The 56,541-nt window shown below is 72.5% G+C and carries 50 protein-coding genes and 1 riboswitch; of the genes, 23 read left to right on the forward strand and 27 right to left on the reverse strand.

The window, feature by feature from the left end:
* Positions 1–91: 91 nt before the first annotated feature.
* The 4 genes from AB0389_RS27645 to AB0389_RS27660 all read right to left on the reverse strand — a co-directional run bounded on the left by AB0389_RS27645 (position 92) and on the right by AB0389_RS27660 (position 7,318).
* Positions 92–1,450 carry a GNAT family N-acetyltransferase gene (locus AB0389_RS27645; RefSeq protein WP_366398213.1) on the reverse strand — a complete coding sequence of 453 codons (1,359 nt, stop codon included), beginning with the start codon at positions 1,448–1,450 and terminating at the stop codon, positions 92–94.
* Between the two features lie 97 nt (positions 1,451–1,547).
* Positions 1,548–4,238, reverse strand: a complete 2,691-nt coding sequence (locus tag AB0389_RS27650) for a DUF6493 family protein (protein ID WP_366398214.1) — start codon at positions 4,236–4,238, stop codon at positions 1,548–1,550.
* Positions 4,235–5,626 carry an SWIM zinc finger family protein gene (locus AB0389_RS27655; RefSeq protein ID WP_366398215.1) on the reverse strand — a complete coding sequence of 464 codons (1,392 nt, stop codon included), beginning with the start codon at positions 5,624–5,626 and terminating at the stop codon, positions 4,235–4,237. Before AB0389_RS27655 ends, AB0389_RS27650 begins: the two co-directional genes overlap by 4 nt.
* Positions 5,627–5,704: 78 nt before the next feature.
* On the reverse strand, positions 5,705–7,318 hold the full coding sequence (locus tag AB0389_RS27660) for an alkaline phosphatase D family protein (RefSeq protein ID WP_366398216.1): 1,614 nt from the start codon (positions 7,316–7,318) through the stop codon (positions 5,705–5,707).
* 190 nt (positions 7,319–7,508) lie between these two features.
* On the opposite strand from AB0389_RS27660, the gene sigJ reads away from it, so the two are divergent.
* Together sigJ and AB0389_RS27670 are read left to right on the forward strand one after the other, a co-directional pair.
* The gene (gene sigJ, locus AB0389_RS27665; protein WP_366398217.1) at positions 7,509–8,405 is read left to right on the forward strand and encodes an RNA polymerase sigma factor SigJ; all 897 of its coding nucleotides are present in this window, start codon (positions 7,509–7,511) and stop codon (positions 8,403–8,405) included.
* Between the two features lie 119 nt (positions 8,406–8,524).
* The gene (locus AB0389_RS27670) at positions 8,525–9,289 is read left to right on the forward strand and encodes a GntR family transcriptional regulator (protein ID WP_366398218.1); all 765 of its coding nucleotides are present in this window, start codon (positions 8,525–8,527) and stop codon (positions 9,287–9,289) included.
* A gap of 110 nt (positions 9,290–9,399) precedes the next feature.
* Here the strand turns inward: AB0389_RS27670 and AB0389_RS27675 are convergent, their stop codons facing one another.
* From AB0389_RS27675 to AB0389_RS27735, 13 genes are all read right to left on the reverse strand, one after another.
* The gene (locus AB0389_RS27675; RefSeq protein ID WP_366398219.1) at positions 9,400–10,557 is read right to left on the reverse strand and encodes an ROK family protein; all 1,158 of its coding nucleotides are present in this window, start codon (positions 10,555–10,557) and stop codon (positions 9,400–9,402) included.
* A 213-nt stretch (positions 10,558–10,770) separates the two neighbouring features.
* Positions 10,771–12,159, reverse strand: coding sequence for an MFS transporter (locus AB0389_RS27680; protein WP_366398220.1), 1,389 nt, complete (start codon positions 12,157–12,159; stop codon positions 10,771–10,773).
* 125 nt (positions 12,160–12,284) lie between these two features.
* Positions 12,285–13,331, reverse strand: a complete 1,047-nt coding sequence (locus AB0389_RS27685) for an NAD(P)-dependent alcohol dehydrogenase (protein ID WP_366398221.1) — start codon at positions 13,329–13,331, stop codon at positions 12,285–12,287.
* 51 nt (positions 13,332–13,382) lie between these two features.
* Positions 13,383–14,939: a mannitol dehydrogenase family protein gene (locus tag AB0389_RS27690; protein ID WP_366398222.1), complete on the reverse strand. Its 1,557-nt coding sequence runs from the start codon at positions 14,937–14,939 to the stop codon at positions 13,383–13,385.
* A gap of 5 nt (positions 14,940–14,944) precedes the next feature.
* On the reverse strand, positions 14,945–16,207 hold the full coding sequence (gene manD / locus AB0389_RS27695) for a D-mannonate dehydratase ManD (protein WP_366398223.1): 1,263 nt from the start codon (positions 16,205–16,207) through the stop codon (positions 14,945–14,947).
* On the reverse strand, positions 16,204–17,232 hold the full coding sequence (locus tag AB0389_RS27700; RefSeq protein ID WP_366398224.1) for a 2-hydroxyacid dehydrogenase: 1,029 nt from the start codon (positions 17,230–17,232) through the stop codon (positions 16,204–16,206). The genes manD and AB0389_RS27700 overlap by 4 nt, the downstream gene beginning before the upstream one ends.
* Positions 17,229–18,287: a LacI family DNA-binding transcriptional regulator gene (locus tag AB0389_RS27705; protein WP_366398225.1), complete on the reverse strand. Its 1,059-nt coding sequence runs from the start codon at positions 18,285–18,287 to the stop codon at positions 17,229–17,231. The genes AB0389_RS27700 and AB0389_RS27705 overlap by 4 nt, the downstream gene beginning before the upstream one ends.
* A 132-nt stretch (positions 18,288–18,419) precedes the next feature.
* Positions 18,420–18,959, reverse strand: coding sequence for a G/U mismatch-specific DNA glycosylase (gene mug / locus AB0389_RS27710; protein ID WP_366398226.1), 540 nt, complete (start codon positions 18,957–18,959; stop codon positions 18,420–18,422).
* A 56-nt stretch (positions 18,960–19,015) separates the two neighbouring features.
* The gene (gene purB, locus AB0389_RS27715) at positions 19,016–20,449 is read right to left on the reverse strand and encodes an adenylosuccinate lyase (RefSeq protein WP_366398227.1); all 1,434 of its coding nucleotides are present in this window, start codon (positions 20,447–20,449) and stop codon (positions 19,016–19,018) included.
* Positions 20,450–20,518: 69 nt separating this feature from the next.
* Positions 20,519–21,328, reverse strand: a complete 810-nt coding sequence (locus tag AB0389_RS27720; RefSeq protein ID WP_366398228.1) for an SGNH/GDSL hydrolase family protein — start codon at positions 21,326–21,328, stop codon at positions 20,519–20,521.
* A 50-nt stretch (positions 21,329–21,378) separates the two neighbouring features.
* A complete protein-coding gene (locus tag AB0389_RS27725; protein WP_366398290.1) occupies positions 21,379–22,392 on the reverse strand; it encodes a hemolysin family protein in 1,014 nt (337 codons plus the stop codon).
* The gene (locus tag AB0389_RS27730) at positions 22,392–23,873 is read right to left on the reverse strand and encodes a hemolysin family protein (protein ID WP_366398229.1); all 1,482 of its coding nucleotides are present in this window, start codon (positions 23,871–23,873) and stop codon (positions 22,392–22,394) included. Before AB0389_RS27730 ends, AB0389_RS27725 begins: the two co-directional genes overlap by 1 nt.
* A gap of 77 nt (positions 23,874–23,950) precedes the next feature.
* Positions 23,951–24,379, reverse strand: coding sequence for a GNAT family N-acetyltransferase (locus AB0389_RS27735; RefSeq protein ID WP_366398230.1), 429 nt, complete (start codon positions 24,377–24,379; stop codon positions 23,951–23,953).
* Positions 24,380–24,624: 245 nt separating this feature from the next.
* Between AB0389_RS27735 and AB0389_RS27740 the strand changes: the two genes are divergently transcribed.
* The 4 genes from AB0389_RS27740 (at position 24,625) to AB0389_RS27755 (ending at position 29,958) form a co-directional block, all read left to right on the forward strand.
* Positions 24,625–25,116: a hypothetical protein gene (locus AB0389_RS27740; protein WP_366398231.1), complete on the forward strand. Its 492-nt coding sequence runs from the start codon at positions 24,625–24,627 to the stop codon at positions 25,114–25,116.
* Complete coding sequence (locus tag AB0389_RS27745; protein ID WP_366398232.1) at positions 25,113–27,029, forward strand: GMC family oxidoreductase; 1,917 nt, start codon at positions 25,113–25,115, stop codon at positions 27,027–27,029. The genes AB0389_RS27740 and AB0389_RS27745 overlap by 4 nt, the downstream gene beginning before the upstream one ends.
* Positions 27,026–27,940, forward strand: coding sequence for a hypothetical protein (locus AB0389_RS27750; RefSeq protein WP_366398233.1), 915 nt, complete (start codon positions 27,026–27,028; stop codon positions 27,938–27,940). The genes AB0389_RS27745 and AB0389_RS27750 overlap by 4 nt, the downstream gene beginning before the upstream one ends.
* Before the next feature lie 101 nt (positions 27,941–28,041).
* On the forward strand, positions 28,042–29,958 hold the full coding sequence (locus AB0389_RS27755; RefSeq protein WP_366398234.1) for a heparinase II/III family protein: 1,917 nt from the start codon (positions 28,042–28,044) through the stop codon (positions 29,956–29,958).
* Positions 29,959–29,967: 9 nt separating this feature from the next.
* Here the strand turns inward: AB0389_RS27755 and AB0389_RS27760 are convergent, their stop codons facing one another.
* Positions 29,968–31,083, reverse strand: coding sequence for a substrate-binding domain-containing protein (locus AB0389_RS27760; RefSeq protein ID WP_366398235.1), 1,116 nt, complete (start codon positions 31,081–31,083; stop codon positions 29,968–29,970).
* Positions 31,084–31,267: 184 nt separating this feature from the next.
* Here AB0389_RS27760 and AB0389_RS27765 point away from each other — a divergent pair, with 184 nt between their 5' ends.
* From AB0389_RS27765 to AB0389_RS27790, 6 genes are all read left to right on the forward strand, one after another.
* Positions 31,268–32,287 carry a hydroxyacid dehydrogenase gene (locus AB0389_RS27765; protein ID WP_366398236.1) on the forward strand — a complete coding sequence of 340 codons (1,020 nt, stop codon included), beginning with the start codon at positions 31,268–31,270 and terminating at the stop codon, positions 32,285–32,287.
* A gap of 62 nt (positions 32,288–32,349) precedes the next feature.
* Positions 32,350–33,624 carry a sugar ABC transporter substrate-binding protein gene (locus AB0389_RS27770; RefSeq protein ID WP_366398237.1) on the forward strand — a complete coding sequence of 425 codons (1,275 nt, stop codon included), beginning with the start codon at positions 32,350–32,352 and terminating at the stop codon, positions 33,622–33,624.
* On the forward strand, positions 33,621–34,523 hold the full coding sequence (locus AB0389_RS27775; RefSeq protein ID WP_366398238.1) for a sugar ABC transporter permease: 903 nt from the start codon (positions 33,621–33,623) through the stop codon (positions 34,521–34,523). The genes AB0389_RS27770 and AB0389_RS27775 overlap by 4 nt, the downstream gene beginning before the upstream one ends.
* Entirely contained in the window at positions 34,520–35,431 is a 912-nt protein-coding gene (locus tag AB0389_RS27780) for a carbohydrate ABC transporter permease (protein ID WP_366398239.1), read from the forward strand. The genes AB0389_RS27775 and AB0389_RS27780 overlap by 4 nt, the downstream gene beginning before the upstream one ends.
* 10 nt (positions 35,432–35,441) lie before the next feature.
* Complete coding sequence (locus AB0389_RS27785) at positions 35,442–36,182, forward strand: hypothetical protein (RefSeq protein WP_366398240.1); 741 nt, start codon at positions 35,442–35,444, stop codon at positions 36,180–36,182.
* A gap of 191 nt (positions 36,183–36,373) precedes the next feature.
* Positions 36,374–37,738, forward strand: coding sequence for an FAD-dependent oxidoreductase (locus tag AB0389_RS27790; protein ID WP_366398241.1), 1,365 nt, complete (start codon positions 36,374–36,376; stop codon positions 37,736–37,738).
* Positions 37,739–38,220: 482 nt separating this feature from the next.
* On the opposite strand, the gene bioD is transcribed toward AB0389_RS27790, so the two are convergent.
* From bioD to bioB, 3 genes are read right to left on the reverse strand one after another with little or no spacing between them, the layout of a single operon-like run.
* Positions 38,221–38,934, reverse strand: a complete 714-nt coding sequence (gene bioD, locus AB0389_RS27795; protein WP_366398242.1) for a dethiobiotin synthase — start codon at positions 38,932–38,934, stop codon at positions 38,221–38,223.
* 1 nt (position 38,935) lies between these two features.
* A complete protein-coding gene (locus tag AB0389_RS27800; RefSeq protein ID WP_366398243.1) occupies positions 38,936–40,231 on the reverse strand; it encodes an adenosylmethionine--8-amino-7-oxononanoate transaminase in 1,296 nt (431 codons plus the stop codon).
* On the reverse strand, positions 40,224–41,438 hold the full coding sequence (bioB, locus tag AB0389_RS27805) for a biotin synthase BioB (RefSeq protein ID WP_366398244.1): 1,215 nt from the start codon (positions 41,436–41,438) through the stop codon (positions 40,224–40,226). Before bioB ends, AB0389_RS27800 begins: the two co-directional genes overlap by 8 nt.
* Positions 41,439–41,763: 325 nt before the next feature.
* Here bioB and AB0389_RS27810 point away from each other — a divergent pair, with 325 nt between their 5' ends.
* Complete coding sequence (locus tag AB0389_RS27810) at positions 41,764–42,918, forward strand: 8-amino-7-oxononanoate synthase (protein ID WP_366398245.1); 1,155 nt, start codon at positions 41,764–41,766, stop codon at positions 42,916–42,918.
* Here the strand turns inward: AB0389_RS27810 and AB0389_RS27815 are convergent.
* Together AB0389_RS27815 and AB0389_RS27820 are read right to left on the reverse strand one after the other, a co-directional pair.
* A complete protein-coding gene (locus tag AB0389_RS27815; RefSeq protein ID WP_366398246.1) occupies positions 42,912–43,103 on the reverse strand; it encodes a DUF397 domain-containing protein in 192 nt (63 codons plus the stop codon). The two genes, AB0389_RS27810 and AB0389_RS27815, sit on opposite strands and share 7 nt — an antisense overlap.
* A 16-nt stretch (positions 43,104–43,119) precedes the next feature.
* On the reverse strand, positions 43,120–43,986 hold the full coding sequence (locus tag AB0389_RS27820) for a helix-turn-helix transcriptional regulator (RefSeq protein WP_366398247.1): 867 nt from the start codon (positions 43,984–43,986) through the stop codon (positions 43,120–43,122).
* Between the two features lie 254 nt (positions 43,987–44,240).
* Between AB0389_RS27820 and AB0389_RS27825 the strand changes: the two genes are divergently transcribed.
* Positions 44,241–44,684 carry an ATP-binding protein gene (locus AB0389_RS27825; protein WP_366398248.1) on the forward strand — a complete coding sequence of 148 codons (444 nt, stop codon included), beginning with the start codon at positions 44,241–44,243 and terminating at the stop codon, positions 44,682–44,684.
* Between the two features lie 71 nt (positions 44,685–44,755).
* Here AB0389_RS27825 and AB0389_RS27830 read toward each other — a convergent pair whose 3' ends face one another.
* Together AB0389_RS27830 and AB0389_RS27835 are read right to left on the reverse strand one after the other, a co-directional pair.
* The gene (locus AB0389_RS27830) at positions 44,756–45,229 is read right to left on the reverse strand and encodes a C40 family peptidase (RefSeq protein WP_366398249.1); all 474 of its coding nucleotides are present in this window, start codon (positions 45,227–45,229) and stop codon (positions 44,756–44,758) included.
* Between the two features lie 3 nt (positions 45,230–45,232).
* Positions 45,233–45,449: riboswitch (cyclic di-AMP (ydaO/yuaA leader) on the reverse strand.
* Between the two features lie 342 nt (positions 45,450–45,791).
* Positions 45,792–46,421 (reverse strand): ATP-dependent Clp protease proteolytic subunit, encoded by a 630-nt coding sequence (locus tag AB0389_RS27835; protein ID WP_366398250.1) that lies wholly within the window; start codon positions 46,419–46,421, stop codon positions 45,792–45,794.
* Between the two features lie 194 nt (positions 46,422–46,615).
* On the opposite strand from AB0389_RS27835, the gene AB0389_RS27840 reads away from it, so the two are divergent.
* Positions 46,616–46,900: a type II toxin-antitoxin system Phd/YefM family antitoxin gene (locus tag AB0389_RS27840; protein ID WP_366398251.1), complete on the forward strand. Its 285-nt coding sequence runs from the start codon at positions 46,616–46,618 to the stop codon at positions 46,898–46,900.
* 74 nt (positions 46,901–46,974) lie between these two features.
* On the opposite strand, the gene AB0389_RS27845 is transcribed toward AB0389_RS27840, so the two are convergent.
* The gene (locus tag AB0389_RS27845; RefSeq protein ID WP_366398252.1) at positions 46,975–47,985 is read right to left on the reverse strand and encodes an ABC transporter permease; all 1,011 of its coding nucleotides are present in this window, start codon (positions 47,983–47,985) and stop codon (positions 46,975–46,977) included.
* Positions 47,986–48,104: 119 nt separating this feature from the next.
* Here AB0389_RS27845 and AB0389_RS27850 point away from each other — a divergent pair, with 119 nt between their 5' ends.
* The 8 genes from AB0389_RS27850 (at position 48,105) to AB0389_RS27885 (ending at position 55,325) form a co-directional block, all read left to right on the forward strand.
* Entirely contained in the window at positions 48,105–48,758 is a 654-nt protein-coding gene (locus tag AB0389_RS27850; RefSeq protein WP_366398253.1) for a TetR/AcrR family transcriptional regulator, read from the forward strand.
* Between the two features lie 116 nt (positions 48,759–48,874).
* A complete protein-coding gene (locus AB0389_RS27855) occupies positions 48,875–49,177 on the forward strand; it encodes an urease subunit gamma (RefSeq protein ID WP_329070742.1) in 303 nt (100 codons plus the stop codon).
* 16 nt (positions 49,178–49,193) lie between these two features.
* Positions 49,194–49,505 (forward strand): urease subunit beta, encoded by a 312-nt coding sequence (locus tag AB0389_RS27860; protein WP_366398254.1) that lies wholly within the window; start codon positions 49,194–49,196, stop codon positions 49,503–49,505.
* Positions 49,498–51,252: an urease subunit alpha gene (locus AB0389_RS27865; protein ID WP_366398255.1), complete on the forward strand. Its 1,755-nt coding sequence runs from the start codon at positions 49,498–49,500 to the stop codon at positions 51,250–51,252. The genes AB0389_RS27860 and AB0389_RS27865 overlap by 8 nt, the downstream gene beginning before the upstream one ends.
* A complete protein-coding gene (locus AB0389_RS27870; RefSeq protein WP_366398256.1) occupies positions 51,252–51,971 on the forward strand; it encodes an urease accessory UreF family protein in 720 nt (239 codons plus the stop codon). The genes AB0389_RS27865 and AB0389_RS27870 overlap by 1 nt, the downstream gene beginning before the upstream one ends.
* A 71-nt stretch (positions 51,972–52,042) precedes the next feature.
* On the forward strand, positions 52,043–52,720 hold the full coding sequence (ureG, locus tag AB0389_RS27875) for an urease accessory protein UreG (protein WP_366398257.1): 678 nt from the start codon (positions 52,043–52,045) through the stop codon (positions 52,718–52,720).
* Positions 52,717–53,469, forward strand: coding sequence for an urease accessory protein UreD (locus tag AB0389_RS27880; RefSeq protein WP_366398258.1), 753 nt, complete (start codon positions 52,717–52,719; stop codon positions 53,467–53,469). Before ureG ends, AB0389_RS27880 begins: the two co-directional genes overlap by 4 nt.
* 224 nt (positions 53,470–53,693) lie before the next feature.
* A complete protein-coding gene (locus AB0389_RS27885; RefSeq protein ID WP_366398259.1) occupies positions 53,694–55,325 on the forward strand; it encodes an alpha/beta hydrolase in 1,632 nt (543 codons plus the stop codon).
* A gap of 56 nt (positions 55,326–55,381) precedes the next feature.
* Here the strand turns inward: AB0389_RS27885 and AB0389_RS27890 are convergent, their stop codons facing one another.
* The gene (locus AB0389_RS27890) at positions 55,382–56,437 is read right to left on the reverse strand and encodes an NAD(P)-dependent oxidoreductase (RefSeq protein ID WP_366398260.1); all 1,056 of its coding nucleotides are present in this window, start codon (positions 56,435–56,437) and stop codon (positions 55,382–55,384) included.
* Positions 56,438–56,541: the final 104 nt, after the last annotated feature.

Here is a 56,541-nt window from a genome sequence, read left to right on the forward strand (position 1 = left end):
GCGGCCAGGACCGCCTCGATCCCCTTCGGACTCCCCATGCCATGGCAACGAGCCTCGGAGCCGAAAGCGACGGCTTGTTTCCCGGCAGGCCCTAAGGGAGGGACCTTGCCGCCACTGTTTCCAGCCGGGCCGTGATGACGAGCGTGCCCTCGTCGATCTGGTAGTCCAGCGGCAGACCGAGGTCGCGCATGGTGGCGACCATGCCTGTGTTGGACGCCTGCGTGACGGCGTACACGCTGCCGCAGCGGGCCTCGACCGCGAGTGCCACCAGCCGGCCGAGCAGTTCGGAGCCGATGCCGCGGCGCTGCCAGGCGTCCTCGACGATCAGCGCGACCTCGGTCTCGTCGCCGTCCCAGAGCAGATGGCCGAGGGCGACGAGCTTGCCGGAGGCCGTCTGGACCGCGAGGGTGCGTCCGAAGCGGGGGCTCAGCAGGTGGTCGAGGTAGCGGTCGGCGTCGGCGGCCGGGCCGTGGTAGCGCAGGCCGAGGGTGCGGTCGGAGCAGCGGCCGTGCATGGCGAGGGCGGCTTCGAGGTCGTCGCTGTCGGCGCGCCGGACGGTGATCTCCTCGCCCTCGGGGAGGGTCAGTACGTCCTGGCTGCGCGGGATGCGCGGGCCGAGCCGCGCGTCCAGCTCGACCAGCGCGCGGGCGCGGGCGAACTCGGTGGGGGTGAAGGGGAGGTAGGGGCGCTCGACGGTGATGCTGCCGCCGTTGGGGTCGCGCAGCCGCATCTCGGTGTCGTCCAGCACGCCGTCGACGGGCGCGTCGGCGGGGTGGTCGCCGGCCGGTCCTGCGGGCTGGGAGTGGATGGTGCAACGTCCGAGCAACTGGCGTAGTGCCAGCGGGAGTTCGGCGGCGTCCAGGGCGGTGCGGGTGGCGAGGCCCAGTACCCGGGTCGGGGTGTCCACCAGGTCGTGGGCGTCGGCGCGCTCGATCCAGGTGTCGCTGCCGCCGGCGTCCGCGACCACGCGGGTCAGGTCCTTTGCCTGGAGGGCGGCGGGGGCGCGCAGCAGGAACTCGTCGACCGTGCCGTCGGCCAGCGGATGGGTCTGGAGGGTCAGGATGTCCACCCGGTGGGCGGCGAAGGCGGTGCAGAGCGCGGCGAGGCTGCCGGGCTCGTCCCGGACGGTGGTCCGCATCCGCCAGAGGGTTGTCTCCCCGGGGGCGGAACCGTCCCGCACCAGGGGTACGGGCGCGGGCCCGGCGGGCCCGGCCCCCGAGGCCGGTGGTGCGTGGCCGTGGCGGCGGGCCCACCAGGTGTGGAACATGGCCGTGGCGATGAGCGCCACGGCCGACGCGACCAGCAGGAACGTACCGTCGGGTCCGTGCGCGATCATGTTCGCCAGGGCGTCGGCGACAGCCACCGCGGTGAACAGGGCTGCCAGCTCGACCACGTCCCGCCGCCAGTGGTGCGGACGGCGGGCGCTCTTCGCGGGAGTCACATGAGTCATGACCTCACTCTGACGGAATGGTGTTGCGTGATCACGAACGGTTTGTGACTGATGGGTTAAGGATGGAAATGTTCCATTTTGAGCCATCTTCGATCTTTTATGGCGCGGAATGATCGCTTCCATGGCGCACTGTGGCCAGCAGCCGAACGGCCTGGGTCGCCGCCCGTGAGCTGCCGCCGTTCTCCGCCAGTTCCGGCAGGCCGGGTATCTCCGCCGTCGCACGGCACCGCTCCGCGCAGTCGGCGGCCACGGACAGTATCTCGCCGAGCCCGGCGCGCGCCGCACCCGGCCCGGCCGCCGCCCCGGCCAGCAGCGCCGGGAGGGCCGCGCCCAGCACGGACCAGACCGTGGCGTACGCGCCGGTCGCGGCGGCCGTACGGGCCGCGTCCGCCAGCCGGTTGGGCTTGACGTCCCCCTCCGCCACCCGCGTGGCCAGCTCCTCGCCCAGTGCCCGCCCGTCCAGATCGCCCTGTGTCGCCAGCACCAGCAGCGCGTCCACGGCCGCCAGCCGGTCCTGCGGATGCCGGGAGCCGAGACCGTATGCCACCGCCCGGTGCAGTGACGTGCCCGCCGGGCCGCCGCTCTCCGCTATCAGCGGCAGCCACCAGGCCCCGCCCCGCCGGTCGTCCCGCGCGCACCCCGCCACCTCGGGCAGGAGCCAGCCGGCGAGGGCGTCCCGGTCCCCGGGCAGCACCGCCGTCCAGTTCACGTTCCGGTCTCCCTGCCAGTGGTAGCAGCCGGCACCGGGCCCCTGGGTGGGGTGGCCCAGCAGGCGGAAGGCCGGGGGGAATTCACGGGCCGCCGCCAGTCGCGCCCGGCGCGCGGCGAACCGGCGCCCGGGCTCCGCGAGCGACCCCAGCCACCGGCGGTCCGGCTCCGGGAACTCCGCCCCGTCGCGCGGCGCCCCCTCCCCGGTCGGGGTGAGTCCGGGCAGGGCCGTTCTCTCGCCGGTGAGCCAGGCGGCCAGCCGGTCTCCCTCGGGGGTGCCGAGCGCCGCCGCCGCGCGCGCCGCCTCCGGAGGCCCGTCGTGCCGTACCCGCAGGAGGGCCTGCGCGAAGTCGGCCGGGGCCGGGTCCGCGCCCAGCCGGCGGTACTCGGCCAGCCGCTCGACCAGGACATCCGGGTCGAGCGCACCCGTCTCCCAGGTCGGCGTGGCGAGCAGGAACGGCAGCGGGCGCGTACGCACCAGATACGCGACTTCCCGGAGCCGCGCGTCGAGCACCCCGTCCAGCACGGTGTGCGTGCAGGACTGACGGACCGCCGCAGGCTTCCCCGCGTCCCGCAGCGACGTGACGGAGATCCGCTCGCAGAGGGAGGCGGCCACCACCTCGACCCCGTAGGTGTTCCGGGCGAAGTCGCCGTCCACGTCGTGCTCCGGGACGGCCTCCAGCCACCAGCAGCCGTCCAGCGCCACCCGCAGGGCGTCGGCCAGCGCCGCCCGGTCCCGGTACGCGTGGCGCACCAGCCCGTCCAGCGCCCGTTCGAACGACGCCGGGCCCCCACGGGCGCCGATCAGCGCCGCCACCTCCGCGACCAGCTCGGCGACGTCCGCCGGAGCCGGCTCCGCCCGCACCGGGAGCGGCACGGGCGGCAGGGTCTCCTCGTACGGAACGGCATCGGCCGTCATCGCCTCCGCACCGAAGATCCCGGCGGCCCGCGTCCGGTGCACCACGGCCAGCAGACCGGCGGACGCGGCGAGGTCCGACCGTATCTCCTCGTCCACGGCCGGCAGATGACGGGCCACCAGCTTCAGCGCCCGCTCCTGGAGGGCGGTGTCCTCGTGCCCGAAGGTCTCGGCGATCACGGGCAGCAGCTCGCCGACCGCGCCCGGGTCCGCGCGCAGGACCTTGCCGAGCAGGATGAGCTGGGCCCTGACCAGCTTCTTCTCCGGCCGGAACAGCAGAGCGCCCGACACGTCCGCGAGACTCCTGGCGGGCAGCCCGCCGCCGAGCGCGAGCCGGGAGACGACCGCCTGCGCGTGCCCGGCCACCGTCGAGATCCCGTCCGCGGCCATGCCCGTCCAGTCCGGCAGCCGCTCCCGCTCCTCGTCCGGCGTCAGCTCCAGCCGGACCAGCAGATTCAGGAAGAACACCGCGTCCCCCGGGGCGCCCCCGCGCAGCAGCCGCGCGACGGCGCCGTCCACCAGCACCCGGCGCTCCAGCACGCCTTCCTCGGCGAGGACGGTGAGCGCCGTCGGCCAGTGGTGCGGATCGGTGGTGTCCGACTGCCAGCCGAGCGAAGACGGTGTCTCCGCCGTCTCGAACAGCCGCGGCACCATGGCCGTCACCCCGGGATCGGCCCGGAGCGCGGGCAGCAGCAGGCCGTGCGTCGGCGTCGCCGCCACCCAGCCGTATACATAGGCGTCCTCGGCCGGCGCCGGGCAGCCCGACAGCCCGACCAGCCCCGAGATCAGCCGGTAGTCCAGCTCCGCGGTGGCCGCACGGCGCGCGAGCCGGTGGGCCAGATCGCCGAGCCACCGCGGATCCCGGTCACCCAGGACGTCGAGGAGCCGCGGATGGGACACCGGGAAGTTCTCCCGCAGTTCGCGGGCGCCGATCCAGTCGGCCGTGGCCGCCGCCCCAGTGAGACAGCCGGCCCCCGCCACCACCAGCGCCTGGCTCACCCGGTTCCGCTCCCGCCACCGCTTCCACGACCAGTCGCGCAGCTCCGCGCGGAACGCCTTCAGCTCGGCCAGCTCCGCCTTCCGCTCGGCGGCCGTCAGCGGCTTGACGATGCCGGGGATGTCCTCGGTACGCGCCGCCCGTACGGCATTCAGCAGTTCACTCATCGCGCACCTCCGGCCGCGGCGGTACGCGGGGCCACCGCGGTCCCGCGGCGCGCCATCCGGACGGCCAGCGCGTGCTTGCACGGGCCGCGCCGCCCCCGGTAGTCCGCCCACCACTGGCAGGTACAGCTCAGCACCCCGGCCGACTCCCGTACCTGGTAAAGCCGTTCACCCGAGGCCACCGAGGCCAGGTCCCCGTCGAGCGTCACCGCCCCCGCCGAGACCAGGGCGCGCGCCGCGACCAGCCGCGGATTGTGCCGCTCCGCGAGGTCTCCGCCGTACGGCAGCTCCCGGTGGAAGTACGCCGCGTCCGCGATGTCGTACCCCACCCGGCCGGCCGTCCCCAGCCGGGTCAGCGCCGCCCGCACCCGCGCCACCGGCAGCCCCGCCCGTTCCGCCAGCTCGCCCGGGTCGACCCGCGGCTCCCACGCCAGCAGTACGGAGACCAGCTCGGCGTCCGCCGCGGCCTCCTCCGTGGCCAGCGCCTCCAGCACGCCGCCCTCGCCGGAGAACCCGCGCGCCGCGTCCGGCGACAGCGTGAGCGTCAGCCGCATCCCCGGCAGCACCACCTCCCAGGCGCTCGCCACCGCCGCGCCCTCGGCCACCGGCCCGTACACCCGCAGCGCCGTGGCGTCCCGCAGCACCCGGCCGAGCGCCGCCAGCCGCTCGGGGCCCGGCAGACAGACCGCCCCCGGCACCGGCCGCGTGGTCGGCCGCAGGGTCCGCCCCGCCGGTACGACCCAGGTCGCCCCGCGCGAGGCGACGGCCGCGCCGCGCGGCAGCGTCCGCAGAAAACGCACCGCCTCGGCGGCGGTCAGCTCGGCCCGCAGATCGAAACCGGCCGAGACGACCTGCGCCTCGGCGAAGCCCCGCAGCCAGCGGTCGGGCAGCGGAACCTTCTTCTCCACCACGGAGCCGTCCAGCGTCGTCACCGCCAACTCGTCCGGGCCCACCCGCAGATGGAGCGGATCGTCACCGGTCAGCCGGGAAAGGGCCTCGCGCAGCGGGTTGTTCACATCCACATTGGTCGTGCCGTGCCCCGTCTCCGCGCCGCCGAGCCCGCCGCGCAGAATGTCCAGCCGCGCGTACACCCCGCAGCAGGCGGAGAACGACTCGAAGCGCAGCCGGTCCCCGTTCCCCGTCACCACCGGGTCGAGCGACGATCCGAGCTGCGGCCGGTAGTACCGCGCGCCCGCCACATCGGCCACCGCCAGCAGCCCCCTGGCGGCGGTCCGCGGCGAGTCGAGGAACCCCGAGAAGAACCGGGGGCTCGCCTCGGCACCCCGAGGGGTGCGCCCACCGGATGTCTCCAGTCCGAGCAGCCGTCCGCCCTGGATGCTCTCCAGGGCGGACGGACGTGAATAGGCCAGCGCCTGTACGGATCGCGTCATGGGAAAGACGGTAGGGCCCACCACTGACAATGACCCCGAACGCGGCGCTGACCTGCGGCTATTGACTCATCGGCGGTTCTACTGACCGACCCTGCCCGGCTGGAGCACCTTCGTGAACAGCACTGTGCCGCCCTGCTCGCGCAGCCGGACCGTCAGCTCACCACTGCCGCCGTCGATCGCCACCTCGCCGTAGAGCGGCGGCGCCTCCAGCGGGGAGACGTTCTGCCGGGTGGGCGCCTTCACGAAGACCCGGTCGGGACCGAACGTGGCGTCCAGCGCGCTGGCCGGGAACTGCCCCGCCGCCAGCGGGCCCGTGACGAACTCCCAGAACGGTTCGAAGTCCTTGAACGCCGCCCGCTCGGGCGAGTAGTGCTGCGCCGAGGTGTGGTGGACGTCCGCCGTCAGCCACAGCGTGCCGGTGATCCGCCGGTGCTTGATGTACCGCAGCAGCTCCGCGATCTGGAGCTCCCGGCCCAGCGGCGCGCCCGGGTCGCCCTGCGCGACGGCCTCGATGTCCGTCGCGCCGTCCGGCACGACCAGCCCCAGCGGCATGTCGGCGGCGATCACCTTCCACACGGCGCGCGACTTCGCCAGCTCCCGCTTCAGCCAGACGAGCTGCTCCGCGCCCAGGATGCCGGTGGTGTCGTCGCTCTGCCGGCCCGGCGAGTTGGCGTTGCGGTACGTCCGCATGTCGAGGACGAACACATCGAGCAGCGGTCCGTGGCTGATCACCCGGTGGACGCGCTGGTCGGCCCCGCGCGCGTGCAGCGTCGAAACGGGGTAGTACTCGCGGAACGCCTGGCTCGCGTGCCGGGCGAGCACGTCGATCCGCTTCTCCGTGTACCGGGCGTCGTCCAGGATCTGGCCCGGGTACCAGTTGTTGCGCACCTCGTGGTCGTCCCACTGGGTGATCGAGGGAACCTCGGCGTTGAAGCGCCGTACGTTCGCGTCGAGCAGGTTGTAGCGGAAGTTGCCCCGGTACTCGGCCAGGGTCTCCGCGACCTTCGCCTTCTCGTCGGTGGTGATGTTGCGCCACACCCGCCCGTCGGGCAGCGTCACGCTCGACGCGATCGGCCCGTCCGCGTAGATGTTGTCGCCGCTGGAGAGGAAGAAGTCCGGGTTCAGCCGGCGCATCTCGTCGTACACGCGGTAGCCGCCGATGTCCGGGTTGATGCCCCAGCCCTGTCCCGCGATGTCGCCCGACCAGACGAACCGCACGTCCTGGCGGCGTTTGCCGGGCGCGGTACGGAACGTGCCGTACACCGGTTCACCGGTACGGCGCGGGTCGTCCGGGTCGGCCAGCGTCACCCGGTAGTGCACCTGCTCACCGGCCGGCAGACCGTGCAGCGGCACCGTCCCCGTGAAGTCCGTGCCGGCGCCGAGCAGCGGTCCCCGCCAGGGGCGGGAGCTGCGGAACGAGGAGGTCGCGGACGTCTCGACGATCATCCGGGCGGGCCGGTCCGACCGTACCCACACCAGCCCGGACGAGGAGGTGACATCACCCGCCTGCACACCCCAGGCGGCCCGCGGCCGGCCGGAGAGCGCCTGCGCGGGCGCGGCGGCGGCCAGCGCGCCACCGGGCAGCGCCAGCGCCGCCGAGGCGGCGACGGAGCCGCGCAGCACGCTGCGGCGTCCCGGGGCGCCGGGGATGTCGGCGGACGGAACGGTGGGGTTCCTGCGGTCGTGCGGCATGGAGGTGCCTCCTGGGCGGGGTCGGAACGCCGGGGTGTCCCCCCATGCCTAACGCCCGGCGACAACGATCACGCGAACCCCATGTGAACAGCCCCCGGTCAGCTGTCCTTTCCGGCCGTCCCGCGGCCCCGCCGGGTGAGCGGCGCGGGCTGCGCTGGACAGCGGGGGCGCCGTCGGCTGGGATGGCGGGGTGACGACCGACACCGTGGACAGCGACGTGTTCGAAGCGCACCGGGCCGTGCTGACCGCGGTGGCCTACCGGATGCTCGGCGGTGTCGCCGACGCCGAGGACGTCGTGCAGGAGGCGTGGCTGCGCTGGAGCGCCCACGACACGTCGGAGGTCCGCGAGCCGCGCGCGTATCTCGTACGGATCACCACCCGGCTGGCCATCGACCGGCTGCGCCTGGCGCGCACCCACCGCGAGGCGTACGTCGGCCCCTGGCTGCCCGAGCCGGTCGTCACCGACTACGGGCCCGTCGCGCCCGACACCGCCGAACGCGCGGTCCTCGCCGACTCGGTGTCCCTCGCCGTCCTGGTCGTCCTGGAGTCCCTCTCGCCGCTGGAGCGCGCGGTCTTCGTGCTGCGGGAGGCGTTCGGCTTCCCGTACGCGGAGATCGCCGCCGTCCTCGACCGGACGGAGCCGGCCGTACGGCAGCTCGCGGGCCGGGCCCGCCGCCATGTCGAGGAGCGCAGGCCGCGGTACGACGTCGACCCGGCCGAGCGCCGCGGGGTGACCGAGCGGTTCCTCGCGGCGGCGGCCGGCGGCGATCTCGACGGGCTGCTCGCCCTGCTCGCGCCGGACGTGCGGCTGATCGGCGACAGCGGCGGCAAGGCCAAGGCGCCCCTGCGGATCCTGGAGGGGGCCGACAAGGTGGGCCGGTTCTTCGCCGCCGTCGGGGCCGACGCGGCGCGCTACTCGGTCCGCCTCATGGAGTTCAACGGGGCCCCCGCGGCCCTGGTCCTCGGCGCGGACGGACCGGATCTCGTGCTCCAGCTGGAGATCGCGGACGGCCGGGTGCGGTGCGTGTACCTCGTGCGCAACCCGGACAAGCTCGGCGGAACGGATCCCGAGCGGCCGGTCCTGTAGCCCCTTATTGGTCTTGACCAACACCGTGGGTCGTCCTATGGTCACTTTTTAGTGCAGGAACCTTTAATAAACAAGGGCACGGAAAACCCGCCGGCGAACGGCGATTGCGGAGGATCAGGGTGGGGACCACGCGACTGGAGACGGTGCCGGAACCCAAGTACTGGCATCTGAGGAACGTGCTCGCCGAGGCCCTCGACACCGAGTTCGCGGTGGGGGAGATCCTGCCCAACGAGCGCGAACTGGCCGCCCGCTTCGGAGTCGCCCGCGCCACGCTGCGCCAGGCGCTCGAACAGCTGGAGCTGGAAGGCAGGCTCCAGCGCCGCCGCGGCGTCGGTACGACCGTCGCGCCGCCCCGGGTGGGCGTGGACGTCTCCACGCCCCGGCACGAGTGGCCCGGCGACGACCAGGACGCCTCCTGGAACCCCCGCGACTGCGTCCTCGCCCCCGCGCCCGCCGCCGTGCTCCGGCTGCTGGAGACGGCCCCCGCCGAGGTGCACACCGTCCGCCGCGTCCGGGTCACCAGCGGCCAGACCGTCGCCACCGAGCTGATCTACGTACCGGCCGCCTCGGTGCCCGAGCTGTCGGCCATCGACGCGCCCTCGGGCTCCGCCCGCGCCCGGAGCGTCCTGCGCGAACTCCAGCGGCTCGGGCTCGACGGCCAGGACCGCGCGGTCGAGCTGGGCTCGGCGCGCGCGGACGACGCCAAGGAGCTGGACCGCCTTCCCGGCGCCCCGGTCCTGGTGGTCACCACGCGCTATGTGGCGGCGGGCCGTGTCGCCGCCGTCTCGGTGGCGACGTACCGCGCGGACACCTGCCGGCTCACCTTCGGGGACTCCGGCGACCTGGAGATCAGCGACCGGCCGGAGGAGCGCCGAGCCTCCTGACGGACCGGACCGGACCGGACCGGACCGGACCGGATCGGACCGGACCGGACCGGTCGGACCGGACCGGTCCCCGTACGGCCCGCCCCGCCCCTCCGCCCCCGGCCCGTCGCTCAGCGGCGGGCCGGCACCGTACCCTCCACCGCGAAGAGCCGCTCCTCGACATGGTCGAGGGCCAGCCGCAGCGCGCCGGTCGCCACCGCCGCCTCGCCCAGCAGGGAGAGCGTCACGCGCGGCGGACGCAGACAGAAGCGCGACAGCTCGCGGCGGAGCGGATCGAGAACGCCGTCCAGCCCGGCCGCCCAGCCGCCGATCACCACCAGCTCCGGATCCAGCGCCAGCACCAGCGCCGCCACATCGTGCAGCAGCCGCCGCGTGAAGCGCTCCACGGCCTCCTCGGCGCGTACGTCGCCGCCCTTGGCACGGGCGAAGACCGCGGCCACCGCCTGCTCGTCGAGCGGATGCAGCGGTTCGTCCGTCGTCGACAGCAGCTTCTCCGGGGTCGCCCCGCGGCCCAGCAGATGCAGCGCCCCGATCTCGCCCGCCGCGCCGCCGAAGCCGCGGTGCAGCCGGCCGCCGATCAGGGCACCCGCGCCGGGACTGAGCCCCGCCAGGACGAAGACCACGTCGTCGGAGTCGACGGCCGCGCCCTGCCACTGCTCGGCCACCGCCGCCGCGTTGGCGTCGTTCTCGACCAGTACGGGACAGCTGAACGAACGCCGCAGCCGCTCGCCGAGCGCGAGCCCGGTCCACTGCGGCAGCGCCGTGCCGAGCCGTACGGTCCCGTCGGCCTCCACGATGCCGGGGCTGCCGACGCCGACGGCCCACAGGGAGCCGTGCGCCACCCCGGCGTCGCGCAGGACGTCCGCGACGAGGAGCGCGACGCGCTCCAGACGGGTGTCCGCGTCGGCGGTCCGCGCGACCTCGTGCGAGCCGCTGCCGACGATCCGGCCGTCCAGACCGGAGACCCGCGCGGCCACCCGGTGCGAGCCGATCTCGATGCCCAGCAGATGCCCGGCCTCGGCCAGGAATCTGAACCGCCGCGCGGGGCGGCCCTGTTTACGGGTCTCGCCTTCCTCCGGCGCGGATTCGGCGACGAGCCCTGTTTCGATGAGCCCCTCCACGACCCCCTCGACGGTGGGCCGGGAGAGCCCGGTGAGGTGGGTGAGATCCGTGAGTGTGAGCGATCCCGAGTCGCGCAGGGCGCGCAGTACCACCGCGGAGTTGATCCGCCGCAGCAGGGACGGGTCTCCGCCGGTCAGCCGGCTCACGGTGTCCTCCCAGCTCGCACGCTCGTGAGGCGGATGGTACTCGGTGCCCGACTGCGCTGCGAGGTCTCCTGCGGCCTTCCCGCGAGCGGCCCCCAGCTGACTGAGGGTCAGATGAGGGCCGTTCGGCGGCGGCGGCCCGGAGGACGCCCCGGAGGCTGCCCGTATGGGGCCGGCGGGCGCCCGGGGGCCGCCCGAACTCCGGCCCGCCCGGGGTCAGTCGCCGACCTTCTCCAACTTCCCGCCGGGCAGGGCCTGTTCCTGCCGGGCGCGGGCCGCGCCGGGATCGGTGGCGTCGGTCGTCAGGGACAGATCCCGGTCGAGCGTCTCCGGCGCCATCCGGGTGGCGATCAGACTGATCGTCGTGATCAGCATCATGTAGACGGCAACCGGAATCCACGACCCGGAGAACGCGGTGACCAGCGCGGTGCAGATCAGCGGGGCGACCCCGCCACCGATCACGGAGGAGAACTCCCGGCCCAGCGTGACCCCCGCGTACCGGTAGCGGCTGCCGAAGAGCTCGGGGAAGAAGCTCATCTGGACGCCGACCGCACCCTGGCAGGCCAGGATGAAGCCGATGACGATCGCCACGGTGATCGCGACCTTGGAACCGGAGTTGAGCGCGACGAAGGTCGGCACGGGCAGCAGCACCAGCGCGCTGAGAATCGTCGTGTAGACGGGCCTGCGCCCGAAACGGTCGGAGAGCGTTCCGAACGCGATCGCCGCTATACCGCCGCAGATGGCGCCCAGCAGCAGCACCTCGGGCACGAACTTCTTGTCCACGCCGACCGTCGTCACCAGATAGGAGGCCATGAAGACCTGGTAGGTGTACGACTGGGTGCTGATACCCCAGTTCATGAAGAGCACCAGGAGCATCGGCTTCCTGCCCTTCGTCAGCACGTCCTTCACCGGCGACGAGGGCCGCTCCTGCTTCTCCTTCATCTCCTGGAAGACCGGGCTCTCGTGGAGCTTGCGCCGGATGACCATCGCGGCGACGGTCACGACCAGGCTGCTGCCGAAGACGAGCCGCCAGCCCCAGGTCATCAGCGCGTCGTCGGAGAGCCGTTGCGCGAGGATCCAGGCCACGGCACCGAGCGCGGTGCCCAGCGCCGCGCCCGTCATGACCAGGGACGACAGTCTGCCCCTGCGCCCTGTCGCCGCTGTCTCGGTGAGCAGGGAGGCGGCTCCCGACTGCTCGGCGCCGGCGCCGAAGCCCTGGCCCATGCGGCAGATCAGCAGCAGGATCGGGGCGAGCAGCCCCACCTGCCCGTAGGTCGGCAGCAGACCGATGGCCAGCGTGGAGCCGCCCATCAGCAGCAGTGTCGCGACCAGCACCCACTTACGGCCGAGACGGTCCCCGTACCGGGAGAAGAAGAGCCCGCCGAGCGGCCGTGCGGCGAACCCCACCGCGTAGGTGCTGAAACTGGCGAGGATGCCGACCGACGCCGACACATTGGGGAAGAACAGCTCGCTGAAGATCAGCGCGGACGCGGTTCCGTAGATCACGAAGTCGTACTGTTCGAGCGCGGTGCCGATCAGACCGGCCCACGCGGCGCGCTTGACGGCGCGCGGGTCGGGGACTGTGGCCGGGGTGGTGTTGACCATGATCCATGCCTCCTTGAACGGATCGTTTTTCCGGAGCGGAGCGGATGGTGCGTGTTCACGCGGGTGGTGCTGTGGGGTGTGTGGGTCCTTGAGGGGACGGGAGGTACGGGGGACGACCGGATCCGTCAGGCGGGCCGGTCACCGGGGCGGTCGCCGGGCCGTACGACGACCTTGAGGTGCGTCGGATCCTTCACCGGCGCCCGCAGCGCGTCGGCCGCCTCGTCGAGTGCGAACCGTCCGGTGAGCACACTCCCGAGATCCACCCGGCCGTCGGCCGCCAGCGCGATGGCCGTCGGGAAGGCGTGGGCGTAGCGGAACGCCGTGGACAGCTCGATCTCCCAGCGCTGGAGATGCGCGAGCGGCAGCCCGTCGACCTCCGGCGCGGCCTGGCCGACGACGATCGCCCGCCCGGCGGGACGCAGCGTCCGCAGCCCCTGCCAGAGCGCGCCCGGGTGGGCGGAGCACTCCAGCAGCCGGTCGATCCCGGTCAGTTCGGGCGGGCCGTCCGCCGTGTTGAGGACATCGGTCGCGCCGAGCGCGCGCGCCCGCTCCAGCCGGGCGTCGTTGACATCGGTGACGATCACCTCGGTCGCCCCGGCGGCCCGTGCCACCTGCGCGACCAGGATGCCGATCGGTCCTGCCCCGGTGATCAGCACCCGGTCGCCGAACGCGACCTGGGCGCGCCGTACCGCCCACACCGCGACGGCCAGCGGCTCGATCAGCGCGCCCGTCTCCAGCGGGATGGTGTCGGGCAGCGGGTGTACGGCACGGCGCGTCGCGACGATGTACTCGGCGAAGGTGCCGTCGGTCGGCGGCGAGCCGAAGCAGGTGCCGGTCGGGCAGAGGTTGTAGCGGCCCGACCGGCAGGTCTCGCAGTCGCCGCAGCCCACGGCGGGTTCCACCGCGACGTGGGTGCCGGTGTCGAGCCGTACGTCGGAGCCCGTCGCGACGACGGTTCCCGACGCCTCGTGGCCGAGGACGGTCGGCTGCCGCAGGACGTTCTGACCGTTGCGGCCGGTGGCGAAGTAGTGCATGTCGGAACCGCACACCCCGACGGCGTCGACCGCGACGAGCACATCGTCGGGGCCGAGGTGCCGCAGCGGGCGGTCCTCGATACGGAGGTCGTCCGGGCCGTGCAGGACGGCGGCGCGGGTCGAATCGGGAGCGAGCACGTATCTCACGTCCTTGTGAGCGAGTGGGGCGAGGGGAGGAAGGGGATGTGGTCAGCGGACGGGCAGCGGTTCCGACTCCGCCGCCCGGGCGGCTTCGGCCGCCGCAGCCCCGGGGCCGTGCCGCACGATGACGTCGATGAACTCGGCGACCCGGGCGGCGAAAGCCGGGAACTCCGTCAGACCGGTCCCGAGCAGCCCGCTGTCCAGCACGGCCGCCACGGCGGACGCGCCGGTGGCCGCCGGGGCGCGCCGCGCGAGCGCGGCCAGCGGCTCGCGGGCCGGATCCACCATGGCGGTGGCGTGCGGTCCCGGCGAGAAGCCGGGGGGCGGTGTCACACAGCAGAGGTACGCGGCGACGGTCAGCGCCAGATGGTGCGGCATGCGCCCGGCGCGCAGATGCAGCAGCGCCGGTTCCGGCACCCGCTGGCGGAGCTTGACCGACCCGTCCGAGCCGACCTGCTGGGTGCGGTGCCCCAGCGCGGTGTTGGCCCACCGCTCGAAGAGCTGACCGACGTACGCGTCCGGATCGATGTCGGCGGGCACGGTCAGGCTCGGCAGATAGTCGCCGTACAGCACGGCGCGCGCCGCGTCCGCGATGAACGGCCGGGCGACCGACTCAGGAATGGTCGCCCGCCCGTCCAGCGCGCCCAGATACGCGATGAGCGAGTGCGTGCCGTTGAGCAGCCGGAGCTTGAGCAGTTCGTACGGTTCGACGTCGTCCGTGAAGAGCGCGCCGCCGTGCTCCCAGCGCGGACGCCCCGCGCAGAAACGATCCTCCATGACCCACATGGAGAACGGTTCCGCCGGCACCGGTACGGCGTCGCGCACCCCGAGCCCGGCGGCGACCGCGTCCCGGTAGGCGTCGGTGGTCGCGGGCACGATCCGGTCGACCATCGAGCCGGGGAACGTCACCGCGTTCTCCAGGTACGGCACCAGATCGTCCCGCTCGGCGGCGGGCAGCGCCTCCGCGAACTCCCGTACCAGGCGCCGCGTCTGCGCGCCGTTGCCCACCAGGTTGTCGCAGCTCAGCACGGTCACCGGCCGCGCGTGCGCGCGCCGTCGCCGCTGGAGCCCGCGCACGATCTGGCCGATCGTCGTACGCGGCGGCGCGTCGCCCCGGAGGTCGGCCCGTACGGCGGGTGCGTCGAGGTCCAGACCGTGGGTGCGCGGCGAGAACGTGTAGCCGTGCTCGGTCACGGTCATCGTGATGATCGCCGTGTCCGGCGCCGCGAGGGCGTCCAGCACCGCGTCCGGCCGCTCGGCCGCGACCAGCGCGCCGGTGTGCACGGCGGGCACGGTGATCCGGGTGCGCTCCGGGGAGATCTCCACCACCGCGTACCGCATCTCCTGCTCGCGCAGCGCCCGGGCCACATCGGTGGAGCGGCCGGCCACCCCGAGGATCCCCCAGGGACCGTCGGTGTGGGAGAGCGCCGCCGCCGTGTGAACGGCCTGGTGGGCGCGGTGGAAGTTGCCGAGACCCAGATGCACGATGCCGGTCTCGGCGGGCGGGCGCGCGTTGAGCGCGGCGCCGGCGGGCACGGTGGAGGGACTGAGCCGGGGCAGCGGGGCGGCCGGGGTGGTTCCGGAAGGAGCCGCAGTGGTCGACATGCCGCTCACCAGTCCGTCATCGAGCCGTCGCGCCGACGCGCGACGGGCAGGTAGGCGGGTTCGTACGGGTAGCGGGCCGCGAGCTTCTCGTCGACCTCGATCCCGATCCCGGGCAGATCGCCGGGGTGCAGATACCCGTTCTCGTACGTCCAGCCGTGCTGGAACACCTCGTGCACCAGCGGCTCGTAGCCCATGTACTCCTGGATGGCGAAGTTCGGTGTCGAGAGCCCCACGTGCAGCGACGCGCCCAGCGCCACCGGCGAGACGTCCGAAGGACCGTGCGGCCCCAGCGCGACCTGCCAGATCTCGGCGAGCGCCGCGATCCGCCGCAGATGGCTGATGCCGCCCGCGTGCGTCACACAGGTGCGTACGAAGTCGATGAGCTGCTCGGTGATCAGCGACTGGCACTCCCAGACGGTGTTGAACACCTCGCCGATCGCCAGCGGGACCGTGGTGTGCTGCCGTACGTGGCGCAGCACCTGCTGGTTCTCCGCCGGGGTGACGTCCTCCAGCCAGAACAGGCCGACGCCCTCCAACTCCTTGCCCAGACGCGCCGCCTGACCTGGCGTCAGCCGGTGGTGTACGTCGTGCAGCAGCTTCAGCTCGGGGCCCACGTGGTCACGGGCGGCGGCGAGCACCTTCGGTGCGTGCCGGAGATACGCGTCGGTGTCCCAGACCTCCTCGACCGGGGCCGCGCCGCGCCCGGCGGGCTCGTAGCCCGAGGCGCCGTTGGTCACCCCGTACACCATGTCAAGACCGGGCACCCCGCTCTGCGCGCGGACGGCGAGGAAGCCCTGTTCGCGGCGGGCGTCGATGGAGTCCAGCAGCTGGGGGACGTCCCAGCCGGTGGCGTGCGTGTAGGTGAGGATCCGGTCGCGGACGGCACCGCCGAGGAGCTGGTAGACGGGCTGCCCGGTGGTCTTGCCCTTGATGTCCCACAGCGCGATGTCCACCGCGCCGATGGAGGTCATGGTGACCGGACCGCGCCGCCAGTAGACGCCCCGGTAGAGGTACTGCCAGGTGTCCTCGATCCTGGCGGGGTCGCGGCCGATGAGCAGCGGCGCGACATGGTCCCGCAGATACGAGGCGACGGCCAGCTCGCGGCCGTTGAGGGTGGCGTCGCCCCAGCCGGTGAGGCCCTGCGCGGTGGTGATCTTGAGGGTGACGAAGTTGCGGCCGGGGCTGGTGATGATCACATCCGCCGCGACGATCGTGTCGCTCGCCCTGCCGGTGCCGTGGCCGCTGTCCGTGTCGAGGGTGCCGGTCATCGGGCCACCGCCACGACGTTGCGCGGCTCTTCGCCCGCGGCCAGCCGGCCGATGTTGGCGGCGATGTCGGCGGCCCGGCGCGCGAAGGTCTCGCGGGTGAGCCCGGAGGAGTGGGGAGTCATCAGTACGTTGTCCAGCTCTTCGAAGGGGTGGTTGCCGGGCGCGCCGCTCCGCCCGCTCGCCGGGTACCGGTACCAGACGTCGAGCGCGGCGCCGCCGATGGCGTGGTCGCGGAGCGCCCGGTAGAGGGCGTCCTCGTCGACGACCGGGCCCCGGCCCACATTGATCAGTACGGAGCCGGGCCGCATCCGGGCGAGCTCGGCCGCGCCGATCAGCCCGGTCGTCGCCTCGGTGAGCGGTGCCGACACGACGACCACATCGGAGGTCTCCAGCAGGGTGCCGAGGTCGTCCACCGTCCCCGACCACTCCAGCCGCTGGTCCGCCGCGTCGACGTCGCCGCGCCGGGTGACCGCGACGCCCCGCGCGCCGAGCGCCCGGAACAGCTCCCAGGAGCGCGCGCCGATATGGCCGAAGCCGACGAAGCCGACGGTCGCCGAGGCCAGGCTGTCCACCCACGGGGCGTCCGGGGAGTACACGGGGGAGTCCCAGAGCCCCGCGCGCAGCGCGGTGTGCTGGCGCAGAAAGCCCCGGCGCAGCAGGATCGCGGCGGAGATCGCGTACTCCGCCATCGAGTTCTCGTGGTGGAAGGTGTTGGCGACCCGGGTACCGGGGGCCAGCGCGGCGGCGTCGATCTTCTCCGTACCGGCGCCGGCCGCGTGGACCAGCCGCAGGCGCGGCGCGGCGGCGGCCATCGCGGCGGTGCACAGGCCGGAGACGAGGACGTCCGCGTCGGCGAGGGCGGCCGTGACCGCGTCCGTGTCCCGTACGTCGGGCCACCCGACGGTGGTGCCGGCGGGCAGCGCGGCCTCGAACTCGGCGCGCAGCGGGGCGAGATTGGCGTCGGCGACCACAACGCGCAGGGGTGGCGCGGAGGGGGTGCCGGGCGGCGGTGTGTCGGTGCTCATGAGACGTCCTTCATGGTTCGGTCCGCGGTGGGTCCCCACGAGGCGTGGGTGGTGGCCGGGCCGCCGCCGCCGGGAGGGGCGCTGGACCCGCGCACGATGAGCTGGGTCGGCAGCCGCAGCAGGCGCGGGGTGGAGCGCTCGCCGGACAGGACCTGCCCGAGCAGCTCGGTGCCGAGCGCGCCGGCCTTGGCCATCGGTACGGCGATGCTGGTCAGCGACGGCTGCGACACCTCGGCGAACGGGATGTCGTCCACCCCGATGACGCTGAGGTCGTCCGGGACGCGCAGTCCCAGCGCCCGCGCGCCGGCGATCACACCGAGCGCCATCAGGTCGTTGTGGGCGATCACGGCGGACGCGCCCGAGGCCATCACACCGGCCGCCGCCGCCGTACCGCCCGCGACCGTCTCGGCCTGCCAGCCGAGCAACTCCAGCTCAAGACCGGCCCGTTCGGACTCGCGGCGGATCAGCTCGACCCGGTGCCCGTTGGACCAGGAGCGCTGCATGCCCTGGACGTAGGCGATCCGCCGGTGGCCGAGCGCGGCCAGATACTCGGCGGCCTGCCGCATACCGTGCCCGGCGTCCGCGATGACACAGTCCGCGCCGGACGTCTCCCGGTTGACGAGGACGGCCGGGGTACGGCCGCAGATGTCGAGGATCTCGTCCGCCTCCAGCCGGGGCGAGCACACGATCAGACCGTCCGCCCGCTCGCGCAGATGCGTGATCACCTCGCGCTCACGGTCCGGGCTGAGATCGGTGTCCGCGAGGACGACGGTCTGCCTGCGGTGCCATCCCGCGCCCTGGGCGGCCTTCACGAACGCGCCGAACACCGGGTTGGCGATGTCCGGCACGACGACGGCCACGGTGGCGGTCCCGCCCTCGGCGACGACGGGCTCGGCCGTACGCGCCACGGGCGACTCGTAACCCAGCTCTTGCGCAACGGCAAGCACCTTGCGCAAGGTCTGTGGGCCGAGCCGGTCGGGGTCGCTGAACGCCCGGGACGCGGTGGAGAGAGCGACGTTGGCGCGTTTGGCAACGTCGGTCAGGGTGGTGGCCATGGCAGCTCCGTTACTTGTTCGACGGAGCGAGGTGGATGAACGACATGTTGCATGGTCGTCACCGTTGCGCAAACTTGTCAATGCTTGCCACAAAACTGGCAAGGTGCGGCGGGGGCGGCGGGCGGGCGGCCCTCAGTCTGCCGCCGCGGCCTCCCGGAGCCGGGCGAACTCCGCCGCCATCGTCTGCGCCGTCCAGTGCGCGTTCAGCCCGCTCGGGTTGGGCAGCGCCCAGACCCGGGTGTCCCCGATCGTCCGGTCCTGCGGACCGATGCGGGCCTTTCTGTCGTCGAAAGCCGTGCGGTACGCGGTGATCCCGACCACCGCGAGCCACCGGGGCCGCAGCCGCTCCACCTTCGCGGTCAGGATCCGGCCGCCCTCCCGGAACTCCTCGTCGCTCAGCTCGTCGGCCCGCGCCGTCGCCCGCGCGGCGACGTTGGTGATACCCAGGCCGTACGTGAGCAACTCGCCCTGCTCGGCGGGGCGCAGCTGCCGCGGGGTGAAGCCGGAGAGATGCAGCACCGGCCAGAAACGGTTGCCGGGGCGGGCGAAGTGATGGCCCGTCGCGCCGGACATCAGGCTGGGGTTGATGCCGCAGAACAGCACACGCAGACCGCCCGCGGCCACGTCGGGGATGACGCGGTCGCGGGCGGCTTCGAGGTCTTCGCGCCTCATGCGTGCCTCATGCGCGGATCATCCGGCGGAGCCGCCGGATGCGTGGGAGCGGCAGGTCACAGAATCGCGCCCGGGGTGTAGCCCGCGGCCTCCGGGTGCCGCTTGACGATCTCGTCGATCCGGCCGACGACGGCCGCGATCTGGTCGGCCGCCGCGCCCGTGAAGGAGAGCTTGTCCGCCATCAGGGCGTCAAGACCCGCGCGGTCCAGCGGGATACGGTCGTCCGCCGCCAGCCGGTCGAGCAGCTCGTTGCGCTCGGCGCCCTGCTCGCGCATCGCCAGCGCCGAGGCCACCGCGTGCTCCTTGATGACCTCGTGCGCGGCCTCGCGGCCCACCCCGGCCCGTACCGCGCCCATCAGGACCTTGGTCGTGGCGAGGAACGGCAGGTAGCGGTCCAGCTCGCGCGCCACCACCGCGGGGAACGCGCCGAACTCGTCCAGGACCGTCAGGAACGTCTCCAGCAGCCCGTCCAGCGCGAAGAACGCGTCGGGCAGCGCGACCCGGCGCACCACCGAGCACGAGACATCGCCCTCGTTCCACTGGTCGCCCGCCAGCTCGCCGGTCATCGACGCGTAGCCGCGCAGGATCACCATGAGGCCGTTGACCCGCTCGCAGGAGCGCGTGTTCATCTTGTGCGGCATCGCGGAGGACCCGACCTGGCCGGGCTTGAAACCCTCCGTGACCAGCTCGTGCCCGGCCATCAGCCGGATCGTCTTCGCGACCGACGACGGCGCCGCCGCCAGCTGCACCAGCGCGGTCACCACGTCGTAGTCGAGGGAGCGCGGATAGACCTGGCCGACCGAGGTGAACGCCCGCGCGAAGCCCAGATGGCCCGCCACGCGCTCCTCCAGCTCGGCCAGCTTCGCGGTGTCGCCGCCCAGCAGGTCGAGCATGTCCTGCGCGGTGCCCACCGGGCCCTTGATGCCGCGCAGCGGGTAGCGGCCGAGGAGGTCCTCCAGCCGTCCGTACGCCACGAGCAGCTCGTCGGCGGCCGTCGCGAACCGCTTGCCCAGGGTGGTGGCCTGCGCGGCGACGTTGTGCGACCGGCCTGCCATCACCAGCTCGCCGTACTCGCCCGCCAGCTTGCCGAGCCGCGCCAGCACCGCGACCGTACGGTCCCGGGTCAGTTCGAGCGACAGCCGGATCTGGAGCTGCTCGACGTTCTCCGTCAGGTCCCGCGAGGTCATGCCCTTGTGGACCTGCTCATGGCCGGCGAGGGCGTTGAACTCCTCGATCCGCGCCTTCACATCGTGCCGCGTGACCTTCTCGCGCTCGGCGATCGACGCCAGGTCGACCTGGTCGATCACCCGCTCGTAGTCGGCGAGCGCGGCCTCGGGCACCTCGATCCCCAGGTCCCGCTGCGCCCGCAGCACGGCGAGCCACAGCCGCCGCTCCAGCTGGACCTTCTGCTCGGGGGACCACAGCACGGCCAGCTCCGCCGAGGCGTAGCGGCCGGCAAGGACATTGGGGATACGAGGCTTGGCTGTCACGTGGGGTGATTCTACTGCCGTCCACTGGTGGTTCGCGCAGACGGTCGCCCCGGCCCGGTTCGTAGCTTCCTACGAGGCGGCTTCCCGCGAGGCGCCCGGCGCGTCGTAGGGCGCGTCGTACGGCAGCAGCTCCGGCCGCTTGGCGGGCCGGCCGTCCCCCGACGAGCGCCCGGTGACCCGCCGTACCACCCAGGGCGCCAGGTGCTGCCGGGCGAACCGCGCGTCGCCCAGCCGCCGGGCCGGCCACCGGTCGGGCACGGCCGGCGGCAGCTCCGCGCGCCAGTCCTCGGCCGCCGGCAGCCCCAGCGCCTGCCAGACGGCCTCGGCGACCCTGCGGTGCCCCTCCGGCGTCAGATGCAGCCGGTCCACGTCCCACATCCGCGGGTCGCCGAGCACCGGCGCCCCGTACAGATCGACCACCACCGCACCGTGGCGCGCCGCCAGCTCGTCCACGAGATCGAACAACTCCTCCATGCGCGGCCGGAAGCGCTTCATCACCGGACCGTTCCGCCCCGGGCTGCGCATCAGCACCAGCCGGTCGCAGGCCGGCGCGAGCCGCTCCACGGCCTCTTCGAACAGGGCGCGCACCCGCCCCATGTCGACCTTCGGGCGCAGCGTGTCGTTGAGCCCGCCCACCAGCGTGATCACGTCCGGTGACATCGCGGCGGCCGGGGGCACCTGTTCGTCGACGATCTGGCCGATGAGCTTGCCGCGCACGGCGAGATTCGCGTACCGGAAGCCGGGGGTACGGGCGGCGAGCCGCGCGGCGAGCAGATCCGCCCAGCCGCGGTACGAGCCGTCGGGAAGCAGGTCGGACATGCCCTCCGTGAAGGAGTCACCGACCGCGACAAGACTGGTGTAACTGGCGTTCATCTCCATGGCGCGGCCGATCGTACCGCCCGGTACGCGGCCGTCGCGCAGGGCGCCCCTCAGCCGTGCCGCCCCACCAGCTCGCGCAGGACGTCCTCCATCGTCACCAGCCCGCCCAGCCGCCCGTCGTCGTCCACCACCGCCGCCAGATGTGTCCGGCCGCGTCGCATCGCGGTCAGTACGTCGTCCATCGGCGTCGTGTCCCGCACCCGCGCGACCGGCCGCATCGCCGGCACCGGGAACGGCTCGTCGCGCGGCGCCGCGTCCAGGGCGTCCTTCACATGCAGATAGCCGAGGATCCGGCGGGTGGGGTCCAGCACGGGGAAGCGTGAGAACCCCGTCTCCACCGACAGCCGCTCCAGCGCCCCGGGCGTCACCCCCAGCCGTACGGACACCACCCGTTCCAGCGGCAGCACCACATCGCGCACCGGCCGGCGCCCCAGCTCCAGGGCGTCGTGCAGCCGCTCGGCGGCGCGGTCGTCCAGCAGCCCCGCGTGGCCGGCGTCCGTGACCATCCGGGCCAGCTCGTCGTCGGCGGCCGTCGCGGTGACCTCGTCCCTGGTCTCCACCCGCAGCAGCCGCAGCAGCCCGTTCGCCAGCCCGTTGATCGCGAAGATCACCGGCCGCAGCGCCCGCGCCAGCCCCACCAGCGGCGGCCCGAGCAGCAGCGCGGCGCGGACGGGATCGGCCAGCGCGACGTTCTTCGGCACCATCTCGCCGAGCAGCATGTGCAGATACGTCGCCACCGCGAGGGCGATCACGAACGACAGCGGATGCACCAGGCCCGGGGGGATACCGACCGACGTGAACACGGGCTCCAGCAGATGCGCGATGGCCGGCTCGGCGACGATGCCCAGCACCAGCGTGCACAGCGTGATGCCGAGCTGCGCCGCCGCCAGCAGCGCCGAGACATGCTCCAGCCCCCACAGCACACTGTGCGCGCGCCGGTCGCCGGCCTCCGCGCGCGGTTCGACCTGGCTGCGGCGGACCGAGATCAGGGCGAACTCGGAGCCGACGAAGAAGGCGTTGACGACGAGCGTCAGCAGCGCGGCGAAGAGCTGGAGCGCGGTGATCATCCGGCCTCCCCGGCGTCGGAGCCGGTGCGCTCGGTACGGCCGGTGCGCCCGGTACGGCCGTCGCGCCCGGTACGGCCGTGACGCCTGCCACGCCCGCCGTCCGGGCGGGAATCCGGACCGCCGCCGTCACCGTCGCTGCTGCCGCCGTCACCGTCGCCGGACGGGCCGGCATCCGGGCCCGGCGCGCGCAGCAGCAGCCGCGCCGCCCGCCGGCCCGCCGCGTCCACGACCTCCACCCGCCAGCCCGCCACCGTCAGCCGGTCGCCCTCCACGGGCAGCCGGCCCAGCTCCGTGGCGACCAGCCCGGCGAGCGTCTCGTACGGCCCCTCCGGCATCCGCAGCCCCACCGTCCACAGCTGATCGGCGCGCGCGGCGCCGTCCGCCGACCAGAGCGCCCGCCCGGCCGCGTCCTCGCCCATCGGCGCCAGATCGGAGGTCTCGTGCGGATCGTGCTCGTCCCGTACCTCCCCGACGACCTCCTCGACGATGTCCTCCAGCGTCACGACCCCCGCCGTACCGCCGTACTCGTCGATCACGACGGCCATCCTGGCCCGGCCCGACAGCCGGTCCAGCAGGGTGTCCACCGTCAGCGACGCGGGTACGAGCAGCGGCTCGCGCAGCAGCGCGGAGACCGGATACCGGGCCCGCTGGTCCGCCGGTACCGCCAGGACGTCCTTGATGTGCGCGATGCCCACGACGGAGTCCAGCGAGCCCCGGTGGACGGGGAAGCGGGAGAGCCCGGTGGCGCGGGTGGCGTTGGCGACGTCCTCGGCGGTCGCCCGCGCGTCGAGGGCCACCACCCGCACCCGGGGCGTCATCACGTTCTCGGCGGTCAGCGCGGACAGGCTCAGCGTCCGGACGAACAGCTCGGCCGTGTCCGGCTCCAGCGCGCCCTCCTTCGCGGAGTGCCGTGCCAGCGCCGCCAGTTCCTGCGGGCCGCGCGCGGAGGCCAGCTCCTCGGTGGGCTCCAGACCGAAGGAGCGCACGATGCGGTTGGCGGTGTTGTTGAGATGACGGATGAACGGCCGGAACGCCGCCGTGAAGTACCGCTGCGGGGTCGCCACCACCTTGGCGACGGCCAGCGGCGACGAGATCGCCCAGTTCTTCGGGACCAGCTCGCCCACGACCATCAGCACGACCGTCGACAGGGCCGTCCCGATCACCAGCGCCACCGACGACGCCACCGGCGGCGAGAGCCCCACCGCCTCGACCGGCCCCCGGATCAGCTTGCCGATCGACGGCTCCGCGAGCATCCCGACCACCAGATTGGTCACCGTGATCCCGAGCTGCGCGCCCGACAGCTGGAACGTCAGGCTCCGTACGGCCTTCAGCGCCCCCGCCGCGCCCCGCTCGCCGCGCTCGGCGGCCTGTTCCAGCTCGCCGCGCTCGACCGTGGTCAGCGAGAACTCCGCCGCGACGAAGACCCCGCAGGCGAGCGCCAGCCCCACCGCCACGAGCAGCAGAAGCACCTCGGTCATCGGCTCACCCCTGTCCCGTCCGTCCCATGATCGGTCAGCGGACGGCGGACCGCGCGACGGCGGACGTCAGGCGTCGCTCAGGCGGGGCCCAGCGGCTTCACCCAGCGTGTCCACTGCTCCTCGGGTCCGTACCCGGCCGCCCGCCAGGCACTGCGCGCCAGTTCGTTGCGGTCCAGCACCATCGCGTCCCCGCGCCGCCCGCCCAGCCGTACGAACCGCTCCTCGGCCGCCGCGAGCAGCGCCCCGCCGATCCCGCGCCGCCGGTGGTCCGGGTGGACGGCGAGCCGGTAGAGATGGCACCGCCAGCCGTCGAAGCCGGCGATCACGGTCCCGGTGAGGACGCCGTCCCGCTCCGCGAGGAGCAGGGCCTCGGGGTCCCGTGCGATGAGCCGGGCCATCCCGTCGTGGTCGTCGCTGATGCTCGTACCTTCCGCGGCTTCACGCCAGAACCGCAGTACGGCTTCGATGTCCGCGAGGCCGGCGGAACGTATGTCGATGTCGCTCATCGGACGAGCCAAGCAGAGCGCGGGCCTCCCGGCGAATGATTTCCGTGATCGTCACACCGCGTAGCGCGTCGCGCCCCCGGGATGGGGTCATGCGCATGAACCGGCCGGTACGGAGGTAGGGATCCCGGCTGATGAGCTCGGTCCGGTGGGGTGCACCCGAGGAGGGGTTGGGCGATGGCGATGGCGTTGAGCAGCGGCAGCGGCAGTGGCAGCGGTGAGCGGGCCGGCCGGGGGCGGGGTTCCGGGTGAACGCGCCGGAGTCGTACGCCCCCACGGATTTATCCGGCCCCTCGGCTGATCCGGGGCAGGAGGCCGAGCGGTTCGTGGCGGCCTCGGCCGCGCTGACGGGGTTCGACGCCGCCGAGCTGGCGGAGACCGAAATGGCCGGGATCTACCGGGAGTTCGTGGTCCGGCGGGTGGCACCGTCCCTCTACGCGGAGCTGGTGGAGAGGCTGGTAGGGACGCCGGACGACGCGCACACCGCGCTGGGCGGTGACGAGGCGGACGAGGCGTTGGGCGAACTCGCGCGGGCCGTGTGCCATCTCTGGTACCTGGGGGAGTGGCCGGGGCTGACCAGCGACGACGGCGGTCCTCAGCCCCGCCTGCTGTCGGGGCGCGCCTACGCCCGTGGGCTGGTGTGGCGCAGCCTCGGCGCTCACGCTCCCGGCGCGGGGCGGCCCGGCTACGGCACCTGGGCCGGTCCTCCGGCGGGCGCGGCAGGGGGCGGTGTCCGATGACCGGCGGTGGGGACAGAAACGGTGACCAGCACGGCGACCACGATGGCGGCCAGCACGGCGACCACGATGTGATCGTGGTCGGCGCGGGTGTCGCGGGATCGCTGGTGGCACGGGAGCTGGGGGACCGAGGCTGGCGCGTCCTGGTCCTGGAGGCGGGAGTGGGCGACGGAGCGGGCCCGGGCGGGGCGCGCGCGGTCGACGCGGAACGGTTCCGGTCCGCGCCGCTCAAGGTCCCCGGCGCGGCGATCGCCGGAAACCCGCTGGTGCCGTCGCCCGACGTACTGGACCTGGGCGGCCGTACCGGTGGCGGATACCGGGCCGAGGGGTACCTCATCCAGAACGGCCGGCTGCCGTACGCGAGCGGCTATCTCCGGGTGAACGGCGGTACGGGCACGGCGTGGACGGGGCTGGCCCCGCGGATGCATCCGGAGGACTTCCGTACCGCGGACTTCGGATACGGGCGCGACTGGCCAATCGGTTACGCGGAACTGGAGCCGTACTACCGGGCCGCGGAGCGCGAGTTGGGCGTCGCCGCCGATCCGGTGGAACAGCGCGACCTGGTCGGTCTGCCCCTCGCGGACGGCTACGCCTTCGCGCACCGCCCGTTCCCCGCGAGCCACGTGGACCGGCTGATGGCAGCGCGGCTCGACGGACGGAAGGTCACGGATCCCTCGTATCCGCGCGATGTCGAACTGCGGGTCGTCGGGACACCTCAGGCGCGCAACAGCGCCGCCACCGAGGAGCACGGCCCCGTCTGCGAGGGCAGCGCCAGCTGTATCCCGGTCTGTCCCACGGGCGCGAAGTACACCCCGCGGCGGACACAGCGGCGCTGGGCACCGGGGGTCACCCTCCTCACCCGCGCGGTGGCCGGCCGGCTGCTGGCCGACGCGTCCGGCCGGATCACCGGAGTCGCGTACCAGCGTTACGACGACCCCGCCGGGCCCGCCTCCGTCACCCGGCACGTGGCGCGCGGGACCATGGTCGTACTGGCGGCGCACGCGATCGAGAACGCCCGGCTCCTGCTCGCCTCCGGCCTGGCCAACTCCAGCGATCAGGTCGGCCGGAATCTGATGGACCATCCCGTCCTGCTCACCTGGGGCCTCATGCCGGAGCCGACGGGCCCCTACCGGGGGCCCGGTTCGACGTCCGGTCTGGAGGGGTTCAGGTTCGGTCCGGCCCGGGCCGCCCGTGCCCCCTTCCGGGTGGAGATCGGCAACTGGGGCTGGACCTGGGCCGTGGGCCCGCCCGGCCACGACGTCGCCGCCCTCCTGCGCGGTGGGGGTCAGGAACGCGGCCGGGGGCTCTTCGGCGCGGCGTTGCGGCAGGCGGTAGGTGACCGGGTCGGGCGACAGTTCGCTCTGCAATTCGAAATGGAACAGAGCGCGGATCCGGCCAACCGCGTGACACTCGATCCGCGCCACCGCGACCCGCTGGGCAACCCGCGCCCCGTTCTGACCTATGACCTGTCCGACCATGTGAAGAAGGGCATCGCCGCGGCCAAGGCGGTGTCCGACGAGATCTTCGCGCTGCTCGGGGCGGAGGACCACAGCGCGTACGCGTCGGGTCCTTCCCAGCCCGGATGGTTCGAGTACGGCGGCCGGCCCTACGCCTACCGCGGCGCGGGCCACGGCGCGGGTACGCACATCATGGGCGAACGGCCCGCCGACTCCGTGGTCGACTCCTGGCAGCGCGCCTGGGACCACCCCAACCTCTATGTGGTGGGCTGCGGCAGCATGCCCTCCCTCGGCACGTCCAACCCGACGCTCACCATGGCGGCGATCACGCTGCGCAGCGCCGAGCGGATCCACCGCGAGCTGTCCGCGTCACGCGTCACGATCCGCCCGGCGGCCCCCGGGAGCGCGCCCGGGCACGCTCCCGACCACGCCACCCCCGAGGAGACGGACACCCCATGACCGACGACATGACCGACGACATGACCGCCCCCGTGTCCGCCCCCGTGACCGATGCCGTGACCGACGATCTCTCCCTGCCGCCCGTCGCCGCCCCGTACCAACTCCCCTTCCACTACGGGGCTCTGCACAACATCGGCCTCGACTTCCTGGTCGACCCCGCCCCGGTGCGCAAGGCGCTGGCCGAACACCATCCGGACCTGAGCGCGGCCGAGTTCGAAGGGCGGGCCTGCGTCACCCTCAACTACCAGCTGTACTTCGCCCAGTACCCGAACGGGGGCGGTATCACCGAGGAGATCGAGTGCAGCGTCGTCGCGTACCCCACCGCCTGCGCCGACCGCTTCGCCCGCCTGTCGTACGAGGAGTACGCCCACGGCCACGACCAGACCAAGCTGCTCGGCATCGCCCGGCTCCATGTGCTGTGCGACAACCCGCTGGCCATCGAGGCCGGCACCGAACTCTACGGGGAACCGAAGTACCCGGCCTGGTTCGAGACGACCCTGCCCTCCCTCAACGGCCCGGCGGGCGACCTCTGGACCGTCGCGTGCAAGAAGGCCACGCACGCCTCCTCCGGCGCGGCCGTCGACCGTGAGGACCGGGCCCTGTTCTCCTTCTCGGCCGACCTGACCGGGCTGCCCCGCACCTCCGTCAACAACACACCCATCACCGGCTACGGCACCGACCAGGCAGGCCGGCCACTGGCCGGCCCCATGAACGTCTACCAGCCCTACCAGTACATCGCGCTGACCGGCGCGGCGGAGCGGGTGCGGCTCACCGTCCACGACCTGACCTCCGCCGTCGGTGCCGACCTGACCACCCTCGTCGGCGGCGCCCCAGCCGTCGGGGCATGGACGTACCAGTCGGCCCCCGTCGCCGCCCACAACCGCCCCTACTACGTTCCGCGCGCCGGCTGACCGCGTCACATGTCCCACGGGAGACCTCGCCGCTTGCGCCATGAAGCGCCATACTCACCCGGGTGAACGAACATTTTCGAACGGTAGCGAACATTGCTCAGGTGGAAGGGCTCGGCGAGAGGCTGCGGGACGCGCCCCGGCGCGTGCCGGTTCCCCCGGTGACCGACCGCGGGGTCTGGGACGCGGTGGACGCCGCCACCCGTGCGGCGATCCTCACGGCGGCCGAGGCCGAACTCGGCCGCCCGGCACCGGTGTTGCGCGCGTCCGACTGGGCGCGCGCCTTCCAGGACGGGGTGCGCACGGCGTACGAGGATCAGGCGCGCGCGCTGCGGCACCGCACCTCGCTGTTCGTCCTCGCGGCGGTGCTGACCGGGGAGTCCGCGCCCGCGCAGGCGCCCCCCGGCGCCGTCCCGTACCTCGACGCGGCGGCCGACGCGCTCATGGCGTTCGCCGAGGCGAGCACCTGGTGCTGGGCGCCGCACGACCGCTTCACCACCGCGCGCGGCGAGACCGTACCGGACCCCGCCGAACCGTTCCTCGACCTCGGCGCCGCCGAGGTCGCCTCGCTGTTCGCCTGGGCCGACCACGTCCTGGGGCCCCACCTCGACGAGCGGGTGCCCGGACTGCGGCGCAGGCTCCGGCGCGAGGTCCGGCTGCGTGTCTTCGAACCCTTCCTGCGGATCAGGGACTGGCACTGGATCGGCCTCGACGGCGACGCCCACAACTGGAACCCGTGGGTGCACGGCGCGGTGCTGACCTCCGCCCTCCTGCTCTGCGACGACGACGAGGAACGCGCCGAACTCGTCTCGCTCGTGGTCACCGGCCTCCACCTCTTCGCCGAAGTCCTGCCCGACGACGGCGGAGTGGACGAGGGCGTCGCCTACTGGTGGCTCGGCGCCTGCCGGCTGCTGGAGGCGCTCGATCTGCTCGCCGCCGTCGGCGGACCGGAGTGCGACGCCCGCGACCTGCCCGTACTCGCCGAAGTCGTGCGCTACCCGTACCGCATGCACTTCGGCGGAGCGTGGTACGTCAACGTCGGCGACGCCCCGGCCCGCCTCCCCGACGAGCAGCCCTGGCACGTCCTGTTCCGCTGGGGCGGACGGCTCGGCGACCCCGCCGTCAGCGGCCACGCGCTGGCCCGAGGCACGGCGCGCGGCGTCACCGCGGGCCACGAGGACGGCCTGGGCCGCGCGCTGGCCGGACTCTCCGACCCCGCCTGGCGCACCGCCGTCGGGACCACCGCCGGCCCCGGCAGCACCTGGCTGCCCCGGGACGTCTGGCTGCCGCGCGTACAGGTGCTCGTCACCAGGGAACGCGCCGGTACCGCGGAAGGGCTCGCCCTCGCCGTCAAGGGCGGTCACAACGACGAACGCCACAACCATCTCGACGTCGGCACCTACTGGGTCGCCCTGGACGGCGAGCCGGTGATCGTCGACATCGGGCAGCCCACGTACACCGCCGCCAGCTTCGGCCCCGACCGCTACGACGCCTGGCCGCTGCGCAGCGCCTGGCACAACGTGCCCGATCCCGGCAGCGGCCAGCTCCCGGGCGCCGCGCACCACGCCCGCGACGTACGGGCCGAGACCGGCGACGCCGCCACCGAGTGGTCCGCGGATCTCGCGCCCGCCTACCCCGAGGGCCTGCTCGGCGGCCTGCGCAGGACCGTACGGCTGGTACGAGCCACCGCCGGTGACCCCGCGCACATCGTCGTCACGGACGAACCGGTCGCCGGACCCGACCGCACACCCGGCACGCTCGGTCTGCGTCACATCATCGCGGGTGACATCCGGCTCGACGAGGGCCGGGCCGTGGTCGGCACGGCCGGCGGCGGCGCGCTCCAACTGACCTGGGACCCCGCGCTGCTGACCGCCGGTCTCGATGAACAGCCGCTCGACGACCCGCTGCTGCGCCTGTCCTGGGGCAAGCGGCTGACCCGGCTGACCCTGCGCACCGACCCGTCCCACGGAGCCGGCCAACCGCCGGTCCCGCCACAGGTACGGATCGAACGCGCCCGCTGAGCAACCGCCCTACGCGGACGGCCTCGCTCCCCCCGCCCTCGGCACCGACGAGTTACGGAGGACCAGCTCGGGCAGGACCAGAACGCGCTGCGCCGGGTGGCGCCGGCCTTCGCGCAGCCGGGACACCATCATCTCGACCGCCACCCGGCCCACCCGGGACTTGGGCGGCCGGATCGCCGTCATGGCCGGCTCCGCGAGATGGGCGACCTCGTCGTCGTAACTGACCATCGCCATGTCGTCGGGGACGCTCAGCCCCTGCTCCGTGAGGTACTGGGCGATGGACATCGCGTCCGGATCGCTGTGCACGATCAGCGCGGTGATCCGGGCCGTGCGGGACCGGTCCAGGATGCCCTTGATGATGTCCCGGTGCCCCGGCACATCGAGGGCGACGCTCTCCCTGACCACGAACTCGCCCGGCAGGTCCAGCTCCGCGCACGCCTTGTGCCAGCCCTGGGCGAGATGGACCGAGGTCGGGCTGCCCTTCGACAGCACCAGGCCGATCCTGCGGTGGCCGTGCTCGTGCAGATGACGCACGGCCATCTCCAGGCCCATCGCGTGGTCGCTGCGCACCCATCCCAGCTGGCGCGGGGTCTGCGTCCACCGGGATATCTGCCGCTCGACCAGGATGGCCGGCACCGGCAGACCGACGAGCCAGTCGACCATCTCGTCGAGCCCGTCGCCGTCCAGATTCGGTGCCAGCAGCAGCCCCTGGACCTGCTGGGCGGCGATCAGCCGGCTGATCTGGCGGCGGTCCTCGGCCGGGTCGTAGCTCGAACCGCGCAGCTGGATCTGGACGCCGAGCGCGACGGCCGCGCTCCGCGCGCCACCGACGATCTGCGGCCAGTAGTAGTCCAGCGAGGGCACCACCATGCCGATGGTGAACGGCGTCGCCGCCGGTCGGTGACGGCGCGCCTGGGCCGGATCGAGATCGGTCGGCAGTGTGGCGCCGCCGTGCACGCGGGTGAGCAGACCGCGCGCGGCGAGCGCGGCGATATCGCGCCGGATGGTCAGCTCGCTGACCTCCAGGCTCAGCGCCACCTCCCGCACCCGCAGGGAACCGTGCCGCCGCAGCTCGTCCATCAGCCGTTCCCGGCGCTGCAAAGCGAAGAGTCGCTCATCCGTCATCTGGACACCTGACCTTTTACCCGTTCGACTCTGAACGTTTCGCTTCGTTTACGTACGACCTCTAGTGAATCCGTACGCCACACCACTATCTCTATTCCAACGTGTTCGGCAAGGAACTCCGTATACGGCAAGGAACTGGTCGGCGCGGCCACCGCCCGCGCCCATGGGAAGGATTCGACACCCGATGCAGACGAAGCCCCAAGCGCTGGTCGTCATGGACAGGCAGAGCTTCGACGCGCACTTCGACGCGGCCCGGCTCGACCGCCTGGCGGGTCTGGTGGAACTGGGCGATCCGGTGTGGACCGACGACCTCGACTCCTCCTCGGTACGGGCCAGGATGGCGGAGGTCGAGGTGATGCTGACGTCGTGGGGCGCCCCCCGGCTGACCCCGGAGCGGCTCGCGGCGGCGCCGTCCCTCCAGGCGGTGCTGCACTGCGCGGGCAGTGTGCGCGGTCTGGTGGGCGACGAGGTGTGGCGGCGCGGGATCCGCGTGACCAGCGGCGCCGACGCCAACGCCATCCCCGTCGCCGAATACACCCTGGCGGCCATCATCTTCGCCGGCAAGAAGGCCCCCTTCCTCGCGGCCGACGAACTGCGCGCCTACGAGGGCTGGGGATCGGTCACCGGCTACGGGGACCTGTCCAACTTCCGCAGAACGGTCGGGGTGGTGGGGTTCTCGCGGATCGGCCGCAAGGTCGTCGAACTGCTCAAGGTCCTCGGCTCCACCACCTGCCTCGTCGCGGACCCCTACGCGGACCCGGCCGAGGTCAGCAGGGCGGGCGCCACCCTGGTCGACCTGGCGGAACTGCTCCCGCGGGTCGACGTGCTGACCCTGCACGCGCCCGAACTCCCCGAGACCCGGAAGCTGATCGGCGCGGCGGAGCTGAGCATGCTGCCCGACAGCGCGACGGTCATCAACACCGCGCGCGGCAGTCTGATCGACTCCGACGCACTGGCGGCGGAGTGCGCGGCGGGCCGCCTCTTCGCCATCCTCGACGTCACCGAGCCCGAGCCGCTGCCCGCGGGCTCGCCGCTCCGGAGACTGGCCCGCGTCATGATCACCCCCCACGTAGCAGGCTCGCTCGGTTCTGAGATCGGACGTCTCACCGACCACGCGATGGACGAACTGGCACGTTGGTCCGCCCGGCAACCCCTGCGGACGGAGATCACGGCGGAGAACTGGGCCCTCGGGCTGAGCGCCTGAACCCCGTACCTCCGCACGCACTGCCTCCCGCAAGAACAGTCAACTCGAAGGAGCCGCACATCATGAGGAAGACCCCAGCAAGAGCCCTGACGGCCGCCGTGGCCGCGACCCTGCTCGCCGCCGGCTGCGGAGGCGGAGGCGGAGACAGCGATTCCGGAACCACCTCCGACGGCCGTACGGTCGTCAAGATCGCGCTCTGGAACTACGACACGACCCCCGAGTTCAAAGCGCTGATCGAGGGCTTCGAGGCGGAAAACCCGAAGATCGACGTACAGCCGGTCGACATCCTGGCCGACGACTACGCCGACAAGGTCACCACCATGCTCGCGGGCGGCGACTCCACCGACGTCCTGACGATGAAGAACGTCACCGACTACTCCCGCTACGCCACGCGCGGCCAGCTGAAGTCCCTCGACAGCCAGGTCAAGGCGCTCGACAAGGCGTCCTACTCCGGCCTGGAGCCGTTCGACATCGACGGCCACTACTACGCGCTGCCCTACCGGCACGACTTCTGGGTGCTCTTCTACAACAAGGCGCTCGTCAAACCGACCGGCGCCGATCTGTCGAACCTCAGCTGGGCCGAGTACGCGTCCCTGGCGAAGGAGATGACCAAGGGCAAGGGCACGGACAAGGTCTACGGCACCTACTTCCAGACCTGGCGCTCACCGGTCCAGGCGATAGCCGCCGCGCAGACCGGCGGTGACCAGCTGAGCGGCGACTACGGCTTCTTCAAGGACCAGTACGACCTGGCCCTGGACCTCCAGAAGTCCGGCGCCATGATGCCGTTCGCGACGGCCAAGAGCCAGAAGGTCCAGTACAAGACGGTCTTCGAGAGCGGCAAGGTCGGCATGGTCCCGATGGGCAGCTGGCTCGCCGCCGCGCTGCTCGACGACAAGGCCAAGGGCGTCACGGACGTCGACTGGGGCATCGCCCCGCTGCCGCAGATCAAGGCCGACGGCAAGACGACCACGTTCGGCTCGCCGACCGCGTTCGCCGTGAACAAGAAGGCGAAGAACTCGGCGGCGGCCGAGCAGTTCGTGACGTGGGCCTCGGGCCCCAAGGGCGCGGCGGCCATCGCCAAGATCGGTCTCGTCCCCTCGTACACCGGCGACGAGGTCATGAAGGCGTACTTCGGAGTCAAGGGCATGCCGTCCGACGAGCTGGCCGCCAAGGCCATGAAGCCGGACAACGTGAATCTGGAGATGCCGGTCAGTGACAGGACCGCCGACATCAACCAGATCCTCGACGAGGAGCACGAACTGGTGATGACCGGTGAGAAGTCCGTCGAGAAGGGCATCGAGGAGATGAACAAGCGCGTGAAGTCCGAAGTCCAGTGACGACTCTCTCCAACCCCTCCACCGGCAAGCAGCGGCGCCGGCGCAACACACTGGTCGGCTGGAGCTTCATCCTCCCGAACTTCCTGGGCTTCGCCGCCCTGACCCTCGTCCCGGTGATCGGCACGCTGGTACTGGCCTTCACCAACTGGAACTCGTACGCGACGCCGGAGTGGGTCGGGTTCGACAACTTCCGGCGGATGTTCGACGACGACAACTTCTGGACCGCGCTCAAGAACACCACCTGGTACGCGGTCGGCCATATCCCGCTCACCCTGGCGGCGGCCCTCGGGCTCGCCGTGCTGCTGAACCAGAAGCTCAAGGGCGTGGGAGTACTCCGCACGGCGTTCTTCTTCCCGTACATCACCTCGCTGGTGGCGGTGGCCGTCGTATGGAACATGCTGCTGAGCCCCGAGGTAGGGCCCGTCAACCAGCTCCTGAGGTTCGTCGGCGTCGACAATCCGCCGGGGTGGACGACATCGAGCGACTGGGCGATGCCCGCGCTGGTCATCACCAGTGTGTGGCGGGACATGGGGTACTACATGGTGCTCTACCTCGCCGGGCTCCAGGCCATCCCCGGTGAGCTGTACGAGGCGGCGCGCGTGGACGGCGCCGGCGCGTGGAAGCGGTTCTGGCACGTGACGCTGCCGGGGCTGCGGCCCACCACCTTCTTCGTCCTGGTCATGCTCACCGTCTCCAGCTTCAAGATCTTCGACCTGGTCCAGGTCATGACCGAGGGCGGGCCGGGCCGCTCCACACTGGTGCTGTCGCAGCTCATCTTCCGGCAGGGCATCACCCAGGGCCGGTTCGGCTACTCCTCGGCGATCTCCCTGGTGCTCTTCCTGATCGTCCTGACCATCACCCTCGTACAGTTCCAGCTCCAGCGGAGGTCCGAACGATGAACACGACCACGCTGCGGAAGGACAGCACGGCGACCGGCGAGCCGCCCCCGGCCGCCCCCGCGCCGGCCCCGCCCGGCCGCCGGGGGGAGCTGGGCAAGACCGTCGGCCGCGTACTCCTCTATATAGGGCTGATCGTGCTGGCGGCGGCGATCCTGCTGCCGTTCGGCTGGATGCTCATCTCCTCGGTGAAGACGGACAACGAGGTCTTCACCGTCCCGATCCAGTGGATACCGGAGGAGTTCCGCTGGCAGAACTTCACCGAGATCTGGACCGACATCCCGCTGCTCACCTACCTGGGCAACTCGCTGTTCCTCAGCGTCACCATCACCGTGCTCCAGGTGCTCACCGGGAGCTTCGCGGCCTACGGCTTCGCCAAGATGCAGTTCCCCGGCCGCGACGCGCTCTTCCTCGGCTACATCGCGACCATCGCGGTGCCGTGGCAGGCGTACATGGTGCCGCAGTACATCATGATGGAGAAGCTCGGGCTGGTGAACACCCATCTCTCGCTGATCCTGCTCCAGGCGTTCGGCGCGTTCGGGGTCTTCCTCATGCGCCAGTTCTATCTGACGATTCCGGACGAGATCAGCGAGGCGGCGCGGCTGGACGGGCTCAGCGAGTACGGCATCTGGGCCCGCATGATCCTGCCGCTCTCCAAACCGGCGCTGGCCAGCCTCGCGCTGCTGACCTTCGTCAACACCTGGAACGACTACATGGGTCCGTTCATCTATCTGACGGACAACGACCTGTGGACCGTGCAGCTCGGGCTGCGTCAGTTCGTCGGGATGTACGACGCCAGGTACGCCATGATCATGACCGGTTCTGTGCTCTCGGTCCTGCCGATCCTGGTGGTCTTCCTGCTCGGACAGCGCTACTTCGTGCAGGGCATCGCCACCAGCGGAATCAAGTGAGGTGAACGCGATGAGCGGCGCACCCGTCACCGGCCGTCCTTCCCGGCTCAATGTGGGGTACGGGTCCTGGGACCTGATCTGGTCGTTCGTCCACCGGGTCCTGGTGGTCAACGCCGGTCTCGCGGTGGCGAACCTGCCGCTGCTGGCCGCCCTGCAACTGGTCCACCAGCCGTGGCGGTACCCGGTGTTCTTCGGGGTCCTGTCGCTCGGGATCGGGCCGTCGCTCGCCGCCGTCTTCGGCTACATGCGCAGGTCCGACGGGGACGAGCGGGCCCCGGTCGCCGAACTGGTGCGCGCCTACCGGCGGTTGGCCGGCCGGGCGCTGCTCCTGTGGGCGCCGTGCGTCCTGCTGGCGGCCGTCGCCGCGACCGACGTGTTCGTGCTGCGCCACTCGGCGTTGGGGCTCGCGGTGGTGCCGCTGCTCGTGGTGGCCGTACTCGTCGCGGGCGGCTCCGGTGTCGTGGCGATGGCCTTCCTGGCGTACGACGACGCTCCGCGCCCGTGGCGGCGCACGCTCCTGGCGGCGCCGTACGCGCTGATCCGCCGCTGGCCGCTCGGGCTGATGAACCTCGGGCTGCTCGCGGTCGCCCTCGTACTGGTCAACCAGGCGCCGCTGCTCGGCCTGGCAGTGCTGCCGGGCTGTGTGCTGTTCGTCGTCTGGCGCAACTCCTGCGCCATGATCGAGTCCACGGATCCGACGGCGGGTGCGGCGGCGGAGGCTGTGGCGACGGAGGCGCGAACGGCGGTGTGAACGGCGGCGGAACGGAGAGGGGGGCGATCCGATCCGCCCCCACTCCATCCCCTACGCTGACCAGGCACGACCTCGGACGGCTCATAAGCCGGCCTTATGAGGTCATAGACAGGGGCCGACTACCTGCTTAGGCATGCCTTAGTTTAGGCTTCCGGCGAGCCCCTGCCCATCGCTCGAAGGGAAACCTGATCATGACTCGCCCTCTGCGGGTGGCCATTGTCGGAGCCGGCCCCGCCGGGATCTACGCCGCCGACGCGCTGCTGAAGTCCGCAGTGGCCGCCGAGCCCGGTGTCTCCATCGACCTCTTCGAGCGGATGCCGGCGCCGTTCGGCCTGATCCGTTACGGCGTGGCCCCGGACCACCCCCGGATCAAGGGCATCGTCAAGGCCCTGCACCAGGTGCTCGACAAGCCCCAGATCCGGCTCTTCGGCAACGTCGACTACCCGGGTGACATCAACCTGGACGATCTGCGCGCCTTCTACGACGCGGTGATCTTCTCCACGGGGGCGACGGCCGACCGCGCGCTCGACATACCCGGCACCGAACTCGACGGCTCGTACGGCGCGGCCGACTTCGTCTCCTGGTACGACGGCCACCCCGACGTCGAGCGGACCTGGCCGCTGCACGCGGAGAAGGTCGCCGTCCTCGGCGTCGGCAACGTCGCGCTCGACGTGGCGCGCGTGCTCGCCAAGACCGCGGACGAGCTGCTGCCGACCGAGATCCCGCCGAACGTGTACGAGGGCCTCAAGGCCAACAAGGCCCTGGAGGTCCACGTCTTCGGCCGCCGCGGCCCGGCGCAGGCGAAGTTCAGCCCGATGGAGCTGCGGGAGCTGGACCACTCCCCGAACATCGAGGTCATCGTCGACCCCGAGGACATCGACTACGACGACGGCTCGATCGCCACCCGGCGCGGCAACAAGCAGGCCGACATGGTCGCCAAGACCCTGGAGAACTGGGCCATCCGCGATGCCGGCGACCGGCCGCACAAGCTCTTCCTGCACTTCTTCGAGTCGCCGACCGAGATCCTCGGCGAGGACGGCGCCGTCACCGGCCTGCGCACCGAGCGCACCGCGCTCGACGGCACCGGCAACGTCAAGGGCACCGGCACCTTCAAGGACTGGGACCTCACCGCGGTCTACCGCGCCGTGGGCTACCTCTCCGACAAGCTGCCCAAGCTGCCCTGGGACGTCGAGTCGGGCACGGTTCCCGACCAGGCCGGCCGGGTCATCGAGGAGACCGGCGAGCACCTGAAGTCGACGTACGTCACCGGCTGGATCCGGCGCGGCCCCGTGGGCCTCATCGGCCACACCAAGGGCGACGCCAACGAGACGGTCGCCAGCCTGCTGGACGACCACGCGAACGGCCGCCTCCAGACCCCCGCGTCGCCCGACCCGGCGGCCGTGGACGCGTTCCTCGGCGAGCGCAACGTCCGCTTCACCACGTGGGAGGGCTGGCACCGGCTCGACGAGGCGGAGCAGGCACGCGGCGCGGAGCAGGGACGCGAGCGCGTGAAGATCGTCGAACGCGAGGAAATGCTGGACGCGAGCGGCGCGTAGCACTTGGCGTGCGGCTGGGCCAGGGGCGGGGCGGCTTCCCTACGGGAGCCGCCCCGCCCCTGCGCGTGCGTCCACGCGGGCCCACTGCCGCGGGGCACCGGGCCGTCCGACGCGGATCACCGAGCGCACCGGTGACACCGGCGCCCCACTGCCCGCCGCGCTCGGCACGGCGTGCCGCCGCCAACGCCCGCCGACCGGCCCGGGCCGGGCCGGACTCCGGCGGTTCGCCCGTGGGCTGGACCCGTGCCGTACCCCGGCACTCGGTCGCCGGCAGGGCCCGGCAGGAACGACTGCCGCGCTGACCCGCGCGAGCCGGAGCCCGGGCCGTGCCCTGGGGCTGCCGCGGCCGGGCGCGGGTACGCCCGGTACCCCCGAGGCTCGGGCGTACCCGCGGGGCTGCCGTTCGCCGGGTCGGCGTCAGGCTTCCGCCGGGTGCCGGGCGTATCCGCCACCGGCACGGCCGTACCCGCGCACCGCGCGGGTCAGCGTGGTCCGTCGTTGCCCTTCGGGCCTGGCCAGGTGCCGAAGAGCTCCGGGGCCAGCCAGGCGCCGGCGTGCTCGCGGAACTCGCCGGGGGGCAGCGCGCCCGCGCCCGCCGGTACGGCGCCCAGCAGGGGCGCGCCCGCCGCCTCCGGCAGGTCCGCCAGGTTGCAGCGCTCCGCCAGGCCGGGGGCGGCCGGCCAGCTGCCGATCACCACACCGAGCGGCGTCAGCGACCGCGCCCGCAGCGCCTCCGCCGTCAGCGCGGTCGCGTTGAGCGTGCCGAGCCCGGCGGGGGCCACCACGAGGACGGGCGCCCGCAGCAGCACGGCCGCGTCCGCGAGCGTGGCGCCGCGCTCGTCGAACCGTACGAGCAGCCCGCCCGCCCCCTCCACCAGCACCAGATCGTGCTCGGCCGCCAGCTTCTCCGCCGCCTCGGCGACCTCGTGCGGGCGTACGGGCGCGGCGCCGGCCCGCCGGGCCGCCGTCGCGGGCGCCAGCGGGTCCGGGTACCTGGCCAGCTCGACGGCGGTCACCGCGCCCGCCAGCCGCGCGGCCTCCGCCACGTCGCCCGGCTCGCCCGGGCCCAGCCCGGTCTGGGCCGGTTTCAGTACGGCGACGGTACGGCCCCGGGCCAGCGCCGCCGCCGCGACGGCCGCCGTGACGACGGTCTTGCCGATCTCCGTACCGGTCCCGGAGACGATGATCACCGGCATGTCAGCCCTCCCGCGCCGCCGCGACGACCGCGCGGCAGATCCTGGCGACGTCCGCGTCACCCGTCACATACGGCGGCATCGTGTAGACGAGATCGCGGAACGGCCGCAGCCACACGCCCTCGCGCACCGCCGCCCGGCTCGCCGCGCCCATGTCCACGTCGTGGTCCAGCTGGACGACCCCGATGGCGCCCCGCACCCGTACCTCCCGTACGCCGGGCAGCTCCGCCGCCTCGGCGAGCCCGTCCGCGAGCCCCGTACCGATCCGCTTCACCTCCGCCGCCCAGTCCTGGCCGAGCAGCAGGTCGATCGAGGCGAGCGCGACCGCCGCCGCCAGCGGATTGCCCATGAACGTCGGCCCGTGCGCCAGCACCGGCACCTCGCCGCGCGAGATGCCCTCGGCCACCTCCGACGTGCACAGCGTCGCCGCCATGGTGAGATATCCGCCGGTCAGCGCCTTGCCCACACACATCACATCGGGAGAGACACCGGCCTGCCCGGCGGCGAACAGCGTGCCGGTCCGGCCGAAGCCGGTGGCGATCTCGTCGAAGATCAGCAGCACGCCGTGCGCGTCGCACGCCTCGCGCAGCACCCGCAGATACGCGGGGGAGTGGAACCGCATCCCGCCCGCGCCCTGCACCACCGGCTCCACGATCACGGCCGCCAGCTCGTCCGCGTGCCGGGCGATCAGCGCGCGCAGCCCGTCCGCGTACGTCTCGTCGTACGCGGCGGGCGGCGCGTCCGCGAAGATCTGGCGCGGCAGCACCCCCGCCCACAGACCGTGCATCCCGCCCTCGGGATCGCACACCGACATCGGCTGCCAGGTGTCGCCGTGGTAGCCGCCGCGCCAGGTTAGCAGGCGCTGCTTGGCCGGCCTGCCGAGCGAGCGCCAGTACTGGAGGCACATCTTCACCGCGACCTCGACCGACACGGAGCCCGAGTCGGCGAGAAAGACATGGCGCAGCGGTTCCGGGGTGATCTCGACGAGCCGGGCGGCGAGCCGTACGGCGGGCTCGTGGGTGAGCCCGCCGAACATCACATGGCTCATCCGGCCGAGCTGGTCGCGTGCCGCCTCGTCGAGCACCGGGTGGCGGTAGCCGTGGATCGCCGACCACCAGGACGCCATGCCGTCGATCAGCTCGTCCTGCCCGTGGGCGGGTTCGGCCAGCCGCAGCCGTACCCCGGACGCGGACTCCACGATCAGCGGGTCGGCGCGCCCCGGCATCGGACCGTACGGGTGCCACACATGCGCCCGGTCGAGGTCCAGCAGCGCGCCGGGGCCGAGGGCCGGCTCAGGCATTGGGCGCCAGATCGGTGCCCGCGCCACGGCGGCGGACGGACACCAGACCGGGACGGGAAGCGAGCACGTCGGCGGCGGTGACGCCGGCAGCGGCGCTCTCGGCCGGTACGGACCCGGACTCGGACGCAGACCCGGAGCCGGACCCGGACCCGGACTCGGACGCGGACTCCGCTCCGCCGCCGCACACGGACCCACAACCGTCCGCGCGGTGCTCGGGAAGCGTCGGCGTACCCGCGCCCTCCACCTCGAAACCGGCGTCCGCGATCATGTCCAGATCCGCCTGGCCCGCCTGGCCCTCACTGGTCAGATAGTCGCCCAGGAAGATCGAGTTGACCAGATGCAGCGCGAGCGGCTGGAGCGAGCGCAGATGCACCTCGCGCCCGCCCGCGAGCCTGACCTCCACGTCCGGGCAGACGAACCGCGCCATCGCCAGGATCCGCAGGCAGCGCTGTGGGGTCAGGTTCCACTCGGCGGCGAGCGGCGTGCCCTCCATCGGGATCAGGAAGTTGACCGGAACCGAGTCCGGGTCGAGCTCCCGCAGGGCGAAGAGCACATCGACCAGATCCTCGTCGCTCTCGCCCATGCCGGCGATCAGACCGGAGCACGGGGACAGCCCGCCCTCCCTGGCCAGCCGTACGGTATCGACGCGGTCCGCGTAGGTGTGGGTCGTCGTGATGTCGCCGTACGTCCCCTCGGACGTGTTCAGGTTGTGGTTGTACGCGTCGGCGCCGGCCGCCCGCAGCCGCTCCGCCTGGCCGCCGGAGAGCAGCCCGAGGCAGGCGCAGACCTCGACCTCCTCGTTCTGCTCCTTGATCGCCTCGATCGTCCGCGAGACCCGGTCGATGTCCCGGTCCGTCGGACCCCGGCCGCTCGCGACCAGACACACCCGCTTCGCCCCGCCCGCCACCCCGGCCGCCGCGACCTTCGTCGCCTCGTCGGGCTTCAGCCAGGTGTACTTGAGGATCTCGGCCTTGGAACCGAGCCGCTGCGAGCAGTACGAGCAGTCCTCGGGGCAGAGCCCGGACTTGAGATTGATCAGGTAGTTGAGCTTCACCCGCCGCCCGAACCACTGCCGCCGTACCTTCCCGGCCGCGGCCACCACGTCGAGCAGGTCGTCGTCGGAGGTCGCCAGCACGGCGAGCGCTTCTTCGCGGGTCGGCAGCTCGCGGCGCAGACCCTTCTCCACCAGTGTGTTCAGAAGGTCCATGGTGCAGATCCTTGCCCACCGGGGACCCTCGGGCCAAGGAGGATCCCGACAACACCGCCTGATCGAGGTGTGTGCATCACCACATCCTGTCCGGGGCAGCCCATGGTGACGACCTGGTGCACGACAGCGAGCGGGCTCCCGACGCCCTGCGACTCCGTCTCCGGCGTTGTCGTCGGTCAACGACGCTCCGCGTCGCCTCCCTCCTCCGCCTTGGATCCGAAGCCGCATGACGCCGCTCGCTGATCCGCCCTCTATCGTGCACCAGGTCGTAAAGTCTGTGCGCTGCCTACAAAAGGCCGCCGTACATCCACCGGAGGCCCGCACCGTGAACCAGCAGGATCCGTTCGACTGGACCGACGACGAGGCGCGCCGCCGCGCACAGGCGGGACTGGTCCGTACGCTCCGGCCGCGCCCGGCGGAGCAGGACCTGCTGGACCTGGCGAGCAACGACTATCTGGGCCTCGCCCGCCACCCCGAGGTGACCGGCGCGGCGGCGGACGCCGCCCACCGCTGGGGCGCGGGCGCCACCGGCTCCCGGCTGGTCACGGGCAGCACCACCCTCCACGCCGAACTGGAGCGCGAGCTGGCCGAATTCTGCGGCTTCGAGTCGGCGCTCGTCCTGTCCTCCGGGTACGCGGCCAATCTGGCCGCGCTCACCGCGCTCACCGCCCGCGACGGGCTGCTCCTGTCCGACGCGGGCAACCACGCCTCGATCGTCGACGGCTGCCGGCTCTCCCGCGCCGAGACCGTCGTCGTACCGCACGCGTCGCCCGACGCCGTCGCCAAGACGCTCGGCGAGCACCCGGGGCGGCGGGCGCTGGTGGTCAGCGACGCGGTGTTCTCGGTGGACGGTGACGCGGCGCCGCTGGCGGAGCTGGCCGCCGTCTGCCGTACGCACGGCGCGGCGCTGCTCGCCGACGACGCGCACGGCCTGGGGGTACTCGGCGCGGGCGGCCGGGGCACCCCGGCCGCGGCGGGCCTGGCGGGCGCGCCCGGCGTGGTGGTCACGCTCACGCTCTCCAAGTCCCTGGGCAGCCAGGGCGGCGCGATCCTCGGCCCGGCCCGGGTCATCGACCATCTGGTCAACGCCGCCAGGACGTTCATCTTCGACACCGGGCTCGCGCCGGCGGCCGTGGGCGGCGCGCTGGCCGCGCTGCGGCTGCTGCGCCGGGAACCCGCCAGGGCTGACCGGGCGCGCGAGGTCGCGGGCGAGCTGCACCGGCGGCTGACCGGCGCGGGGCTGACCGCCGTACGGCCGGACGCCGCCGTCGTCTCCGTACGGGCGCCGTCACCGGAGGCGGCCGTGCGCTGGGCCGCCGACTGCCGTACGGCGGGGCTCGCCGTGGGGTGTTTCCGGCCGCCCTCGGTGCCGGACGGCGTGTCCCGGATCAGGCTGACCGCGCGCGCCGACCTGACGGAGCGGCAGATCGGCGCGGCGGTGCGTACGGTCGTGGCGGCGGCCCCCGACCGGGGTCAGTGAGCGCGCTCGCGCTCGCGCAGGGCCGACAGGAAGGCCGTCCACGCCCCCGAGGAGAAGGGCAGCGACGGGCGGCGCACCTCCTTGGAGTCGCGCACGGCCAGCCGCCCGGGCCCGGTGCGGGCGTACTCCACACAGTTGTTGGCCCCTGTGCTGTAGCTGCTGCGCTGCCATGCGGAGCGGTTCATGATGTGTCCTGCCTCCCTACGGTCCGGCGCCGATTCCGGCACCGATTCGGGCGATGAGATCGAGTGAATCCGCGGTGGAGAGGGCATGCCCGCGCATGGTCCGGAACGCGGTGCGGTATGCCTCCAGGTCTTCTTTCCGCTCCAGATAGAGGCTATTCGTCAAATGGTCGAGAACGACCAAATCCAGATCAGCAATGTTCGGAAAAGTGAAAATAACGAAAGGCCCGGCGAGTCCGACATAGCCGCCGACAGCGAACGGCAGCACCTGGAGGCACACATGGGGAAGCCGGGCCAGCTCCGCCAGCCGCTGTAACTGCTCTCTCATCACCTCGGGCCCGCCCACCTCCCGCCGCAGCACGGCCTCGTCGAGCACGGCGTGCAGCCGCAGCGGTGTCGTGGCCCGCAGCACCGCCTGCCGGGCGAGCCGCACCTCGACCAGGGCGTCCACGGTCGCCGCCGGCAGCCCGTCCAGCGCCGCCCGGGTCATGGCGCGGGCGTAGCCGGGCGTCTGGAGCAGCCCCGGCACCACCGAGGTCTCCAGCGTGTGCGCGGTGCTCGCCTGCGACTCCAGGCTGATGAAGTCCCGGTACACCTGCGGGATCGCGCCGCCGTACGCCTCCCACCAGCCGGGTCCTTCGCCGGCCCGCCCGGCCAGGGCGCTCAGCAGCGACCGCAGATGCGGATCGCGCAGCCCGAGAGCGTCGAGCAGTACGGTCAGATCCTCGCCCTTGACCCCGCTGACGCCGGTCTCGATCCGGCTCACCTTCGACTGGTGCCAGCCGAGCAGCCGCGCGGTCTCACCGCTCGTCAGCCCCGCCTCCCGGCGCAGCCTCCGCAATTCCTCGCCGAGCCTGCGCCGCCGTACCAGTGGAATATGCCGCATGGCCGAATCCTCTCGCCGTCCGTTTTCCGCGCACCGGTGTGCGACGGCGGAGAAGGTATCTTTTCCGCGCCCGAATACGGTCTCCCGTTGCAGAGTTCACCGCTTTGAGCGACAGATATATGCAGATCTCCGCGGATCGGCCCGTGGCGCGGTGCGATCGGTGGCAGTCTGGCGCGAAGCACAGTCCGAGGCCGTCCGCGCAGTCATCCGTTCTGTGCCGGAGTGCGGTCCGGTGGGAAAGGGACGGCGTCGTCATGGCAGACCATCAGGAATCATCCATCACCCTGCCGAGCGATCCCGCGTCGGTACCCACGGCGCGAAGATATGTGGCGGACCTGCTGACCGGGTGGGGACTGCCCGGAGAGGCGGAGACCGCCGACACGGTCCGGCTGATCGTCTCGGAACTGGCCACCAACGCCGTGCAGCACACCTTCGGCCAGTCGCCCACGTTCACCGTGGAGGTCCGGCTGGAGCGCGAGGAGCGGCTGCGCGTCGGCGTCACCGACAGCCATCCGCGCTGGCCGCAACGGCTGCCGGCGGCCGTGCAGCAGGACAACGGCCGGGGGATGGTCATCATCCGCTCGCTGACCGCCGAGTGCGGCGGGCGGCTCTCCATCACCCCGACGCCGGACGGCGGCAAGACGGTCTGGATCGCGCTGCCCTGGACGGTCCCGGCCGACCGGAGCGGCAGGAACTGAGGGACGGGACCGGCCGGGCCCTGGCCGGCCCCGCCCCTCGGCTCAACTGCTCGCTCTGCTCACCCGTTCACTCACCCCACGCGGCCGTACCAGACGCTCTTGGACCAGATCTTCTCCAGCCGTACCACCGCTCCGGTCTTCGGCGAGTGCCAGATCTTGCCGGAACCCGCGTAGATGCCCACGTGGTAGACGCTGTTCCCCGAGTGGAAGAACACGAGATCGCCCTTGCGCCGCTTGGCGGACGAGATGTGGGACGTTTTGTTGTACTGCTGCTGCGCGGTGCGCGGGAGCTTCTTGCCGACCTTCTTGAACGAGTAGACCGTCAGCCCGGAGCAGTCGAACCGGGACGGTCCGGTGGCTCCGTACTTGTACGGTGCGCCCTTCTTCGACGCGGCGACCTTCAGCGCCTTGACGGCGTGGGTGGCCGCCTGGGCCTCCGGCGCGGCGCCCGGTGCGAGCACCGAGCCGCCGACCGCGGCGAGCGTGAGGACCGAAACGGCACCGGTCCGGGAAAGCAAGGACGGGACATATGTCTGCGCAGTCATGCGCAACCCTTCGTCAGCCGCCTGTGAAGGATGACCTGTCGGGTTCGGGCTGGCGAAGTTGCCCGGCCGCGGAGCCCTGTCGAGACAGTTCCCACGGCTTCACCCCAAGGGACGACCACGACGTGCGTCGTCCCGTACTGCTTGGGTCCTCCACTCCTGCCGATCCACTCCTGTCGACTCAGACACCCGGAACGGCGGCAGGACTCGGCGTCCGCCCGGATCGCCCCGCCGGGGGTGGCGGGGGCTTGTCGTCCCAGGGATCTTGACCCAAGGAGGAGCGGATTTCCGAGCTGAAACGACGATATGTGAACTTCCTCACGGCTGACCCGAAGGGGTGGCAAAGGGGTTTTTCGTATCGGAGCCGGGGGCGCCGATGAGGTCGGCACCTGCGGGGAAATGAGGCCGCGTCATACGCCTCCGGGCGCCCTGCGCAACTCGACTCCCCGGCCGTGTCCAGCGGGTTCGTCCCCTGAACGGGTGAGGCGTTCCCGTACGGACGCGTCCGTACGGGAACGCCTCACGCCCCCTCACATCCGTTGCGACCGGGGGCACGTTGGCCCGTTCATCGGCTCCGGAGTGCCGAGGTCTTCCGGCTCTCGATCACGTGATCGATCAGTCCGAACGCTTTCGCCGCAGGAGCGTCGAAGACCGTGTCGCGGTCGATGCTCGCGGCGATCGTCTCCGGGCTCTGTCCGGTGTGCCGGACGAGCATCGACGCGAGCAGCTCCCGCTGCCGCAGCAACTCCTCGGCGTGGATCGCCAGATCGGACGGCTGGCCCATGACCGTCTCCTCGACGGCCGGCTGCTGGAGGACGAACCGGGCCCCCGGCAGCGCCATCCGCTTGCCCGGCGTGCCGGCGGCGAGCAGGACGGCGGCGGTCGAGACGGCCTGGCCGAGACAGGTCGTCTCCACGTCGCAGCTGACGAGCTGCATCGTGTCGTAGATCGCGGACAGGGCGCTGACCGAACCGCCGGGCGAGTTGATGTAGACGCGGATGTCGCGGTCGGGCGCGTCGTATTCGAGATGGACGAACTGGGCGATCACATCGTTGGCCGCGGTCTCGTCGACGGGGGTGCCGAGGAAGATGATCCGGTCCTCGAAGAGCTTGGAGTACGGATCGAGGGTCCGGCTCCCGTTGGTGGTCCGCTCGGTGAACTCGGGCAGGACGTAACGGGCGGAAGGGCGGTTCATGGCAGACCTCTCCTTGTGCGCGGCCGTCCGGTGAAAATGTACAGGACGTACAGAACGTTATAGCGCGAGGCCGGTGACGGAGCGAGGAAGGAAGCGGTGCGAGGGTCTGTTCTCGGCCACCCGGCCCCGCGAGTCCACCCCTGGCCCGACCCCTTTTCCCCCGGCGCGGAAACGGCGCCGAATAGGCTGAGGGCATGGCCTACGAGATTCCGGTGACGCAAGCCCGGGCAGAGCTGGCGGATCTGATCAATCGCGTCGTCTACGGCGGCGAGCGCGTCGTCGTGACCCGGCACGGCAAACCGCTCGTCGCGCTGGTCTCCGCCGCCGACCTGGAGCGGCTGGAGGCCGGGCCGGACGCGGCGCCCGAGGGGGAGCAGGTGATCAGCTCGGTCTCGGTGATCGGCTCGACGCCGCCCCCGTCCGTCGCCGGGGAGCGCCGGCGCTTCGGCATCGCGGCCGAGCATGCGCCCGACGTGTAGGGACGTACACGAAAAGACCGCGCGTCCCCGTCCGCTACAGCGGGGACGCGCGGCCGGACTGCGGGGGTGGCGGGTCAGCCGACGGCCGCCACCGGTTCGGGTACGTCCGTCCTTGCCGCCGTCGGTGCGGGTGTGGCGGCAGCGGATGGCCGGATCCGGCCACCGGCGAGCACCGCCACCAGCCCGAGCCCCGCCCACAGGGTGAGCGTCAGTACCGGAGTTCCGGCCGCGCTGCCCCCGAAGTAGGCGACCGATCGCAGCAGCGAGCCCCCCGCGCCCGGCGGCAGCCACTGGCCGATCGCTCCGACGGGCGCCGGAAGCAGTTGCGGCGCGCTCGTCACCCCCGAGAACGAGTTGCCGAGCAGCACCATCAACAGCGCGCCCAGGCCCAGCCCGGCCTTCCCGATCAGCGTCGCCATCCCGGCGATCCCCGCTCCGATGGCCAGTACGGTCAGCCCAATCGCTCCGGCCTCGGCCCACCGGTCACCGGCGAGCACCCCCAGCCAGCTGTGGGCCAGCGCGGTGGCGACGATCCCGGCCGCCGCCGCCGCGCCGATGAGCGGCACGACGGCCCGCACCCCGCGCAGCCCCAGTACGGTCACCACCACGCCGGACATGACTCCGGCCAGTGCCAGCGGCAGGATGCTCGCGCCGAGCGCGCTGCCCCGGGGATCGCCCGCCGGCGTCGGTACGACATCGGTCACCGCCACCGGGACGCCACCGGCCGCCGGGTCGGCCACCGCCTGGGTGAGCAGCTGGGCCACCACCGGGCTCGCCGCCGACGCGGTCAGCAGCCGGGTGCCCGCCGGGGTGATCACCACCGCGCCGTATACGACCCGGTCCTTGATGGCGCTGCGGGCGGCCGCCTCGTCGCCGTAGTGGTGGAGGTCGAAGGCGCCCGGGTACGCGGTTTCGAACCGCTGCTCCAGCGGGCCCGTGGCGGACGCGGAACCGGCGATCCCTACCGGGAGGTCGCGCGGGGCGATTCTGGCGGCCGGCCAGGCGAAGGCCCAGAGCGCCAGGGCCGAGACGAGGGGGATGAGGATCATCACCGCGATCATGCGGCGCGGCGCTGTGGCGGGCATGGGGGCCTCCGGGGGAGAAGTAATTTAAAGCGAAGGATCGTTCGTTTTATTTTCAGGCCCACTGTCGGCCAAGGCTCTGTCGCTTGTCAAGAAGGAATGCTCGTTTTAGGTTGGGCGACATGGCCCGTGTATCCCAGGAACACCTCGACGCCCGACGTCGGCAGATCCTCGAGGGCGCCGCCCGCAGCTTTGCCGCGAACGGCTTCCACGCCACCTCCATGCAGGACGTACTGCGTGAGGTGGGCCTCTCCGCCGGTGCGGTCTACCGGTACTTCTCGGGCAAGGAGGAGCTGATCGCGGCCATCGTCGCCGAGGTGCTCGGTTCGATTGGGGGCGCGTTCGAGGAGGCGGCGCGGCGGCGCCCCCTGGAGGCCCCGGACGTGGTGCTCGGCCGGGTGGCTGCCGAGGTGTTCCAGGGGCCGTCCATGGCGGCGGGGCCGGGGCTGCCCGGCTGGTCGCGGCTGATCGTCCAGGTCTGGGCGGAGACGCTGCGCGACGAGGGGCTGGCCGCGCTGCTGTATGCCGGGTTCGCGAAGATGCGGGGCGTCTGGATCGAACTGGTCGAGGCGTACCAGGAGGCCGGGCTGATGCGCGCGGACCTCCCGCCGGACGACATCGCCCGGACCATGATCGCCACGGCTCAGGGCTTCGCCGTCCAGTACGCGCTCTTCGGTGAAGTGCCCATCGAGGTACTCCAGAACGGGGTGCGCGGCCTCATGTCGATGGGTGCCGACGCGCGGACAGTTAACGTGCAGGAAAAACTTCCGTCCTAACGTGCGACGCGTGTGACGCCAACGTTGTTCAACAATCTGTTGAATGGGGTTAGGCTCGCGCCGCGCCCGGATCGTCGCCGGGCCGGAGCCGATCCGGAGGACGATGAGGTGGAAGCGTGCAACTGACCCCGCACGAGCAGGAACGTCTGCTCATCCATGTGGCCGCTGACGTGGCCGCCCGGCGCCGGGCGCGTGGGCTGCGGCTCAACCACCCCGAGGCCGTCGCCCTGATCACCGCGCATCTGCTCGAAGGCGCGAGGGACGGCCGTACGGTCGCCGAACTCATGGTGTCGGGGCGCGAGGTGCTCGGCCGTGACGATGTCATGGAGGGGATCCCCGAGATGATCCACGATGTGCAGGTGGAGGCCACCTTCCCGGACGGCACCAAGCTCGTCACCGTCCACGATCCGATCGTCTGACGGGGGAGCGGCGCCGATGATTCCCGGAGAGATCCTGTACGCCGAGGAGCCGGTCGTCCTCAACGAGGGCCGCGAGGTCACCTCGCTGACCGTGCTCAACACCGCCGACCGGCCCGTCCAGGTCGGCTCGCACTACCACTTCGCCGAGACCAACCCCGGTCTGGAGTTCGACCGTGCCGCCGCCCGCGGCAAGCGGCTGCACATCGCGGCCGGTACGTCCGTACGGTTCGAGCCCGGCATCCCCGTCGCCGTCGTCCTCGTACCCCTGGCCGGCGCGCGTGTCGTGCCGGGGCTGCGCGGAGAGACCGGAGGTTCCCTCGATGACTGAACCGACCGAACGTTCCACGTCCGCCCCGGTCGCACTGTCCCGCGCGCGGTACGCCGATCTCTTCGGCCCCACCACCGGCGACCGGATCCGGCTCGCCGACACCGCCCTGCTCGTCGAGATCGAGGAGGACCGCTCCGGCGGCCCCGGACTCGCCGGGGACGAGGCCGTGTTCGGCGGCGGCAAGGTGATCCGCGAGTCGATGGGGCAGTCCCGTACGACCAGGGCCGAGGGCGCGCCCGACACCGTGATCACCGGCGCTGTGATCATCGACCACTGGGGCATCGTCAAGGCCGACGTCGGGATCAGGGACGGCCGGATCACCGGCATCGGCAAGGCCGGCAACCCCGACACCATGGACGGCGTCCACCCCGAGCTGGTCATCGGCCCCGAGACCGAGATCATCGCGGGCAACGGACGGATCCTCACCGCCGGCGCCGTCGACGCGCATGTCCACTTCATCTCGCCGACCATCGTCGACCAGGCCCTGTCGTCCGGCGTCACCACCCTCGTCGGCGGGGGCACCGGACCGGCGGAGGGCACGAAGGCCACCACCATCACCCCGGGCTCCTGGCACCTCGCCCGGATGTTCGAGGCGCTGGAGACCTTCCCCGTCAATATCGGGCTGCTCGGCAAGGGCAACACGATGTCGCGCGACGCGATGCACGCCCAACTGCGCCACGGCGCGCTCGGGTTCAAGATCCATGAGGACTGGGGCGCCACCCCCGCCGTCATCGACGCCTGTCTGCGCGTCTGCGAGGAGACCGGCGCCCAGCTCGCCATCCACACCGACACACTGAACGAGGCCGGTTTCGTCGGCGACACCCTCGCCGCCGTCGCCGGGCGCACCCTGCACGCGTACCACACCGAGGGCGCGGGCGGCGGCCACGCGCCGGACATCATCACGGTCGTCTCCGAGCCGAACGTCCTGCCCAGCTCCACCAACCCGACCCGGCCGCACACCGTCAACACCATCGAGGAACACCTCGACATGCTGATGGTCTGCCACCACCTCAACCCGTCCGTGCCCGAGGACCTCGCCTTCGCCGAATCCCGGATCCGGCCCTCCACCATCGCCGCCGAGGACATCCTGCACGACCTCGGCGCCATCTCGATCATCTCCTCGGACGCCCAGGCCATGGGGCGGGTCGGCGAGGTCATCATGCGGACCTGGCAGACCGCGCACGTGATGAAGAAGCGCCGGGGCGCCCTGCCGGGCGACGGCCGCGCGGACAACCACCGGGCCCGCCGCTACATCGCCAAATACACCATCAACCCGGCCGTCGCCCAAGGGCTCGACGGGGAGATCGGCTCCGTGGAGCACGGCAAACTCGCCGATCTGGTGCTCTGGGACCCGGCCTTCTTCGGCGTCAAGCCGCTGCTCGTCATCAAGGGCGGCCAGATCGCCTACGCGCAGATGGGTGACGCCAACGCGTCCATCCCCACCCCCCAACCCGTCATGCCACGGCCGATGTTCGGCGCGCTCGGCCGGGCCGCCGCTGCCGGGTCCCTCAACTTCGTCGCCGAGGCGGCGATCGAGGATGCGCTGCCCGAACGCCTGGGCCTCGCCAAGCAGTTCGTACCGATCCGCAACACCCGGCGGCTCGGCAAGGCGGACATGCGGGAGAACGACGCGCTGCCCCGCGTCGAGGTCGACGCCGACACCTTCACGGTGACGATCGACGGCGAACCGGTCGAGCCCGCGCCCGCCGCCGAACTCCCGCTGGCCCAGCGTTACTTCCTCTTCTGATGAACCGTCAGGAAGAGGGGCGGGCGGCCGGGGCAGGCGGTGGCGCCGGCCTCGCCGCCCTCCTCGTCCTCGCCGACGGGCGCTTCCCGGCCGGCGGCCACGCCCACTCGGGCGGTGCCGAACCCGCCGTCAAGGCGGGCCGGATCCGGGACGCCGCCGGCCTGGCGGCCTTCTGCCGGGGCCGGCTGCACACCACCGGCCTCACCGCGGCGGCGCTCGCCGCCGCGGCGGCCGGCGGTCTCGACCCGCTCGTCCTCGACGAGGCGGCCGACGCCCGTACCCCCTCGCCCGCCCTCCGCGCCACCGCGCGCAAGCTTGGCCGGCAGCTGATGCGCGCCGCCCGGGCCACCTGGCCGAGCGCCGAGCTGGCCGCGCTCGCCGCAGCCCGGCCGCGCGGCGCGCACCAGCCGGTGGTCCTCGGCCTCACCGCCCGCTCCGCCGGCCTCACACCCCGGGACGCGGCGTACTGCGCGCTGTACGAGACGGTCAGCGGCCCGGCCACCGCCACCGTACGGCTGCTCAGCCTCGACCCCTTCGAGGCCACCGCCGTACTCGCCCGGCTCGCCCCCGAACTGGACGAGGCCGCCGCCCGCGCCACCGAGGCGGCGGCCCGGGCCGCGCACGAGGGAACCGACGCGCTGCCCGCCGCCTCCGCGCCCCTGCTCGACATCGCCGCGGAGGCGCACGCGGCCTGGCCGGTCCGGCTCTTCGCCTCGTAACCCCCAACCCGTGACCCGCGCCCGCCGCGTACCCCGCCCCCACCGGAGCCCAGCAGCCCAGGAGCCGCACCATGCATCTCGACCACAGCCACGAAGGCCCGGCCGCCGTCAGCGCCGACGCCGTACGCCCCGACGGCCGGCGGCGCGCCCTGCGCATCGGGCTCGGCGGCCCCGTCGGCTCCGGCAAGACCGCGACCGTCGCCGCGCTCTGCCGCGCCCTGCGCGACCGGCTCTCGCTCGCCGTCGTCACCAACGACATCTACACCCGCGAGGACGCCGAATTCCTGCTCCGGCACGCCGTCCTGCCACCGGAGCGCATCCAGGCCGTGGAGACGGGGGCCTGCCCGCACACCGCCATCCGCGACGACATCTCCGCCAACCTCGAAGCAGTCGAGGACCTGGAGGACGCCGTAGGACCGCTCGACCTGATCCTCGTGGAGTCCGGCGGCGACAACCTCACCGCCACCTTCTCCAGGGGGCTCGTGGACGCGCAGATCTTCGTCATCGACGTCGCGGGCGGCGACGACATCCCGCGCAAGGGCGGCCCCGGCGTCACCACCGCGGACCTCCTCGTGATCAACAAGACCGACCTCGCGCCGTACGTCGGCTCCGACCTCGGCCGGATGGCCCGCGACGCCAAGGAGCAGCGTGGTGAACTGCCCGTCGCCTTCACGTCCTTGAAGGCCGAGGACGGCGTGGCGCCGGTCACCGGCTGGGTGCTCGCCCGGCTCGCCGACTGGACGGCGTGAGCGTCCGCGCGACCGCCCGGATCGTCGCCACCCGCGCCGGGCTCCCGGTGCTGGCCGGCGAGGGCCCGCTGGCGGTACGCCGTACCCGCGCCGAGGGCCCCGGCAGCCGGGTCACCGTGGTCGGCGCGATGAGCGCGCCCCTCGGCGGGGACCGGCTCGCCATCGAGGCGGAGGTACGGGACGGCGCCCGCCTCACCGTGGACTCCGCCGCCGCGACCGTCGCCCTGCCCGGACGCCGCGACGGCGCCGACGGCCCGGCGCACTACGCCATACGGCTCACCGTCGGCGAGGACGCCGAGCTGAACTGGCTGCCGGAGCAGCTGATCTCGGCGTACGGCAGCGACCTGCGCATGCGCACCCGCGTCGAACTCGCCGCCACCGCGCGGCTGGTGCTGCGCGAGGAGCAGATCCTCGGCCGGCACGGCGAGGGTCCCGGCACCCTCTTCAGCCGGCTCACCGTCCACCGCGCGGGACGCCCGCTGCTCGACCAGGAAGTCGCCCACGGCCCCGGCGCGCCCGGCGGCTGGGACGGCGGGGCGGTCCTCGGCGGACACCGGGCCGTAGGTCAACTGCTCTGCGTGGCGCCCGAGTTCGAGGAGAAGCCGGTGGAGCCCCGGATGCTGGGCGACACCGCCGTACTCACGCCGCTCGCCGGACCCGCCGTCCTGGTCACGGCGGTCGCGTCGAACGCGCTACGGCTGCGGCACATACTGGACGGGGCACGGGAGGACCTGCGGCACGGTCGGTGACACCACCCACGGCCCGAAGGAGCGGACGCGTACCGCTGAGCGGTACCGCACTCTGGCGGTTATGGGTTGGGTAAAGAATGGTTCGCCCGGTCTGTTCTCAGCCGCCTCACAGGCGCGAGGATCCCAGGACCGACCGAAACCGATCATCAACAACGGATCATTAAACAAGCGATCATCGGACCGCGCCGCCAGAAGCGGCGCACCGAACTTGGGGGAGGAACGACGTGAGACGCTCCACAGCGCTCGGCGCCGCCGGCACTCTGATAGCGGGCACACTCATCGCCGGCGCGATGGCGGCCCCGGCCGCGAACGCCGACGGCGGAGCCGCCGCTCGTACCACCGCGTCCCGTGACGCCGCCGCCCGTGCCACGGAGGCCCGCACCACGGCCGCCGCGGCCGCCGGCGTGGCGCTCGCCGCGGGCCGGGCCGCGAAGCAGGGCATCGACTGGCAGGACTGCCCGGCCGACTGGGGTCTGGAGAAGCCCATCCAGTGCGGCTGGGTGAAGGTCCCGCTCGACTACACGAAGCCCCACGGCAAGCAGATCAAGATCGCCGTGGACCGGATCGGCTCCACCGGCACCCCGGCCGAGCGCCAGGGCTCGCTGGTCTACAACCCGGGCGGCCCCGGCGGCTCGGGCCTCGCCTTCCCGCGCCGGGTCGTCACCAAGAACGCGATCTGGGCGGACGCGGCCAAGGCGTACGACTTCGTGGGCTTCGACCCGCGTGGTGTCAACCGCTCCGCGCCCATCTCCTGTGTCGACCCGCAGGAGTTCGTCAAGGCGCCCAAGGCCGACCCGGTCCCGGACAGCGAGGCCGACAAGCGCGCCCAGCGCAAGCTGGCGGCCGAGTACGCGGCCGGCTGCAAGGAGCGCAGCGGCGAGATGCTGCCGCACATGACGACGCCGAACACCGCCCGCGACCTCGATGTCATCCGGGCCGCGCTCGGCGACCGCAAGCTCAACTACGTGGGCGTCTCGTACGGCACGTACCTCGGCGCGGTCTACGGCACGCTCTTCCCGACGCACGTACGGCGCATGGTCGTCGACAGCGTGGTCAACCCGTCGCGGGAGAAGATCTGGTACCAGTCCAACATGGACCAGGACATCGCCTTCGAGACCCGGTTCCAGGACTGGATGAAGTGGGTCGCCGCGAACGACGCGACGTTCCACATCGGTGACACCGCCGCCAAGGTCGCCCAGCAGTGGGACGCCCTGCGCGCCGCCGCCAAGAAGGCGCCGCTCGGCGGGATCGTCGGGCCCAACGAGCTGCTCGGTGTGTTCCAGAGCGCCCCGTACTACGACTCCGCGTGGATCTCCACCGCCACCCTCTGGAGCAAGTACCTCGCGGGTGACACCCAGCCGCTGATCGACGCCGGTTCGCCGGACCTCACCGACATCGCCGGCAACATCAAGTCGGAGAACGGCAACGCCGTCTACACCGCAGTCGAGTGCACCGACGCCAAGTGGCCCACCGACTGGAAGACCTGGGACCGGGACAGCACCCGGATCCACCAGGACCACCCGTTCCTGACCTGGTCCAACACCTGGATGAACCTCCCCTGCGCCACCTGGGGCGTCAAGCAGCAGACCCCGGTGGAGGTCAGGACCGGCAAGGGCCTGCCGCCCGTGCTGATCACCGCGTCCACCCGTGACGCCGCCACGCCGTACGCGGGCGCCGTCGAACTGCACAAGCGCTTCAAGGGCTCCCGCCTCATCACCGAGAAGGACGCCGGCTCGCACGGCATCACCAACCTGCTCAACCCGTGCGTCAACGACCGCGTCAAGGCATACCTGCTGACGGGCGCGCTCGACAGCGCCGATGTGACGTGCGCCCCGCACGCCACGCCCAAGCCGTAACACGGTGACGGGGGCGGCCGGCCGAGGTGACCGGCCGCCCCCGTCGTTCACGTACGTCAGACCTCGCCCCGGTCGTACGCCGCCAGCCAGGCGTCCTCGGCCTCGTACGCGAACAGCCGGTCCGCGCCGTAACTCCGGACCATCTTGGGGAAGACGTCCTGCCAGTCACGCCCGCGCAGCTCCGCGACGAGCCACTCGACGGTCGCCGGCAGCGACTCGACGTAGCCGGTGACCGGCCGGTACCCCAACTCCCGCTCGGCGGCCGTCATGTCCTGGACCGCGGGATGTTCCATGCCCCACGGATGCGCCCCCACCACCCCGTCCGGAGGCGGCCCCTCCACCCGTACGGTTTCGGTCTCCACGCCCAGTACGGCATCGATCGCCGCGCCGATCTCCGCGACCGTCGGCGCCTGCGGATCCCCCGCGTTGAGCACCCGCGCCCCCGGCTTCCGCGCCGCCAGCCTGATCAGCTCGGCCACGTTGGAGACATGCACCGGGTGGAAGCGGCTCCGGCCGCCGTAGGCCAGCACCCGCCGCCGGCGGCCGTCCAGCGCCCGCTGGACGAAGTACAGTTCGCGGGGCGTGCGGCAGTACGGCCCGTGGACCGCGCCCGCCCGCAGCAGTGTGACCGGCAGGACGTCGGCCGCCGCCAGCAACTCCCGCTCCAGCAGGGCCTTTCCGCGCGCGTAGGTCGCGTCGCCGGGGGCCACCGTCCGCTGGGTCTCGGGGATCGGCACCGGATAGCGCGGTGAGCCGCCCGGCTCGCCGTTCGTCTCAAGGCTGCGCCCCTCGTCGTCCTCGTACACCGCGCCGGTGGAGATGACGACCGCCGAGCCGATCCGGTCACCGAGCCCCACGAGCTGGTGCGCGTGCTGACGGCCGAACGCCACCAGATCCACCAGCAGTTCGGCCCCGTCGCCCACCACCGCGGCCAGCGCCGCGTCGTCGTCCCGGTCCAGCCGTACGCTCCGTACCTCCTGCGGCCACCGCTCGTCCCGGCCGCCGCCGAGCGACGCCGCGCACACCTCCCAGCCGTCCTCTGCGAGAGCCGACACCGCGACCCGCCCGATCTGTCCCGTCGCTCCGATGACCACTGCCCTGCCTCTGTCCATACGGGCGACGCTAGGCGCGCGGTGCTCCCGGGCCCAGGGCCTTCCGCCGTCGGCGAATCCGCTCTCAGCGGCGGGGACATGGGAACTTCCCGTTCGCGGAGAGC

The organism is Streptomyces sp. NPDC093109 (assembly GCF_040701725.1).
Classification (GTDB): Bacteria; Actinomycetota; Actinomycetes; order Streptomycetales; family Streptomycetaceae; genus Streptomyces.

What these genes read in the sequence shown, in the direction of transcription:
- AB0389_RS27735 (WP_366398230.1), bottom strand. Translation starts at nt 24,379, where the DNA reads ATGAGCGACATCGACATACGTTCCGCCGGCCTCGCGGACATCGAAGCC.
- AB0389_RS27690 (WP_366398222.1), bottom strand. Translation starts at nt 14,939, where the DNA reads ATGTCGACCACTGCGGCTCCTTCCGGAACCACCCCGGCCGCCCCGCTG.
- bioB (WP_366398244.1), bottom strand. Translation starts at nt 41,438, where the DNA reads ATGGACCTTCTGAACACACTGGTGGAGAAGGGTCTGCGCCGCGAGCTG.
- AB0389_RS27700 (WP_366398224.1), bottom strand. Translation starts at nt 17,232, where the DNA reads ATGAGCACCGACACACCGCCGCCCGGCACCCCCTCCGCGCCACCCCTG.
- AB0389_RS27660 (WP_366398216.1), bottom strand. Translation starts at nt 7,318, where the DNA reads ATGCCGCACGACCGCAGGAACCCCACCGTTCCGTCCGCCGACATCCCC.
- AB0389_RS27730 (WP_366398229.1), bottom strand. Translation starts at nt 23,873, where the DNA reads ATGACCGAGGTGCTTCTGCTGCTCGTGGCGGTGGGGCTGGCGCTCGCC.
- AB0389_RS27790 (WP_366398241.1), top strand. Translation starts at nt 36,374, where the DNA reads ATGACTCGCCCTCTGCGGGTGGCCATTGTCGGAGCCGGCCCCGCCGGG.
- AB0389_RS27770 (WP_366398237.1), top strand. Translation starts at nt 32,350, where the DNA reads ATGAGGAAGACCCCAGCAAGAGCCCTGACGGCCGCCGTGGCCGCGACC.
- AB0389_RS27830 (WP_366398249.1), bottom strand. Translation starts at nt 45,229, where the DNA reads ATGACTGCGCAGACATATGTCCCGTCCTTGCTTTCCCGGACCGGTGCC.
- manD (WP_366398223.1), bottom strand. Translation starts at nt 16,207, where the DNA reads ATGACCGGCACCCTCGACACGGACAGCGGCCACGGCACCGGCAGGGCG.
- AB0389_RS27860 (WP_366398254.1), top strand. Translation starts at nt 49,194, where the DNA reads ATGATTCCCGGAGAGATCCTGTACGCCGAGGAGCCGGTCGTCCTCAAC.
- AB0389_RS27780 (WP_366398239.1), top strand. Translation starts at nt 34,520, where the DNA reads ATGAACACGACCACGCTGCGGAAGGACAGCACGGCGACCGGCGAGCCG.
- AB0389_RS27850 (WP_366398253.1), top strand. Translation starts at nt 48,105, where the DNA reads ATGGCCCGTGTATCCCAGGAACACCTCGACGCCCGACGTCGGCAGATC.
- AB0389_RS27815 (WP_366398246.1), bottom strand. Translation starts at nt 43,103, where the DNA reads ATGAACCGCTCCGCATGGCAGCGCAGCAGCTACAGCACAGGGGCCAAC.
- AB0389_RS27870 (WP_366398256.1), top strand. Translation starts at nt 51,252, where the DNA reads ATGAACCGTCAGGAAGAGGGGCGGGCGGCCGGGGCAGGCGGTGGCGCC.
- AB0389_RS27825 (WP_366398248.1), top strand. Translation starts at nt 44,241, where the DNA reads ATGGCAGACCATCAGGAATCATCCATCACCCTGCCGAGCGATCCCGCG.
- AB0389_RS27745 (WP_366398232.1), top strand. Translation starts at nt 25,113, where the DNA reads ATGACCGGCGGTGGGGACAGAAACGGTGACCAGCACGGCGACCACGAT.
- AB0389_RS27765 (WP_366398236.1), top strand. Translation starts at nt 31,268, where the DNA reads ATGCAGACGAAGCCCCAAGCGCTGGTCGTCATGGACAGGCAGAGCTTC.
- AB0389_RS27840 (WP_366398251.1), top strand. Translation starts at nt 46,616, where the DNA reads ATGGCCTACGAGATTCCGGTGACGCAAGCCCGGGCAGAGCTGGCGGAT.
- AB0389_RS27785 (WP_366398240.1), top strand. Translation starts at nt 35,442, where the DNA reads ATGAGCGGCGCACCCGTCACCGGCCGTCCTTCCCGGCTCAATGTGGGG.
- AB0389_RS27645 (WP_366398213.1), bottom strand. Translation starts at nt 1,450, where the DNA reads ATGACTCATGTGACTCCCGCGAAGAGCGCCCGCCGTCCGCACCACTGG.
- AB0389_RS27680 (WP_366398220.1), bottom strand. Translation starts at nt 12,159, where the DNA reads ATGGTCAACACCACCCCGGCCACAGTCCCCGACCCGCGCGCCGTCAAG.
- AB0389_RS27705 (WP_366398225.1), bottom strand. Translation starts at nt 18,287, where the DNA reads ATGGCCACCACCCTGACCGACGTTGCCAAACGCGCCAACGTCGCTCTC.
- AB0389_RS27835 (WP_366398250.1), bottom strand. Translation starts at nt 46,421, where the DNA reads ATGAACCGCCCTTCCGCCCGTTACGTCCTGCCCGAGTTCACCGAGCGG.
- AB0389_RS27750 (WP_366398233.1), top strand. Translation starts at nt 27,026, where the DNA reads ATGACCGACGACATGACCGACGACATGACCGCCCCCGTGTCCGCCCCC.
- AB0389_RS27845 (WP_366398252.1), bottom strand. Translation starts at nt 47,985, where the DNA reads ATGCCCGCCACAGCGCCGCGCCGCATGATCGCGGTGATGATCCTCATC.
- AB0389_RS27655 (WP_366398215.1), bottom strand. Translation starts at nt 5,626, where the DNA reads ATGACGCGATCCGTACAGGCGCTGGCCTATTCACGTCCGTCCGCCCTG.
- ureG (WP_366398257.1), top strand. Translation starts at nt 52,043, where the DNA reads ATGCATCTCGACCACAGCCACGAAGGCCCGGCCGCCGTCAGCGCCGAC.
- AB0389_RS27720 (WP_366398228.1), bottom strand. Translation starts at nt 21,328, where the DNA reads ATGGAGATGAACGCCAGTTACACCAGTCTTGTCGCGGTCGGTGACTCC.
- AB0389_RS27865 (WP_366398255.1), top strand. Translation starts at nt 49,498, where the DNA reads ATGACTGAACCGACCGAACGTTCCACGTCCGCCCCGGTCGCACTGTCC.
- AB0389_RS27760 (WP_366398235.1), bottom strand. Translation starts at nt 31,083, where the DNA reads ATGACGGATGAGCGACTCTTCGCTTTGCAGCGCCGGGAACGGCTGATG.
- AB0389_RS27650 (WP_366398214.1), bottom strand. Translation starts at nt 4,238, where the DNA reads ATGAGTGAACTGCTGAATGCCGTACGGGCGGCGCGTACCGAGGACATC.
- mug (WP_366398226.1), bottom strand. Translation starts at nt 18,959, where the DNA reads ATGAGGCGCGAAGACCTCGAAGCCGCCCGCGACCGCGTCATCCCCGAC.
- AB0389_RS27820 (WP_366398247.1), bottom strand. Translation starts at nt 43,986, where the DNA reads ATGCGGCATATTCCACTGGTACGGCGGCGCAGGCTCGGCGAGGAATTG.
- bioD (WP_366398242.1), bottom strand. Translation starts at nt 38,934, where the DNA reads ATGCCGGTGATCATCGTCTCCGGGACCGGTACGGAGATCGGCAAGACC.
- AB0389_RS27890 (WP_366398260.1), bottom strand. Translation starts at nt 56,437, where the DNA reads ATGGACAGAGGCAGGGCAGTGGTCATCGGAGCGACGGGACAGATCGGG.
- AB0389_RS27800 (WP_366398243.1), bottom strand. Translation starts at nt 40,231, where the DNA reads ATGCCTGAGCCGGCCCTCGGCCCCGGCGCGCTGCTGGACCTCGACCGG.